Below are 46,874 nucleotides of genomic sequence, written 5' to 3' on the forward strand. Positions count from 1 at the left end.
CGCCAGGCTCATGCCGGCGGTGGCGAAGACCAGGGGAAACAAGCCCCAGACCATGCCGTCGTTCAGATTGTTGACAAGCCCCGCTTGGCTGACACTGGACAGATTTCGATCGGTCAGCGAGGCACGGTGAAAAATTTCGCTTTGGCTTGGCAGTGCTAACCCGCCCCCAGCGTGGTGCGTTCGTACTTCGTGAGCCACAAAATGCCGAGTCTCGCGGACTACCAGCATCGAGAGCATCAAGCCGAGGATCACATAGATCACCCCGAGGTAGAAAGGCTGCGGCCGCAGTCCATAAAGAGACGCCAACCAGCCGGTGGCAAGCGCGCTCCCCGCCACCGCAAAGTAGCCTGCAAACTCGTTGAGTCCCATCGCAAGGCCACGCTGCTTTGGCCCAACCAGATCGATCTTCATGATGACGGTGGTAGACCAGGTAAGACCCTGACTCACGCCCAGCAATACATTGGCGGCGACGATCCAGTTCCAATCAGGTGCCCACATTAAGACAAAAGGAACCGGAATAGCAACCAGCCATCCGGCGACCAAGATGTGCTTGCGACCATGGCGGTCGGCAAGCCGTCCCGCGAAGTAATTGGTCAGCGCCTTGGTGACGCCGAAGACGACGATAAAGGAAAGAATAGCGGCCCGCGCCTTGATGTGGAACTCTTGCTCGGCAATGGCTGGTAGGATACTTCGCTCCAGACCCACCATTGCGCCGACGAAGGCATTGACCAAAACCAGCAGTGAGAACTGCCCCAAGTTTTCACGCAGCCCGAGACGGATGGCGGTCGTGTTCACAATTCGGCTCTCCATGTCGAGGTAAAATCACACCATGGCTTCCATCTCGGCTGGACATGCATAGTGGTCTAAAAAACGGGAAAGGCCCTATTCTAGCTACAAACGAATCGGACACCATGCATTCCACAACACCCAGCGCCTTCAACAGGGCGTTTCGCTTCTCGTTCCGCCGGGTACACAACATGGAGCGCAGCGCTGCGTGGCCATATAGTTTCGTGTTTGCTAATTGCTGGGAAGTGCTATGGGCGTCCAGGACTACGTAAATCATGTTGTGGTAAAACGCGCCACGGCCATACTCGCCAACTTCCTGAGGGTCCGCCGACGCTTGCAACTCGGCCAAGAGGTCGACCACTACCCGGACTTCCTTTTTCCTGAACGGGATGGCCGCGCTGAGCTTGGCAAGGAGCGCCGCTTTGACGCTGGCAATGACAGCATCCGTATCGTGACCGCAGATGGCGAACTGTGGATTTTCCCCGATGGCTACCGACTTCTGCTACCACGCCCGCAAAAATAAATCACGACCGATACAATGCAGGCGGACGCCATCGCGGCGTTGGAAGTACTAACTGGGCGAGACATAACCAGCGTGACCACGGCCAGCACCGCCCTGCCCGCGACAGGTAACATCGGCCCGTTGGGCTTGCCGATCGGCTGGTGGTAGTTCTTCACCAGCTCGTCAAAGAAGTCCCGGCCCAGCGCCTGCACGACGACGGCAGGGACGCGGAACTCGCCATTGCTGACGGCGACCGGCTGGCCGTTGGCCATGGCGGCCACGGAATCGCTGGTGCCGCTGCCCGGCCCCTGGATCATGCCGCCGTTGGCGAGACAATTATCGTCCGCGATCAATCAGCCAGTGCGAATCAGGTTTTCAGCAGTCACCACCTGTATAACAAAGGCCGCCTCGGCGACGGTGCGCTGATACGCAATGAGGGCATGTTGCCTATAGTGCTGGCGAAAGCGGCAGCCGCGCCGGTCTGTAATGTCGAAGGCGCCGGAAATTCCATCGCCAGCACTCACCCAGCCACAGCGAACGAAAATGCGTTGCGGCCACCACGCTTCGCCCTGTACATTGCCTCATCAGCAGCTTTGAGTAGGGAAGCAGCGCCATCGCCGTCCGTCGGATAGATGGCGACGCCGATGCTGGCGGAAATGACCAGTTCGTGCAGCCCAATCACAAACGGACGACAAATCTCATCCAGCATCTTTTGCGCCACTCGCGCTGCATCCTCCTTCCCGTTGATGTCATTGAGGATTGCGGTAAACTCATCGCCACCTAAACGTGCGACGGTATCCGATTCCCTGGCGCTCGCTGCGAGCCTCGTGGCTGCCATCTTGAGCAGGTCGTCGCCAACATCGTGACCGAATTTGTCGTTTATTTCCTTGAAATGGTCGAGGTCGATGAAGAGCAGGGCCATCGCCAGCTTGTTGCGGCGGGCGCGGATAATCTCTTGATGCAGGCGATCCATAAACAGCGAGCGGTTCGGCAAGTCGGTGATTGGGTCGTGATAGGCTTTGTGATGGATGAACTCCGCAGCCTGCTTGGCCTCGGTAATATCGTTGATAACTCCAACGTAGTGTTCAATACGGCCATTGCCATCGCGTATCGTTGTGATCGTCTCGCTCACCAGGAACAGGCTGCCGTCTTTGCGACGGTTCCAAATTTCACCATTCCAACAACTGTGTTTGTTGATAGTTTCCCAGATACCGCGATAAAAGTCGGCATTGTGCAAGTTTGACTTGATGATGCGCGGATTAGCCCCTATTAACTCTTCAGCGGAGTACCCAGTGATGGCGCAATAGGCTGGATTCACCGAGACGATGGCGCCATCGGGATTGGTGGCTACTACACCTTCGCTGATGTTGGAATATACGTTGGCAGCCAAAGTGTGCAGCGTCAGCAGATTAAATGCATTTTTGATGGCAGACCCAACATCCGACACTTCCCGAACTCGGATGTGTGGGACGGTGACTGACGCCCCCGATCCCAGAGCCATAGCCGGCGCAATCAATGCTCGTATGGAACGGGCAAGGTGGCTTGCAAGAATTGACGCCAGGACGACACTGACCGTTATGAGAATAACTATCGTGACCAGCAACAGCAGGAATCGCTGCCGCAATTGCGCCGTGAATTGTTGGGTTGGGATACCGATGGCAACGGTCCATTTCGTCCTGGGTGAGCGACTGAAGACAGCGCTGACAGGAATGCCTTCTAGGGTGTTGGTTTCGACCATGCCTTCCGCCGCCACCTCCATGCGCTGCAACAGCAACGGAACCACTTTTTTGCCGACGAATCTATCTGTTGCGTGAGTACGCGAGGCAATAACGCCCTGGGTATCAAGAATCGATACTATCCAGTCTGGAGGTAGGTGCTGAGCAAGCGGTATTTGCCCCAGTCGCTCCGGGAAAATCCCGATGCTGAGGTCATAAATGGCCTTGCCATTCTTAAACACCGGAACATCAATGCTCACAACCGGCCGGTGTAGCGCGCCGCCAACGTAAACGTCCGATATGACCGGCTTCATCGTCTTGAAGACTTGTTGCAATTGCTTTGGATTGCCGTGGCGCGGTAATGGGCCGGGAAACGGACGTATGGTGTTGACTAACTGCTGCCCCATCTCGTCGCTGAGAACAAAGTTGTTGCCGATTTCGGTTTGTTGCAGCAGGTCCGTTGCATGTTCATAGAACGTAGCAAAGTCTCCTGAGAACAAATACCCAGAAGTAGCCATCGCCTGTGCGGCAGCTTGGGCCTTCAGAAGTTCGGCGTCCACCGCCTGCGCCATGGCACGCGCCGTCTGGATAGTATCGACCTCTAACTGGACACGTTCTCTCTGGTAGGAGATGTAGAGAATGGCCGACGCCCCGAACACACCAGGTAGGAGACAAGCCAGAACAAGCGAAATTAGGATAGTACGAACCGAAACAGACCAGCGTATGGCAGCAGGACTTGGATTTCTCGATTCTTCTGGCACACCCTACCTCGCCGAATATATTTACCAACAGTGTAAGCGAAGAGGTCTATTTCTTAGTGGAATTTTTTTGGAACGGCATCATGTCGATGGTTTACCGTGGCTCTGTTGCACGCATTCAGTCGGGGGCCACCCGGTTTCAATACGCGCAACGCCTTAGCCCACACACCCACTCGATGGGTGATGTCGCCACCGCTCAACTGCATGCCTATGAAGCCCATGGTGATGCGCGACCAGCCACCAAGTGCGCTCAGGTTAACCGAAGCTGGTCCGCTGCCGCCCTTTTTGCCCGCCGTCAGGTGGTACGGCGGGTCGGTCACGATGGCCTCCATGCTTTCGGCCGGCATGTTGCGCGTGCATGCGCAGCAACAGCGTCTGCTGGTCCAGGGCGATGTAGGCCGCCATGGCGTTGAAGGCGGCGATGTACGCTTCCTTGAAGGCCATCGCCGCCTCGCCAGTAAAGCCCATGACCAGCATCACGAAGCCGTCCTTGGTCATCTTGACCATGCGCTGAATGTTGCCACGCCCATCAACATATTCATGCGGCTGAAAATTCAGCCGCATGAAATCATGAGAACAGTTCAGCATATCGTAGGCGCGCAGCACGTTCTTGTGTCGCTTGCCGAAGCTCTTGACGACCGTCAGCGAGTCCGTAGGCTGTGGCTATAATGAGCCACATGTGCCCACCAAGACTCACCCTGGTACCACCGCCACCCAGCTTGAAGCTGGACACTCCGCTGTCGTTGACTTGGCGCGACGGGTCCGCGCTGCATGTAACGGAAAGGGGAATATTGCTGTTGGACGCTACGGCACCGTACTTGGTCAATCCCGGCCCGCCAACTTCGTCGCCGATGAGCCTAATCCACTCGTCGGACAAGTAGCAGTCCCCGACACGGTACGATCCCGTCGTTGCGGACGTCAGTCCTCGTGCTGTAGCATGAGGGCTGCCTCCCACCACCAGCACCCGCCATGAAGCGTTCTCGCTATGCCGATCAACCAAGAGCCTACGCCATGCATCGCATGACAGTAGCGATTGATCGCATGATCGCCGCCACCACCCCGGAGGGTAAGCGCCGTGCTGCCCAGTGGGCTGCGGCATGGGGCGTAGCGTCTGGCAGCCCTGTTCCACACACCATTAAGCTTCGTCCCAGACCGCAGCATAGGCATGCCACATCCTCAGTCGGACTGGCCGCACCGAAGTAGCTGGACGGCACCACAGCAGCCCCTATCGATATCTAAAATCTTGCGCAGGGCAGGCTTTTTCTTCAACGACAGATACCCGCAAAGTACCGAGTGTTCACCCTGTGTTCGCGCCGTTCAAACTGCTATGCTGTATTCATGCAGGTGGCGCGTAAGTGGATCAGTTGACTGATCGCGGCTGCACGCCGCAACTGAGGGAGTTAATCATGACACATACTCTGGCAGCCGTATTTGATAATCGTGCTGATGCAAACGGCGCCCGCGAAGCACTGATAGATGCCGGCTTTGATGTTGCATCCATTCAACTGAGCGATTCTGCTACTGTCGCCGGCGCTGGACAGCAATTCGATGCTATCGTTAGCTCGAACGAAGCTGGCGATGCCATCGCCGACAAGATTAAACACTTCTTCAGTAGGTGCTTTGACACCGACTACCGCGAACACCGCATTTATTCCGAGGCTATAGAGCGGGGGTGTGTAGTCTTGACCATCCAGGCAGTTAGCCGTGAACAAGCCAGGAACGCGGCGGTCATTGTCGATACCTTCGGACCGTTGGATATCAACCAGCAACAAGCCCGATGGGGTGCTGGCGAATGGGCTGGCATCAAGATGGAGCAAGGCAGCGTACCCAATCCTCAGCCAGATGTCGGCTTACAACAACGTTCACAGCAACAACGCGACATGTTGCAAACAGCGCAAAGGGGGGCGCAGGAAATGGTGCAGTCGACGCAGTCCGAGTCATCTGCCTCTCGGCAGGGAATGCAGGAGGCGGGGGCGATGCAACGTGCTGTGTCCGAAGCGGAGTTACCGCACGACGCGGCCTCCCGGCTCGACAACAGCAGACGCCTGCCGCCCACGCCCAATCAGGGCAGCTTGAACATACAGCGTGGCGACAGCCTAGGCATCAGCGAGGACACGTACTTCCGCGCTCACTGGCTGGACACTTTTTCCTACATGGGTGGCACTTATCAAGAGTACGACCCCGCGTATCGATACGGTGCATCGATGGCGAACCGCGCAACCTATCAAGGTAGCGCCTGGGAGGATGCCGAACCAGAATTGCGAGAATCCTGGGAGCGCGACTATCCGGCATCACGCTGGGACAAGGTAAAAGAGGCGGTACGTGCAGGATGGGTGCGCATGACGAAATAGTTTTTTGGTTTAAACACCATGGCCAGCATCTCGAGGCCACGCGCCGTGCAGGAAACGCTGACGCTGGGCGCTCCGTTCAGCGTGACCCCGACCAGCACCGCAGCAGCACCCTAGCGGCAGTGGTCAGTATCGGCCCGTTGGACTTGCCCGTGGGCGTGAGGTAGTTCCGTACCAATTCATCGAAGAAGTCCCGTCCTAGCGCCTATACGACAGCCGCGGGGGCACCGAACACATCGTTGTTGATGGCGACCGACTGATCATTGGCAATGGCGCCAGGGAGTCGCTGGTGCCGATTCGCGCCCCCTGGATCGCGCCGCCGTTGGCGAGGCGGCTTTTTTGTTGAAGGCCGATACGCCCAGCAGACTATTCAACGTGCAGCCCTGCATCAGGTCGTGTACCGGGCTGCTTGTTCATCGCGGTTGGGGCCAAGCCCATGCCGGTCAGGTTGTAGCCGTTCAGGTTGTCGGGCTGATTGGCCACGTTCGTGAAGCGGCCTCCCTGGCGCAGGATGACGCGAGCGTCACCTGCGTGGCTGGCCGGGATGGTCGGGTAGCGCTGCTTCGGTGGCTGACCTGGCCGGATGGGATAGCCGCAGTCGGCGTGGCGAATAGGAGCGATCAGGTCGAGGTCAGCGTAGGCCGCCGCCTGGATGCTGTTCGGGCGAGCCGTCTCAATGCTATGGTGCCGGACGTGGCGGGCATGGGCGGCATGGGCCGCTACATGGTGCTGGGCGGTTGCAAACCTGATGTTTGCCCCCCCCCAGCTGTCCTATCAGGGCAAGGCGAGAGGCCGAAGGCTTCTCTTATTCCGCCCCAACTAGAAGGTCGTCGTTAGGACAGGTCAGAACTCACATTTCTCAAAGTTCTAATAAGCTCCTCTGCGGCACTTCTTGGCCAACCTCGAAACTCAATATCCGCTTCCCGAGCAATCCGTCTAGTCAATTGGAACGCAGGATGCCCGTCCGGGTCGCGCTTGATTGGGGCGACTCCTTCAGTCGGTGCAGGCGACGCCAACGGGGCAGAATTCAATGTGGACATGATGAGCCTTCAGTTCTTGCCACGTTTGTAGTACGCCTGTTGAGTTTAAAGCCACTTCGTACTTAGTCAAGGCAATGGCGATGGCGATGGCGGCCATCAATTCTGGGATGGACAGGACGCCAATCCTTCCGGGGCCGGATGTCGCCGGCATCATAGACATCCCGGCATCCAGTTACCCTGCACGGCTCCGTCGTTTTAGTCAGCATGGCTGATGTCGCGCTGAGCCGCCAGCATGCCGGCCGAGGAGACTACAGTATCCGACATGATGTAAGCAATGGCGACAACGTCCTCCACCGTGACAGCAAGCGTGCCGCCCCCCGGCCATGAGGACAGTGCGAAAGAATATTGAACCGTCGGGTTCCGTCCTGCCATCGCTGCGGTCAACGCAACTAGCGCGGTCTTCAACGGCACACCAAAATCAGCCAACAACGCCGCAGAAAAAAAAACTCCATGCGACGCCGCCAACTCTTTCGCAGTCAACACAAGCAGTTCATCCCGAATTTGCCTCGTTTCCATGTCTGGCCTCCTTCCCAGACTCTGGCACGTCGCCAAGGGAGTATATTGAGGTCGATCAACCCCTGCGCATGTAGTCTTGGGGGCCGCGTCCGTATGCCACCACCTTTGAGAATGCCCATGCCAAATCGCCTGGTCAGCGCGGTACCACCCTCGGCGGCACCCCGCAAGCGCGCCGCAGCGTATATGCGAATGTCGACGGAGCGGCAGAACTATTCAATTCAACACCAAAGCTGCGCAATTAACGACTATGCCTTGTGCCACGGCATCGAGGTCATCAAGACCTACGTGGACAGCGGCAAGAGCGGCTTGCGCATAAACGGTCGAACTGGACTCAAGAACCTGATCGATGATGTTTTGTCTGGTTCGGCCGATTTTGAAATTATCCTGGTCTACGACGTGAGCCGCTGGGGACGATTCCAGGATGCGGACGAGAGCGCCTACTACGAGTTCATCTGCCGCCGCGCTGGCATTGGTGTCGTCTACTGCGCGGAGCTTTTTGCCGACGACGACTCCCCCATGGGGGCAGTGCTAAAAAGTTTGAAGCGCCTGATGGCCAGCGAATACAGCCGAGAGCTGTCCGCCAAAGTGTTTGCGGCGCAGTCCAATTTCACCCTCATGGGATTCAAACAAGGTGGCCACGCGGGCTATGGCTTAAGACGCCTTGCAGTCGATCAGGCCAGGAACAAAAAAACCATCCTGCGCCAAGGAGAGAGGAAGCCCGCGCAAACCGACCGCATAGTTCTAGTCCCCGGTCCTAGTGACGAGGCCGAGGTGGTTCATTCCATCTACGACTGGTATACCCGATACAAATTGGGCGACTCGCGCATCGCATTGATGCTCAACGTAGCCGGCATACCAAGCGAATCGGGAAAGCCTTGGACGAAGAAAATAGTCCGTAGCGTGCTGACCAACGAAAAATACATCGGAAACGCAGTTTACAACCGGACGTCCTACAAGCTGAAAAAACATCCTGTCAAAAATCCTCGCCACATGTGGATCAGGAAAGATGCCGCCTTTCCTGCACTCGTGCCCGCCCCCGTATTCGACATGGCCCAAGCGGAGCGCCAGCAAAGGCATCGATGCTACACGGACACCGAACTGCTGGACATGTTGCGGGAGGTCCACGCCAAACATGGAAAGGTCACGGCCCTGCTGATTTCGGCAAGGGGCGCCGCTCCAACGCCACAAACCTTCAAATACCATTTCGGCACCTTGGCGAACGCCTACTCTCTCGCGGGGGTGGCCTGCGAAGAGAACTTCTCGTATGTTGAATCGCGTCGTGCGCTCCGAGCAGTCCGCTCGAATCTGGTAACCAGGGCGCTGGAACTCATCGCCTTGGCCGGTGGCAGCGCCACGCCCACTGATGACCAAGACACGCTGAGGGTCAATGGGGCGCTTACGCTCAAAATCATGGCCATCCGATGTCAACACGAGGGCAAAGGGCTTCTCCGGTGGAGGATTAAGCTAGGCAAAACGGCCAACGCGGATTTTGTTATTGCGGCGCAAATGGACGAAACGAACCGACAGGTACATTGCTTCTACCTGCTGCCCATGGCGAACTTCGATGGAAAATGGCTTCCGCTACCCACTCGATTCGGTGCACCGAGTGGTTTGACCCAATATCGATATGCAACGCTGGAAGCCATATTCGGAATTCATGTGTGACGCCCCCCCCCTTTTGCAGACGCTAAGACGTGAGCTGAACGTGAAGCGGCGCGGTGGGCAGGAAATTCTGCCGGATTCCGGTCCCTATCCCGCGAGAACGCGGAAGAGCTGCACAATATCCTGCCGGACGACAGCAGGCCGATCACGATCTGGTTGAACCCGCCGTTCTCGGCCAGCGCCGACCGCATAGAAGGCGCCCGTGACACGCAGATCGGCGCCCAGCACATCGAGCAGGCATTGAAGCGCATGTTGCCAGTAGGCCGTCTGGTAGCCATCCAGGGCCAGGGCATGGCAAACGGCAAGTCGGCTTTCTGAACTTGGTGGTGTATTTTCAAACAGGAATATACTGGTCCAACGAACATCGGCGCGGACGGGGCGAACTACGCCAAGTACGGCACCACGGTTGATAATCAGCTGCTGGTCATCGACAAGACCGGCAAGACCACCGAGCCGGTGCTGACCGGCACCGTCAAGGGCGTGGATGCCTTGCCGGCTATGTTGGAGGGGATTCGCAATGATCGACAACAACCACATGAACCGGGTGCAATTGGTGAACCAGTTGCCGCTGAACCGTATCGCCATGAAGTGGCTGGACGAGATTTACCCGGAAGCGCCGGACCAATCGGAACTGGCCGTGCTGACGCTGATGCGCTGGGGGCTGGACAACCACCTGCAATTCCAACCGAAGGCACCGCACCACCCCGACTGGGAACAGCTGATGTATCAGATCAATCTGATGTCAGAGTGGGAACCTCGCAACGCGATGGCGTTCCTGACCAACCCGGAAGACCACGAGGGCGCGACAGTGCTGTATCCGAGCCAGCTGGCAGCCGAGCCGACAGCGGAGGACGCGGCCCAACTGCTGCTGGAAAACCTGTACGATGCGATGGTGGCGACAATGCCGTAAAAGCGGACAGCAAGAGCGACATACGCATCGAGGTGCAGGACGCCCAGCGCAACAAGGACGAACTAACCGACGCCCCATTTGAAAACTACACGCGCCTGCGCTTGAAAATTCCCAACGTCAAGGCCGGCCATGTAGTCGCGCAGGTCGCCCCCGTTCTGCCGGGCCACCTTCACCATGCATCCCAAACCAATCGGCGCCTTCAACAGGGCGCTTTGCTTCTCGTTTCACCAGGCACCCACAGGGGAGCGTGATTCGTGGCCGTATAATTTCATGGTTGCCAATTGCTGGGTGGTGCTATGGGCGTTCTGAACCAAATAAATCGAGTTGTTACAAAACGCGCTACGGCCCTAATCGCCCACGTCCTAGCAGCCCGCCGAGGCTTGAAGCACGGCCATGAGGTCGGTCATTACCCGGACTTTCTCTATCCTGAACGGGATGGCCGCGCCCTGCTTGGCAAGGAGCGCCGCTTTTACGCCAGCAATGACGGCACCCGCATCACGACTGCTGATGGTGAAGTATGGATTTTCCAATGTGGCCACCGACTCCTGCTACCGCGCATGCACAAATAGGCCTTCGTCATTGAAGCCAGCTCGGATGCGCGACAGAATAACCTTGTCCCACTTCCTCGCAAGCCCCTTGTAAAACGTCGACGGAGCGGCGGGACATTGGCGGGACACTCCAGCAAGTTCAACAAGTACAATCCAGCATCAACACCAGCAAAAGAATCAACATAAGCCATTGATTCTACTGTGCTAATTTGCCTTACTTTGTTCTCATTTATCCGCCGAGCAAGATTTGTAATCATCAGGTGATCCGTTCGATTCGGATAGTCGGCACCATATAAAACAAGGGCTTACAGCAATGTAAGCCCTTTGTTTTTTGGTGGGTGTCAACCAACTGTCAACCGCGTCAACGGGTTCAGCAGTTTGGCTTCCTGTAGGTGGTCAGGACTGAGGTGCGCGTAGATCATGGTCGTCTGAAGGCTAGAGTGGCCCAGCACTTTTTGTAGCGCCAGGATGTTCCCGCCATTCATCATGAAGTGGCTGGCGAAGGTATGGCGCAGAACGTGCGTGAGCTGGCCGGGCAGCAGTTCGATACCAGATTCCTTCACCGCCATTCGGAATGCTCCAACTGAGCTCTTAAAGATGCGGCCGGTCGCATCTCGATTATTCGCCTTGTGGAACTCCCGCAGCCACTTCTCCGCCGCGTCGTGATTAATGACTGCGGCTCGTCGCTTTACTTCAAACCGTGATCCAGCATCGATTGCGCCGAATCGCTTGAACTGGTCCATGCAGGGATAAGCACCCAAGAAGAACTCGCTTGGGTTTAGGAGCACATCCGGACTGATCACCGTATTAGCGTTCTTAAACTCGATTTCGCAGCGGCACCAGCCGCTCTCCTTGTCGCCCTCTTTCCGCCCCTTTTCGTAGAAGCGAACAAATTTGGAGGAGCTTCGAACTCCAACGGTCAAAGTACGGCCCTTGCCATTTGGCTTCTTCCAGTTGCCCAGGTTCTGCACTTCCGGTGGACGGCCACCTTTTGCGAAAGTGAACCCGCCAGACTCCCATTGCGTCTCGGCCCAGTCCACGGACAAGTAGGACCCATCGAAGTCGTCATGAGCGAGGTCAATGCGCGATATCGACGGACGAATACTTCTTTCCCAAAGCGTACAGCGCGATCACGAATCCCAAGTCATCAAGAGACGTTAAGCCTACATCGGCCGAAGTGCGGCAATCGGCCATTGTTCCCACCGCTCCGCCAGCGTTTCAACTGGTCGGCTACTACCGTAAGGGACAACAGTGCTTCGGCATTCGCCGTAACGGTGAAATAGTGCAGGAACCAGATCAATGCAGGGAGAAGCTGAATTGAGTAAATCGTATAAATCATTTTTTATCGCTGCCATATTGGCGTCGTCATTTGCTCGTGCAGAGGAAGTTGCGCTCAACTTCGCGGCGGTTCCGCTAGTGCAGTTTGCGCAGTCCACCTACAGGGCCATGCTTAAGCGCGATTTTGTCATCGCGCCCGAACTGCTCGCCACTGAAAAGCCGATTTCTGTCTCGGTGCGAAGCATTAAATCTGAGGATTTGCCTCGGTTCGTTGAAAGTGTCTTGTCTGCTCAAGGAGTGAAGAGTGAACTACGTGATGGAGTGTACTTTCTTAGTCTTGCTGGCTGCGACGGCGGCGCTTGTTCCTCTGGCGGCGGCAGGTCGCCTATTCCATTGTCTGGCGCAGTTCCGCCACCACACGGCGGAGGCGGTGTGGTGGATGGTCTTTCTGTCACAGGTACGGGATGTATTTGATCTGAGGCGTTCGGTTGTGGTGTTTGCGCAGCGACGGTCAGATGCGCTGCAACTTGAGCGCGCAGCATTGAAGCTTCATGCTCGATGGCGAGTGGATGCGCCGAGTGGCGCGGTTGTCTATTCTGACGGTGTGCCAACCTGCATTGCTCCCATTCGATGGTCTGCTGGAGGGCGCAATGAATGGTTGAACTCGGCCGCGTATTCTGAAGTTTTGAACTATCTGTTATTCGCTGGTCGCAGTGTACCTCGACCTTCGATTTCGATAGCTGAGTGGGCTTGGGGACAAGGCAAGTCTCTGCAATGATTTGGTTTGGTTTGGTTTGGCCGATCTTGGCTCGCGCCCCAACAAAGTCACGGTTTTGCGAAAAAACTTCGCCATTAGCGAAAAAAAATGCTTGCGCCGAGGGGTGTTATTCGCTAAAGTGTTCCTGTGATTTGGTAAACAGAGATACCTCGAAGGCAGTTTGGAGCGTTTGCTCGTGGCATGCTGTTGATGCCGAAACCATGCTTCGGTCTCCCCGTCGCGTCGATCTACGACTGACGATGACTGTGCATACCTGGTTGCGCCGAGGGTGGCGCAACCAGTCACTAATGGAAGAAGGGGTAGTTCGGTCGTTTTCTCTGTCCTTTTGAAGAACGAGGGGGGCTTTGCCCACATTAGGCAATCGTGTCTAGTGTCTTCAAAAAGGAAACAAAATGAGTAGTAAGAAACAAATCACGAAACGATCGACGCAAGATGTAGAAAAAACTACTGAAGCACCAAAAACTAGGGATGTCCTCGTAAAGTTTGCGAAAGCGGCATTGCGAAAAATTCTGTTGCGCCCGGCAACGTGGCGTTTTCTGGTAGTACACCTGCCGGAAGTGGGAGCTAAGGTAGAAGAGTGGCTGAAGGATGTTATTGCATTCTTTAGCGACTTGTTCTAAATCGAGCGCCCCTTCCATTTTTGAGGTCTTTTATGATTAATAACGCATTGAAGTTGATACGGCAGTATCACAATATTAAGCAATCGCAGTTGGCTGACAGATTGGCGATATCATCGTCTTATTTATCGGAATTAGAGTCAGGTAAGAAAGAGCCAACTCTTGATATTTTGCACCGTTATTCTGAAGTTTTTGGTGTTCCATTGTCATCCCTTGTCGTATTTTCGGAAACTCTAGATGGAACGCAAAATATCAGTAAAGCTCGGTCATTCATCTCCAAAAAAATGCTAAAAATACTTGAGTGGATCGCCGAAAAAGATGACATCGAGCCTGCGAAAACCAAAGCAATATGAACTTGAGAAATCGCCATTCTTTCAGCTCAAAAGCAAGAAAAAACTGGCAGAGCTACTTAATGTCAGCTTACCCTCTCTAAGTCGTACTCAGATTGAAAAGTTAGCCTCGTGCTACCGAATATTTGTTGATCGTGAGTCACGCCGCTTTATTACTGAACCGGTAGGTGAGTTACAAGTTATTCACCAAAGACTGCTGCAGTACTTTTCGCGTATTGCGCCTCCGGACTATTTGCATTCAGCGCGAAAGAAACGCTCATATAAGTCAAATGCGGAACAGCACATTGGCAATACAAATGTGCTGAAGATCGATATAAAAAAATTCTTTCCATCGGTTCAGTTTTCATATATTCATGACTTCTTTTCCAATCAGCTCCAATGTGCCCCGGACATTGCTGCGATACTCGCCCGCCTGTGTACGGTAAAGACGAGTCGACACGGGGTTCACTTACCCACTGGTAGCTGCATCAGCCCAGTTCTTTCCTTCTTGGCGAACAAGCCAATGTTTGATCGAGTTGCAGCACTCTGCGCAAGTCAGCGCTGCACGTTTTCACTTTATGTGGATGACATTACCATCTCTGGCGCCGGCGCAACTCACGCCCTTCTTACTTCTATCGCTGTTGAGATAAATAACGCGGGATACGGGTTTCATAAGATTAAAAGCTACTTCTCTGAACCAGCAGTTGTAACCGGCTTGATTGTCACTCATGACAGGCTTTGCCTTCCGCATGAGCGCCAGAAGAAGATTCGCGAGGTAGCTGAGGCATTGCGCATCAGTATAGACACTGGCATACGCGAACGACTATTGGCCAGCCTGGTTGGTCGCCTGTCTGAAGCAGAGCAGATAGACACCAAATATGGTAACTATCGCAAAATCGTTTTAGCACGTTATTCCGCAGACTGGAAACGTGTTGTGGCTCATCGCCTTGCAAGGATGAAGAAAAGCGCAAAACGTCCTTAGGGCGCGCAATTCACCGTGTGATATCACTCACCATCGTCAACTAGGTCACGTAATGTCGATATTTTCATCAGAGAAAGAAATGCAGGAGTGGCTAAGTAGCCATTTGGAAAAGGAAGAAGGGCTAACTGATCTGGTAATTAATCGAGAGGAGATCGCCGAGCGGAAGCCACGGAACTATGCAGAAGCACGAGTTATCGATTCGATTAATAAGGTATTTTCTTCACTACATAGTACTGTAAAGATTTCAGAGGACGAGAATATTTCCTCTGTGACCGGTGAAATCTTACGCCCCGACTTTGTGCTGTATTCTCCAGATACGCAATCACTAATTATTGTTGAATTAAAGAATTTAGTGTCTCCATCTCGCCAAGCCGGGACCGAGCTTGCCGCGTATTCTGCCGGAATTAGAAAATTTACTCCACTCCTTGCCGAAGGCGATATGGCTCACGTTTTGATTTCTTCGGTTTGGCCAACTCTTCTTAAACACTATGCACGCGATCAAATTCTTTGGCAAGGTCGCAATTTATTGTGTTTAACACCGGTCCAACTTGATACTTCCGAAATAGCATTGGCGATCGTTGACCCTGGTGAGATTTCCGGAGTGGACCTTGAATATCGGTTGACTCCTGAGCAAGTCTGTGGCTATCAGATATGCCTATATAACTATCAAAATAAAGCCGATCTCACGCAACATGAAAATCAGTTGAAGGCAGCGCTACAGCTAATGGCGAACGAGGGCAATCGGCAGCGATCTCATGGGTTTGCTTATCTTTGGCGTGACCATGCAAGCTTCAGCTTGGCTCCATATTCGATTACTTGCATGGTAGTGGCTCCATTTGCTTTCCCTGATGAAATTTTGAAGGAAAAGCAAGTCGCTGATTCGTCATTCTTTGATAAATTCCAAGAAGTCATCCAAGATTTCTGTCCATCAGGTCATGGTGAAGCACTGAAAGAAATATCTAATATCGGAAGGGATTTCGTCGAAAATATATGCGACCCACGGTATGAGGGGTTTTATTCATGGGAGATGCATCGAATGGAAATGCAGCCTCGTGCTGAGAAGATTGCTTTTATTGGCTGGGGCGTCTTTGGCGAAGTATTTTTTTCTGAATTACAAAAAAAATATCAATCAGGAAGTGCCGTCATAGACCTTATGGACCCCGAGATCGGTGACTACGCTGTTGATGCTTTAGTTGAAACTAAAGCTGCAATTGTGTCAGCTTTCGATGAAGTAGCAAATCCGCAGAAGGGTCAAGAGCGCGACGGATACTATGCAGGGCCACCGGATAATTGCGACCTCTGCGGAAAGTCACTTGCCAGAGAGAAATATTTTATTGATGGTAAGCTTTCTGGCAGCCATATGTGGGCAAATATGTGTGGACACTGTTACAGGTTGCGTGGGGAAGACATACGCTGGGGGCGAGGACAGCTATTCAAGAATTGCGGTCCAGGTCGCTGGCTTATGGTTGGAGGATTTGAAGATGATGAATTTGTGCAATAATGCCATTGAGCAATACTAGCCTAGTGGAGAACTCATGATCAAAAGCCTTACTTTAAGCGCACTCCTGTTGCTGTCGATGTCCGTTGGCGCACAAACTGTACCTTTGAAAAGTCAGCCTTCAGCTGAAAAGCCAAAAAGAGAGTACGCGCCAACCTCGTATTGCATATACGACGACAAGAAGTATTCGGAGGGTGCTGTTAAGGCCGTCGATGGCCAGGTGCTGATTTGCATGGTCAGAGACGGGATTAGCGTTTCCTTTGAGGAAGGGGTTCAAGCACCACGCGACCTTGTATGGGAGCTTGGCAGCTCGTTCCGTGGCAAGTCACGACTGAAGGCGTCATCTGACGTTACAAAGTAATTTTGCTGTCAACCGAACGTCAACGCTACTGTTAGATCGCCAAGGCAGCACTGTTAGATCAGATAGTGTAAGTATCTGATTTCGCTACACAATGTTAGTTAGTGTTATCGCGGCTGAAGAATTTGTAATCATCAGGTGGCCAGTTCGAAACCGGCAGTCGCACCACAATTCAGCTTTCAATTCAACGCCTTACGTGTCCTGCACGTAAGGCGTTTGTGTTATTGGACCTGGCACGGAGACACGTCAGCGACTGGCCTGGGTCGCCGTTCCCGCCGCCAGCGAAGCGCGCTCGTCGATGGCCATGCCCCCGCCCCGCGCATCGCGCCGGTAAGCGCCGGGTCCCGTGCCAAAGTGGCGCTTGAAGACCCGGTTAAACGCGGCCTCCGATTGATAACCTACCTGCTCCGCGACATCCCCCATCGGCAATTGCGGATCGGCCAGCAGGGTGGCCGCCTTGGCCATGCGCATGCGCAACAGGAATTCCGCAGGGGTCGCGTTGGCCCGCTTTTGAAAAACGCGGGCAAACGTGGCGCGCGACATATGACATGCCGCCGCCAGTTCGGCCAATTGCCACGGACGTTCGGGCGCGGAGAAAATCGCCTTGAGCGCTGGCTGGAGGCGTCGCTCGGACAGCAAGGAAAACAGGCTGGGCCGGCACTCCGTCTGTCCGGCCTGCTCCACCCACGCGCGCATCAGCAGCGCGAACAACGCCGAAGCCAACTGTGAAATCACGGCCGAAGCGGCTGGGCGGGCGCCATCCGTTTCCAGTTTCAGCATGTCGATCAGAGTGCGCAGCATGAGCAAATCGCCGCGCTCGCGCGTACGAATGTGCACCACGTCAGGCAATTCCCCAAGCAGCGGGTTCGCGCCCCTACGCTGAAATTCAAATTGGCCGCACAAGATGCCCGTCTCCGGCGCGGTGCCGGCGTTATGCAGCAGCCGCAACGGACCATCGTTCTCCTCGATGGGCGGCGGTACCGGGGCACCGGAATGCGACACCGAATACAGGCGATGCGCCTGCCCGGAGGGGAACAGCACGATATCGCCGGGTTCCAGCGCGATCCTGCTGCGCTCACCGATGTCGAGATACGCGTGTCCGCGCATCATCAGGTGGTATGGAGCGATGCCAGCGGCGCTGACGGCATGCTCAATGGCCCAATCACTGCCGAATCGGCATTGCGTATCCAGTGCGCTGTGGACCGGATACAGCGCCAGTAAGTGGCTTAAATTATCCATGCAGATCCAATTGAGACGATTGAACAAATTATCGGCGGTTTCGAGCATTCAAGCTGATGGCCGGTCTCGCTAGACTGTTCTCCATGCCGCAACACCTGACAGCCGGCATACACAGTCTGACTAACCGAAAGGAATCATCATGACCCGTCTGCACACCGTACAACCCGAACAAGCCACTGGCCGTGCCGCTGAACTCTTTACCGCGATCAAAGGCGCCATCGGCATGGTGCCCAATGCGTATGCCACCATCGGCTCGAACAGCCCGAAGGCCCTGGAGGCGGCGCTCCAGCTTGACCAGACGCTGGGTAAAAGCTCGCTCTCGGCCAAACAGGTGGAGACCATCAAGCTGGCCGTCAGCGCCCATGCCGGCTGCGATTACTGCGTCGCCGCCCACACGCTGATGGGAAAACGTGCGGGTCTCGGCCCCCATGCCATGGCGGCCATTCGCGCCGGCGGCACCAGTGGCGATGGGGCGCTGGATGCGCTGGCACACTTCGCCCGCCATCTGGTGAGCAGCAGCGGAACCGTGGCCGCCAATCACATCGCGGCGATCAAGGCGGCCCACTACAGCGACACCCAGATCATCGACATCCTGCTCACCATCGCCACCATCACTTTCACCAATCTGGTGAACCGGGTCAATGATACGGTGATTGACTTCCCGGCCGCCGACTGACCGGGCGCGCTTGCGGGCAGGCCGATCCGCGCCGTCTGGTCGCGGAGGGCCTGTCGCCGGTGCCTGGGCGGGAGCCGGATGGCGGCGCGGTACGGAAGAAAAGGGGGGGGCTCAGAACTTGCTCGACAAGCTCATCCCGATGCTGCGCGGATTGACGCGGTAGCCCTGCACGATGGACGCCACCTGCGGATGCTGGATCAGCGTATCCTCTTCCAGCGCGTTCTTGACGAACACGGTCAGGCTGACCCGGTCAAAGCTCATGCCCGCGCTGAGATCCACCGTGTGATAGGCCGGCCGCAGGTAATCGGTCTGGTCAGGATTCAACGAGCCGTGGCTGGAACCCACCCACTGCACGCCCCCCATCACGAACGCGCCACGCTCGCCCACGGCGAAGTTGTACTGTGCATTAACGGCCGCGTTGTACTTCGGCACACCCTGGATAGGCGCGCCTTCGTGCGCGCCCACGATGCCCGACTGCAGTCCGATATCGTTCGACAGTTCCGCCTTCACATAGCCGCCGGACGCGCTCAAGGTCAGCCCCGACATCGGCTTGCCCTTGATCTCGAACTCGAAACCCTTGCTGGTGGCGTCGCCCGCGTTGGCGTTGTAGGTGTAGGCGCAGGTCGGCAGATACACGCCCTGCTGGATATTCTTCCACTTCACGTAGAACAGGTCGGCGTTGACAGTCAGCCGGCCGCCCATGAAACGCGACTTGTTGCCCACCTCGTAGCTCCACAGGCTGTCCGGCGCATAAGTGCCGGGTGCCGCCGTGATGCCGTTGGCCGCCAGGTCCTGGCCGCACGTGGTGGGTGGCACGTAGACGTTCGAGCCGCCCAGGCGGAAGCCCTTGGCCACGCTGGTGTAGACGGTGTTGGCGGGATCGATCTCCCAGGTCAGCGCATATTTCGGCGTGAACGCCTTGGACGATTGCTCGCCGCCGCCGTTGCTGCCCGCGCCGGCCAGGTAGTTGCCATTGAGCTGGGACAGCGTTGAAGTCGCCTTCAGGTAGCGCGCCCCCACCGTCGCGTGCACCGTGGGTGTGAAGTAGTAATTGGCTTCGCCAAACACGGAGCCCTGGCGTTCGCGGTAGTGGAAGTTACCGGAGAACGAGTTATCGTTCGGGAAGTCGTTCGGGTACGCGCCCGGCAGAATATCGGGGTCCGAGGTGCTCAGGCCAAATTGCTGGAACAGCGCGTTGACGCCGAAGATGGGGTCGTTCTCCGTCACGTTGGTGTGCTGGTTGGCGTAATACGCGCCGGCCAGCCAGGTCCACGGCGACACGGCCGCGTCATATGGCTTGGAGGCGAGCCGCACTTCCTGCGCGATCTGGCGCACCTGGTTGTTCAGGTAGACGGCCGACGGCAGTGCCGCCACGCCATCGATCAATTCCTGCGGCGCCGTGCCGCCATCGGCCACCGACGTCAGGAAGGTCGACAGCGAATAACTGTTGTAGGCCGAGCCGTTCTGGGTGCGGTCGAACTTGCGCTGGAAATAGCTGGTGCTGGCCGTGAGGTCGGCCGCGCCCATGTCCCAGTTGATGGTCACGCTGGGCGCGAACAGCACGTCGTTGGATGGCTCGCGCACCTGCTTTTGCGACTGGTAGCGCGGCAGTTCCAGGTTGAACGCGGCGATATCCTTGGCGTTGACCCGCTGGTAGTAGACCGACGGCGACACCGTCAGCGTGCGGGTCGGCAGCCACTTGAGCGCCACGCGCAGTTCCTGGTCGTCGATCTTGTTGATGTTGTTGGCCAGCGTATTGCCGGCACCGTCCACCTGGTTGATGAAGCCGCCCGTGTGCTGCACCTGCGCGCCAATGCGCAGCGCCAGTTCATCCTTGGCCAGCGGGAAGTTGCCAACGATGTTGGCGGCGTAATTCATGCTGCCGCCCTTGGTGCTGGACGCTTCCGTGTAGGTGGTGAATTCACGGTCCTTCAGGTCCGGCTCGTTGGGCACGAACTTGATGGTGCCGCCCATGGAACCGGCGCCGTACAGCGTGGCCTGCGGTCCGCGCAGCACTTCCACCCGGTCCAGGTCGAAGAACTTGGGTTCGATGTTACCCATCGTATAGACGTTGCCCACCGTGACCGGCACTTCACCCAGGTAGATGCCCACCGTGGCCGCGCCGGCGGCCGAACTGATGCCGCGGATCTCGATGTTCGACGTGCCCGGCCCGGCCCCGCCATTACCGGTGGCGGCCGTGAAGGAGACGCTGGGCACCACGCGCGTGAGGTCGGTGATGTCGTTGACGTGTTCGTTCTGCAGTTGGGCGCCGGTGACGGCGCTGATGCTCATCGCCACCTTGCTGGGGTCTTCCTTGCGCTTTTGCGCGGTGACCTTGACCACTTCGATCTGGTCGGACTGCACCACTTGCGACCATGCCGGCGCGCCCAGGGTGGCGGCCACGGCGACGACGAGAACTTTTCTGCGTATTTTCATGCGTATCTTTCCAAGAGTGGCGAGCTGGCTCCATGTAACGACATCCGCGCTCTCGCATGGTGCACGAATCAGTGCAAGAATGGTAAAAAATGCCAGCAAGTGTGGCGTTTTTTCATCTTTTCCAACGAGATCATCCTGCTTGCATTATAAGCAAGAAGCCGGCCACGGCGTTCGCCGTTTCTATTTGAGGACACTCAGGATGCTGCTGTAGTCGTCCGTCCATGGCCGAACCGCAGTGCGGCGCGGCGCCTGGGTGGCGACATGCCGTATCCGCTCCGGGTGGGCCATGCTGGCCGGCCGCCCCACCAGCACCCATTGCGCACGGCTGACGCCCGCTTGGGGATCCGAATAGGAATCGACCAGGAAGCTGTCACGTTGATAGTAGGCGGCCGCGCTTTGCACCACGGGCACCAGGTCCAGGTGCAGGTTTGACACGTGCACCGCCAGCACGCCGCCGCCATTGAGATGGCGGAAGTACGCGCCGAACGCTTCACGCGTGAGCAAATGGACGGGGATGGCGTCGCCGGAAAAGGCGTCCAGCACGAGCAGGTCGAAGTGCTGGGGCGGCTCGGCCTCCAGCGACAGGCGCGCGTCGCCGTGGGCGATCTCCACCCTGGCCTTGCAGTCGGACAGGAAGCTGAATTCCGACGCGGCCAGCTGGCTGACCAGCGGATTGATTTCATAAAAGCGGTAGTAGTCGCCGGGCCTGCAGTAGGCGGCCATGGTGCCCGCCCCCAGGCCGACTACGCCCACCCGCTGCGCCGCCTCCGTGCGGCTGGCGGCCAAGCCCACCCCGGCGCCGCTCGCCGGCCCGTAATACGATGTCGGCCAGCGCCGGCGGTCCAGCCGCAGGTACTGGAAACCATGCAGGATAGTCCCATGCGACAGTTGGCGCGCCGCAGCGCTGCCCTGGCCCACGTCGCGCACCCGCACGATGCCGTAGAAATTCCTGGCCTTGATGGCCCCCCGGTCAATCAGCAATTCCTTGCCCACGTAAAGGCAGGTGCTGAGCGTGGCCGTGAAGACGATCGCTTTGCGCCACGATTCGCCGGAGCCCATGAGCGGCATGACCACGTCCGGCTCGCGGCACACGGTGAGGAACACCAGCAGCAGTGCGCCGATGGCGGCCATAGGCAGTTCATAATTGTCGTTGAACAGCCGGGGCGCCAGCAGCGCCACGAACACGCCGCCGATGGCGCCCCCGGCGGCGATCATCAGGTAATAGGACGTCAGCCGGGCCGGCGCGGGTTTGAGCCGGGCCAGCTCGCCGTGGCACACCATGCAGCAAACGAACAAGCTTGCGCTGAACAGCGCGATCTGCCCGGCCGCGCTCTCGCTAAGCAGCAGGGGGAACATGCTCAGCACGATCATCAGCGGCACAATGGCGACGAACAGGGGCAGATACCAGCCACGCCGGTACCAACCCCCACCCTCGAAGCACAGGATAAAACTGAGCAGGTACAGCACCAGCGGCAGCACCCACAACAGCGGGATGGGCGCGATATTCTCCGTCAGGTGGCTGGTGATGGCCATCAGCAGCACCGTCGGCAGCGCCGCCAGCGCCGCCCACCGCGCATGCGCAGACCGTTCCGGCGCCGCGGGCGCGGCGTCCGCCGTAGACACCGGCGCGTTGCCCGCCATCCAGGCGCCGCGCAAGGACAACGCGCTGCAGCACAGCACGAACACGCCATAGCCGGCCGACCATCCCAACGACATGGCGCCCGCGGCCAGTCGGGGCTCGAACCACAAGGGATAGCTGAGCAAGCCAAGCAGGGAGCCACAATTGGACAACGCGAACAGGCGGTAAGGAATGCGTCCCGCCTCCTCACGGGCATACCAGGCCTGGATCAGCGGCCCGGTGGAAGAGAGCAGGAAATACGGTAGCCCGATCATGGCCGCCATCAATCCCAGGATGCGCCACGACGGGTCGGCGTCGCCGCCCGGTTTCCAGCTGGCGTCGGGCATGATGGGCAGCAGCGCCACGCTGGCCGCCAGCAGCACGCTATGCAGCACGGCCTGGCGGCGCGGGCGCAAGTGGCGCATCGTCAGGTGCGCGTACAGGTAGCCGAGCAACAGCAGCAGCTGGAAGAACAGCATGCAGGTGCTCCACACGGCTGCCGAGCCGCCGAACCACGGCAGGACCATCTTGCCGACGATGGGCTGGATCTGGAACAGCAGGAAGGCGCTCAGGAAGATCGTGCTGGCATAGAGTAGCGTCATCGTTACGGTCCGTTCCCAAGACTATCGATACGCCAGCTTAGAGTGGCGCCCGTTGGGGCGCAATAGCTGATTTGTCCTGCTTCCACGCCCCCTGCACCGCCGCGCGGCGCCGCGCTTCCCGCCCGCTATCCGCATTCTGGCCCGTCAAAAATGCAGTTCGTCGCATGTCAATGGTGACGGGAACGCGCCCTGTCTATAGTTCACTCATCGCAGCACACATTCGAACGCAGCACCAACGACAAGGAGCATCATCATGAACATCGCCAAAAACATGGAAGCCATCTTCATCATCGCCACCGTGCTGATCGCCGGCACCAGCCTGGCCACTGCCGCCGTTCCCGCGCACCACGCCGCATCGCACGCCGTGGCCAAGGTCGACAACGCGCCCATGCAAGTGGTGACCATCAGCGCCAAGCGGCTGACGGCGGAACAAAAAGCGGCGCTGGGCAACTGAGCGAACGCCTGCACACATCACCACCTTACGACGACGGGAGCATCAACATGAAGCGAACCATACGTGCGGCATTGCTGGCCTCGGCACTGTGCAGCGGAGCACACACCGCGCTGGCCGATGAAGCGGTCAGCGAACCGCGCGCCGTCGATGCGCGTACCGTCAACATCAACCTCGATGGCGTGATCAGCCTGAACGTGAAACAGGGCCCGGCCGCGCTCACCATCTACGGCGACCCGCGCTACCTGCCCAAGGTGGTGGTGGAACAGCATGGCGACAGCCTGCACATTGGCACCGCGCTGCACGGCTTTCAGGTCGGGAAGACGGACCTGCGCGCGGAACTGACCTTGCCCAACCTGCACGAACTGGTGTCGGGCGGCGTGGGCTCCACCGAGATCAACGGCTTTAGCGGCGACACCCTGCGCCTGGTGCTCGATGGCGCCGGCGCCATCACGGCCAAGTCGCAATACCGGAACGTGAACGTGAAGCTGGCCGGCGTGGGCAGCATCAACCTCGATGCGGGCAGCAGCGACAACATGGACCTGAACCTGCGCGGCGCCGGCAGCATGCATGTCCACGGCCAGGCCAGAAAGCTGCACGCCAGCCTGAGCGGCGTGGGCAGCCTCGATGCGCGCCAGCTGCAGGCCGACAGCATCGACGTGAGCCTGACAGGCCTGGGCAGCGCGCGCCTGTTCGCGAAGGACAGCGCCACCATGAACCTGACCGGGCTCGGTTCAGCCACCGTCTACGGCAATCCGGCCAACCGCCAGGCCAACGCGCGCGGCATGGGCAGCTTGCATTGGGAATAAGGCTGCGCGCAGGCGTCGCACAGATTTTCGGGTGTGTTCTTCCTCAGTCCGGGCCCCTCCCCCGGACTTTTTTTCGTCCCCCGCTTTGCACGCTACTTCAAGTAGCGCTGCCGCAGCACGGCGGGGCTGAGCAGGTCGCGTCCCAGTACGATGCGCACTTGCGCGCGCTGCTGACCCTCGCGCGGCGCCGTCACCGCCATCCCCAGCCTGCTGGCCAGCGCCTGGGCCGCAGCCCGCTGGTCGGACTGGTATTCGACCCGGCTCACGAGAACCGCGAACGGCCGCACATTGGTCAGCCGCACCACCCGCACGCCATCACCGCGCATGGTGCGCGCCAGCGCCGCCGCCATGCCGGTCACGCCGTTACCATTGCTGATCTCCAGCCGGACCGGCGGCTCGCCGGCCGCCAGCGAGGCCGGCGCGGGCGACGGTGAGGGCGGCAGTGATGGTGGCGATGGCGGCGCGGCTTGCGCCGGCACGCGCCGCAATTGCACCATCGCGCCGCCGACAGCGACCACCTCGATGCGCGCCAGCGCCTGCGGCCGCGGTGCCGTCTGCGCCCATCCATCCGGCGCGCCCCGTTCCAGCTCACGCCGGCGGGCGGCCAGCAGCGCATAGTCGCTCCCCAGGTCGTGTGTCCGCAGTGATTGCGCCTGCTTGCGCATCAGCGCCGCCCGCGCACCCTGTCCTTGCCGCTCCAGCGCCAGCGCCAGTTGTTCCCAGTGGCCGGGATCGAGGGGATCGAGCACGCAGGCTTTCTCCAGCGCCGTGATGGCCTGCTCGCCTTCGTCCGCCTGCAGATAGGCAGCTGGCGGTGGCGGTGCCACCACGCCGGCGCTGCCGCACGCCAGCAGCGCCGTGCCGGCACAGGCTGCGCTCAAGAAATGGATCGCGGTGCGCATGCTTCACTCCCTCGGCTAATTGGTGTTGGCCAAGGTCGGCAGCAGGACGCGCCCGATCTGCATGGCGGCGGGCCCCAGCAATACCAGCATCAGCGTGGGGAAGATGCAGAAGATCAGGGGGAACAGCAGCTTCAGTGCGATCTTGGCGGCCGACTCCTCGGCCGCCAGGCTGCGCTTGTGACGCAGGTTATCCGAATGCACCCGCAGCGAATCGCCCATGCTGGTGCCGAAACGTTCGGACTGGATCAACATGGCCACCAGCGTGTCCACATCCTCCACCCCGCTGCGCAAGGCCAGGTTGCGCAGCGCCTTTTCCTTGCTGAAGCCGGCCCGCATCTCCATCAGCACCAGTTGCAGCTCCTGGGCCAGCGCCACGCTCTTGATATGGATCTCGCCGGCCACCTTGGCCAGCGCCCGCTCCAGGCTCAGGCCCGCTTCCACGCACACGGTGAGCAGGTCCAGGCCATCGGGGAAGTTCTCGAAGATGTCGCGCTGGCGGCGCGCGGCGGCCCGCGCCAGCACCACGTTCGGGCTGTAATAGCCCAGGCTCGCGCCCAGCAGCAGCAACAGCAGGAAGCCATCGTGCAGGACGGTATCGAGCGCGGCCGCGCCCAGCACGGTCATCAGGGCCGGCACCCCCAGCGCCAGCACCGTCTTGGCGCCGAAATACAGGGTGGGCGCATTGGCGTTGCGCCAGCCCGCGTTCATGAAGCGGGTGCGCAGCGGATGCTTTTCCCAGCCTTCCTCGGGCAGCGACAGCTTCATGAACGGCTGCGCCACCTTGGCCGCCCGTTCGATCCAGCCGCCATCGTCGCTGTTGTCCTGCGCCTCGGGCACCGGCGGCGCGATGAAGCTGCCCAGCCGCTGGCGCAACGGCACGGCCGAGAACATCAACATGGCCAGCAGCACCAGCGCCACCACCACCGCGAATACGATCACCAGAAACAGGATCTGCCGCCCGTCCATGCCAGCCTCCCGCTCACACGCGGATGCGGATCAGGCTGCGCATCCAGCACACGCCCAGCGCGCTGATGCCTGCCGCGTACCACATCAGCCGCACGCCCGTCGGATCGTGCCACAACGGCCGCACGTACTCCGGGTTCACCACCGTCATCACCAGCAACACGCCGATCGGCAACAGGCCCAGTATCCAGGCCGACATCCGGCCCTCGGCCGACATCACGCGCACCTGGCCCAGCAGCTTGAGCCGGGCCCGTATCAGGCGGCTGATGCTGCCCAGGATCTCGGCCAGGTTGCCGCCCGATTCGCGCTGGATCAGCACCGCGATCACCAGGTAGCGCAAGTCCGTCAGCGGCACGCGCGTGGCCAGGTTGTGCAGCGCTTCGTTCATCGGCACGCCGTAGTTGATCTCCCGGTGGGCGAAGCGGAATTCGGCCGCGATCGGGTCGGGCATCTCCTCGCCCGCCATTTGCAGCACGTTGGCGAACGAGTGGCCGGCGCGCAGCGCGCGGCCCAGGAAGTCGGCCGCCTCCGGCAACTGCTGCTCGATTTTTTTCAGCCGCGCCGCGCGCGCGCGCAGCAGCAGGCCGCCCGGCAGCAGCCCGCCCGCCGCCAGGGCCGCCAACGCGGCCGGCGTCGGCAAGTCCCACAGTTGCGGCAGCAGCAGCCCGGCCAGCAAGGCCGATGCGGACACGCCCAGGAACTGCGCCACCGTCCACGCCAGGCCCGCCTGCAACAGCAGCCGGTCCAGCGCCGCCAGTTGCGGTATGCGGCGCAACACCCGCTCCAGCGCTGGCGCGCTGGCGTAGCGGCGCTGCTTGAGGATGCTGAGCTGTTCCGTGCCGCCGGTCGCCCCCCCCCATCAGCCGCAGCCGCCTGGCGATGCGGCGCGCGCCACCGCCATGGCTGCCGGACCACCACAGCCAACTGCCTTCGATCGCCAGGATCACGGCGGCGAACAGCAGCACCGCGAAGCCGGTCATGAACATGTCCATCGCCGCCTCCTACTCAAACACCCGGTCCGGATCGAACACGGAATCAGGCACGGGCACGCCAAACATGCGCAGCCGGTCCGCGAAGCGCGGCCGCACGCCCGTCGCATAGAACTGCCCCAGCACCTTGCCCGCCGCGTCGACCCCGGTCTGCTCGAAGCGGAAGATCTCGTGCATGGCCACCACCTCGCCCTCCATGCCCGTGATCTCCTGCAGGCTGACCAGCTTGCGCGTACCGTCCGTCAGGCGCGACACCTGCATCACCACCGTCACGGCCGAACAGATCTGCTGGCGCATGGCGCGCGGCGTCAGGTGCACGCCGGCCATGCCCACCATGTTCTCCAGCCGCGACAGGGCGTCGCGCGGGGTGTTGGAGTGGATCGTGGCCAGCGAGCCTTCATGGCCCGTGTTCATCGCTTGCAGCATGTCGAGCGCCTCGGCGCCGCGCACCTCGCCCAGGATGATGCGGTCGGGCCGCATGCGCAGCGCGTTGCGCACCAGCGAACGCTGGTTGACCTCGCCCTTGCCTTCGATATTCGGTGGCCGGGTCTCCAGCCGCACCACGTGGGCCTGGCGCAGTTGCAGCTCGGCCGCGTCCTCGATGGTGACGACGCGCTCGCTGGCAGGAATGAACCCGGACAGCACGTTGAGCAAGGTGGTCTTGCCGCTGCCCGTGCCGCCCGAGATCAGGATGTTGACCTTGGCCTGGCCCAGCGCCTGCAGCACCTGCACCATGGGCGGCGTCAGGCTCTTGTACTCGAGCAGGCGCTGCACGGTGAGCGGGTTGGCGGCGAAGCGGCGGATCGACAGGATGGGGCCATCGACGGCCAGCGGCGGAATGATGGCGTTCACGCGCGAGCCATCCGGCAGCCGCGCGTCCACCATGGGGCTCGATTCGTCCACCCGCCGCCCCACGCGCGAGACGATCTTCTCGATGATCTTCATCAGGTGCGTGTTGTCGTGGAAGCTCACGTCCGTCAGCTCCAGCCGGCCGGCCCGCTCCACGTACACCTTGTCGCAGGTGTTGACGAGGATGTCGGACACGCCGGGGTCGGCCAGCAGCGGCTCCAGCGGGCCAAAGCCCAGCATCTCGTGCTGGATGTCGAGCACCAGGCTGTGGCGCTCGTTCTGGTTAAGCGCGATCCGTTCATCCTCGATGATGCGCTGGACTAGCAGCGCCAGCTCGTGCTTGAACTGCTCCGGCGTGAGCCGCTTGAGGCGCTCCAGGTCGATGCGGTCCAGGATGGTCTGGTGCATGCGCTTCTTCAGCTCCAGGTAGGCCGATGCGGCCAGCGCCGGCGGCCCGCCGTGGTTGATCCTGGGCTCGTCGGCCACGGCCAGGCGTTCGCGTAGACTCATGTCGCTCTCCTTGCGGTGATATGCGGTGCGATGCGCTACTCCGCCTCGCTGCGCCCGAACAGGCGGTCGAACAAGCCCTTGCTCTCGGAAACGCGCCGCGCCGTGACCAGTTCCACCAGGTCAGCCAGGCTGCGCGCCACGGCGCTGCTGCGCGAGAGCTGCAGCACGGGAATGCCCTGGTTGACGGAATCGGTGGCCGAGATGTAATCGTTGGGCACCGTGTGCACCACCTCCGCGCCCAGCGCGTGTTCCAGGTCGGCCAGCCGCAGCTTGCCGCCCTTCTCGTAGCGGTTGACGATCAGGCGCGTGCGGTCGGTGGGATAGCCGAGCGAGCGGAAAATGTCGAGCAGGCGCCGGCCGTCGCGGATGTCGGGCAGCGCCAGCTGCAGCACGGGGTAGATGGCGTCGGCCTGGTCCAGCGCGCGCAGCGAGATGGCGTCGATCTGGCGCCCCACGTCCAGCACGATGTAGTCGTAGTGCTGGCGCGCCACGCGCAGGATGGTGTCCATGTGCTCGGGCTTCATGTCGACCGCGTGGTTGGGATCATCGGCCGCCGCCAGCACGCCGAAGTTGGAGGCCACGTGCACCAGGCAGGAATCGAGGAAGGCGCCATCCATGCGCGCGATCTGGGCGCAGATGTCCGACAGCGTCATGGCCGGCTTCTGGTCCGACACGTACAGGGTGGCGTCGCCGAACTGGCCGTGCAGGTCGATCAGCAGCACCTTGCGTTCGGCCAGCGCGGCCAGCGCGTAGCCGAAATTGGTGGACAGGAAGGTGGCGCCGCTGCCGCCCTTGCACGAGATGAAGGCCAGCACCTTGCCGTCGCGCATATGGCTGACGCCGGCCGCCACCTCGATCCGGTCCATCGCCTCGTGGAACGCCCGGTGCACCAGGGGCAGCTGCAGCACTTCGCGCATGCCGGCCCGCATGGCGCGGATCAGCAGATCCTGCTGGGCCTCGCGGGTGAGCAGGATGAAGGAGGCCGACGGATAGTGCTTGCTCAGGCGCTCGACCAGCTCCGCCTCGCCGGCCGCCACTTCGCTGGCGTCGAAGATCACCAGCGCGGGCGGTTCCGGCATCAGTCGTTCCACCGCGTCGCGCAAGCCATTGCGCGACGCCACCAGCTGCACGGGCGGCATGCGGGCCGACCCCTGGGCGGCGATCTCCGCATGCAGCAGGCTGTCGCGGCTAATCATCAACGCTTTCATTCCGGTTCCTTCAAGTCGTCGTTGGCATGGCCGCCCGTGGCCGGGCGGGCCGGTACGTCATCGGGCGCCGCTCACGCCGATGGTGAAACTGGCCGGTTGCGGCTTGGGTTCGGCGAACGATTTCTGGTAGCGGGCCTGGGCGGCGCTGGCCGCCCGCCCATCCATGCCAGCCACCGGATCGGCGTTGCCCGCCGCCCCAGGGTGCAGCACCTGCTGCGCCAGCGTGGCGCGCGCCGCCTGGCCAAAGTGGCGGTCCCAGTCGGGCGTGGTGGCGGCGCAGGCCGACAGCAGCATGGCCAGGCCCGGGATCAGGCGGGCGCGGGCCCGCGATGAGACAATCAATAGCATGGCCAGCCCTCCCCTCATTTGCGTTCGGATCCGCGCGCGCCACCGTTGCCGGCGGCGGCCGGCGGCTTGCCTTCCATGCGGCCGCCGAGGAACAGTTCGGCCCGGCCAGGCGTGGTGATGCCATCGGTCGGCAGCGCGTAATCGGGCGGCAGCGGCTTGACCAGGCGGGCCGTGACGACGAACAGCAGTTCCGTGCGGTCGTGCTGGAAGTCCGTGCTGCGGAACAGCGCGCCCAGCACCGGCAGTTCGCCCAGCACCGGCAGGCCGCGGATGTTGCTGACCTGGTTGTTCTTGATCAGGCCACCGATGGCGAAGCTCTGGCCATCCATCAGCTCCACCGTGGTGGCCGCGCGCCGCGTCGTGATCAGCGGCAGGATGGCGCCCCCGGAGAGGCCGGCGGCCGAGATGCCCACGCCTTCGCGCGACAGCTCGGACACTTCCGGCGCCACCCGCAGGTTGATGCGGCCACCGGCCAGCACGGTGGGCGTGAAACGCAGGCCGACGCCGAACTCCTTCTCCTCCAGCGTGACCTTGTTGTTGTCCTGCGCCACCGGGATGAAGATCTTGCCGCCGGCCAGGAAGCTGCCCTCCTGGCCACTGATGGCCATCACCGTCGGCTCGGCCAGGATGCGCACCAGGCCATCCTGCTTTTCCGCCTCCACGGTGAACTGGCTGCCGCTCGACTTGCTCGCGTCGACCATGCCCCTGAGGGTGCCGCTCAGGAAGTTCGACAGCAGCTTGGCGCTCCAGCTGCCGGAGGCGAAGCGCAAGGTGCTGCCCGCCTCGAGTTTGTCGAGCAAGGTCTTGGACACTTCCGCGATCTTCACTTCCAACATCACCTGCTGGGGCGCGCGCACCCCCAACAGGTTGACGATGCGGGGGGCGCCGCTGGCGGCACCGGGCGAGGCGGCCGGCGCCGTGGCCGAGGCGCCGGCCGGCTCCTCGCTCTTGCGGCTGGACAGCGCCTGCGCCGGCCGGCGCACATAGGCCGCCGCCAGGTCCAGCACGTGGGCCAGGGTGGCGCCATCGTCCACCGTCCCGCTCAGCACCAGCGCGTCGGCCGCCGCGCTGACGCGGATGTCGCGCTCCTGCGGCAACAGCGCGGCCAGCGTCGCCTGCAGCGCGCCCGGATCGATCGCCACCGTCACGTCGACCACGCTGCAGCTGCCGCTGCGGCCCTGCACGATCAGGTTGGTGCTGCCCACGTCCACGCCAGCCACGTACAGCGTGTCCGGCGACACCAGCATGGCTTGCACCACGGACGGATTGCCGACGGCGCGCGCGGCCACGGCCTCGGGCAGGCGCATCAGGGTGGACTTGCCCAGCTGCAGCGTGAGCTGGCCCGGCGTGGCCGCCTCGCCCGTGCAGCGCAGCTGCCCATCCTGGCGCGCGGCCGGCGCGGCCGCCGCGGGCACGCCACCGGCACGGGCCGACGCCAGCGCGGCGATGGCCGGGCCCAGGTCGGCCCGCGGCAAGCCCGCCAGCGGCGCGGCGGCGGCGGCGCCGGCCAGCAGCAACGCACCTGCCAGCGCGCCAGCGGCCCGCGCCACTGTCATGCCGGGCGCGCTCACAGGCACTCCTGCGTGCTGCGCAAGCCGTCGATGGCGGCGATGCAGTGGCGTTGCGCCTGGCGCGGCGCGGGCGCCAGCGCCGCGCGCATGGCGGGCAAGGCGGGCGGCGTGGCGGCCGCCACCTCGGGCGCCAGCGGCGCCGGCTGCGCGCGCTGGCCCAGCAGGGAAGCCTTGGTGGCGCCGTCCGTCACGCCCGGCCGCGGGTCCACCTGGTTGCGCAAGGCCAGCGACAACGTGCCCACGCTGCGCGCCAGGTCCAGCTTCTCGGCCTGCTCCGGCGTCACCTCCAGCGTGACGGCGTTGACCACGCGCGGCTTGGTCTCGTCGCGCCCCACTTCCTGCGCCACGGCCAGCACCAGGATCCGTTCCAGCACGATCTTGGAAATGCCCTGCTCGCGCCCGGACCCGCCTTCGCTCTGGGTATAGACGATGATGTCGACGAAATTGCCCGGCAGCGCGAAGCCGGCCACCCCCACCACGTCGTTGACGCGCACGGTGATGGCGCGCTTGCCCTCCGTGATCAGGGCCGACAGCCCGCCCAGGGTGCCGGCCGGGGCCAGCTTGGCTTCCGTCAGCGGCTCGCCGCGCAGCACGCTGCTCTTGAGCACCCGGCCGCTGAGCTTGGCCGGGTCGCGCAGGGCGCCGCGCGGCAGGCTGTCGGCCGGCCAGTCCACCAGCTTGAGCAACTCCGGCGCCAGGCGCTGGCCCAGGTTGACGTCGGCGGCGGCCACCACGATCTTGTTGCCGCCCCCGGCGGCCTGGTGCAGCAGCCAGCGCGACGCCATCAGCACGGCCCCCAGGCCCAGCAGCACGGCCAGCCCCAGCATCACGATGGCGCGCCGGTGCTTCATGCTATTTTCTCGCACAGGATGGTGTTTTCACCGTCGGCCGCGCCGCCGCAGGCGGCGAACATGCTGATCCAGGCCTGGTCCAGCGCGGCCACGGTCAGCCGCGGCGGCTCGCCGGCGAAGCCGGCGAAATCGGCGATGCGGGCCAGGATGTCACGCGGATAGCTGGCCAGCAGCGGCTCGCCGCTGCCCGCGTGCAGCTGCTCGATCAGGTAATCAAGGGCCGCCTCGTCGCGCGCCACGGCCGCGCTGTCGCACAACTCGCGGAACAGGCAGCGGTAGCGCGCCTCGCTCAAGGCCCCCACCTCGATCTTGTAGGCCAGGCGGCGCAAGGCGGCCGGGTCCAGCAGATGCTCGGGCGCGCGGTTGGTGGCGAACATCAACAGCAGCCGGAATGGCGCGGCGAACTTGTGGCCGCCCTGCAGCGTGACCTGGTCGCAGCCGGCGTCGAGCGGGCCCAGGTAGCGGTTGAGCACATCGGCGGCCGGCATGCGCTGGCGCCCCAGGTCGTCCACCACCAGCAAGCCATTGTTGGCCTTGAAATGGGGCGGCGCCCGGTAGCTGCCGCTGCTGGCGTCCCACTGTGGCTCGAGCATCTCGGCGTTCAGTTCCGCCCCCAGCGACACCAGCGGCCGCTGGCACAGCATCCAGCGCGCGTCGCAACTGCGCCGCTCCAGCGCCTGGCGCACTTGCGCGGCCAGCCGCGGCGGCGGCGCCTGGTGCACGGCCGCGTCATACAGCTGGATGATGTCCTGGCCCACGGCCACCGCGTGCGGTACGGCCACCACGCCTTGCAGCAAGCGTCCCAGCTTGCGCGCCAGCCAGCTCTTGCCGCTGCCGGGCAGTCCGTACAGCAGGATGGAGCGGCCCGAATACATGGCTGCCCCCAGCAGGCCATGCATGGCCGGGGCCAGGTGGTCATCCGCCACTTCCACGGCCAGGTCGTCGGCCGTGACGGGCGGCAGCAGGGCGGCCTGCCGCTCGACCATGGCGCGGTAGGCGTCCAGCGTGACGGGCGCCGGGCCCGCGTAAGGGCAGCGCTCGAGCCAGGCCCCGGCGCGCTGCTTGCCCACCGTGGTCAGCTGGTATTGCACGTCGATGTCCGATTCGCCGCGCCACGCCACTTCGGCCAGTTGCTCGGCCAGCATGAAGTCCAGCGTCTCGCGCAGCACGTTGATGGACAGGCGCAGCTTGCCCGTCAGGATGGGCAGATGGGTGCGGCCGCCGATGTACAGGCACTTGGCGATCAGTTCCACCAGCAACGGCAGCTCCAGCCCCGTCTCCCGCACCGATTTGGGCTGGGGCGGCAGCGGCGGCAAGCCGTCGGCGGCGGTCACCTGCAGTTCAAGCTCGGACATGATGGTGCTCCTCAATCTGTCTGGCTCGCAAGATTGTTCCCACGAGCAATCGATTCTAACGATGGGGGCGGGCTGGACTTTGATCCGCAGCAAGGCGCTGGCGGTAGCCGCCGGCCTTGGTGCTCATTGCCCCCACAGCACATAGCCCATGGTGCCCAGCGCGACGGCCAGGCCGTAGGGTATGCCGCCCACGCTGGCGCCGGGCGGCAGCGGCACGGGCTGCAGCGGCACCCCCAGCAGGCGTAGCAACAACGGTTTGCCCAGCGCCGCCAGGTTGCGCCACACGGCGCGCCAGCGGCCGTTGTACAGCAGCATGGCCAGCGCCATCAGGCCGCCGATCAGGCAGGACAACAGTCCGATATGCAATGCCCCGCGCGGTCCCGCGAAAGCACCCACCATGGCCAGCAACTTGACGTCGCCAGCCGCCATGCCGCGCGCCAGGTACAGCGGCAGGAAGAGAAAGAAGCCGGCCAGCGCGCCGGCCAGCCAGTCGGTCACGGGGGCCCAGTGGGCGCCGTCCAGCAAGTGCAGCAGCAGCGCCAGCAGCAGGCCGCTGAGCACCAGCACGTTGGGGATGCGGCGCACCGACAGGTCCGTGTAGGCCGCCTGCGCGACCATGCAGATGAGGATCAGTTCGATGGCGTGATTCATGGGGTCGCCTCTGCGCGTAAGTCCTCCCGGCTGGCCCAGCCCGGGAGGACGAGCCGGTTCAAGGCGCGGTCAGCTTGTTGCCGATACCGGTGAAGGTATCGATCAATGGCTGTTTCAGCAGCGCCACCGAGGCCAGCACGGCCGCCGCCATCACCGCCGCGATCAAGCCGTATTCAATGGCCGTGATCCCCCCGTCATCCCTGGCGAATTGCTTCGCCGCCGCTATCAATGCATGCATGGCAGACTCCCAAAAGTGATTGAAATACCCTACCCCTGACGCAAGCGGAAGATGCCCAAAAGAAACCATCATTTCCCGCTATCATTACCGCGCCATTGGGTTCACTATAGGGTCTGTAGCACATTGGGAGTTGACTTGGCGCAAGCTTTCCATGTGGAACTATTTGCATGATGTGCGGAAAATTTCAGCACCATGCACACGGGGAAGCTGGCTTATGTCAAACTGCTCGGGTTTTCCCGCGAGTACGCTGGCACAGGCGACGGCCGGCCGCGTTGTCGGGAAAAAGATGCATGGAATCGTGAGGAATGTTTTTTTTCGCACACATGAATTGCCTAGAATGCAAAAAGCTATTATCCTGCTTAGCTGTTCTTTGGAAAGGCCCCGTGCAATCGTTTCACAGTGCGCCTTACTATCAAAAAAACACTGCGCTGATGCTTGATAGACGTGAACGAAATGTGGCTAGACACAATGGTTGTGTGACAATTTTCCAGAGACGCGAATGGATTCCCTACTGAAACACATGGTGGACATGACCGGCCACCGCGATCACACGATGCTCGACATCTCCGTGATCTCGGCGGTTCAGGAGCTCGCCCATGCCACTCAGACCCGGGTCTTGTCACTGGCGCAAGTGCGCGGCCAGTTGTTCGTGCGCCCGCGCGCCATCATCACCGATGGCTTGCCCGCCAAGATGGTGGACAACCCCGACCCCAGCAGCCCCGGCGAACCGATCAGCAATTTCCCTGCACTGGCGGCCTGCATCGCGCGCCATGAGGCCAGTGCCGACGTGGCCAACGCGCAAGGCGAACACACCCTGTGGCTGCCCATCTGGCTGGGTGACAAGGCCGACACCTGCCTGGAAATCGTCAACCCCACGCCCTACACGAGCGACACCATCCACGTCATCGGCGGCATCGTCAGCGTGTACCGCAATTTCCAGAACCTGCTCGACTACAGCGAGCGCGATTCACTGACGGGCTTGCTCAACCGCAAGACTTTCGACGACCAGCTCAGCAAGATGCTGGCCGCCAGCCCGGAACCGGACGCGCTGACCCTGCCCGGCGAACCCGAACGGCGCCACCACCAGGACCAGGAGAAGCAGTGGCTGGCCGTGGTGGACGTGGACCATTTCAAGCACGTCAACGACCGCTTCGGCCACCTGTACGGCGACGAAGTGCTGATCCTGATCGCCAACCTGATGACGTCCTCGTTCCGGGCCCAGGACCGGGTGTTCCGCTTCGGCGGCGAGGAATTCGTCGTGCTGCTGCGTTCGACCACGCTCGACAATGTCAAAAAGATCATTGACCGCTTCCGCGTCAACGTGGAGTCGCATGAATTCCCGCAGGTGGGCCGGGTCACCGTCAGCGTCGGCTTCGTCAGCATCAGCGCCGTGGAAGCGCCCGTGATCATCCTGGGCAAGGCCGACCAGGCGTTGTACTACGCCAAGAGCCACGGCCGCAACCTGGCCTGCCACTACGACGAACTGGTCGAAGGCGGCTTGCTGCAAACCATAGAATCGAACGATACGGCCGAATTCTTCTGACGCTGGCGCGCCCCGGCCTCAGGCCAGCGTGAGGAAGCGCATGGGGTCGACCTTCCACTTGGACGGCGACTCGTGGCCGACGATCTTGTCGCCGCCGCCAAAGCCCAGTCCGCGCGACAAGTCGATGGTTTCCGGCTTGATGTAGAGATTTTGCTTGGTATTGAAGAACACGTTGACCTTGGGTGCCAGCAGATTGGTCTCGTGCGGCTCGATCACCACCCCCAGCCGCCCCGATTCCAGCAGCACCATGGTGCCCACCGGATAGATGCCCACGCAACGCATGAATTCCTGCGCATAGGTGGGGTTGAAATGGAACTTGCTCCACTCGTAGATCTTGCGCAGGGCGGCGGCGGCCGACATGCCCTTGTGATAGCAGCGATCAGCCGTGATCGCATCATACACGTCGACAATGGCCGCCATCTGCGCCAGTTCACTGATACCGTCGCCGCCCTGCTTGTCCGGGTAACCACTGCCGTCGCGCCGCTCGTGGTGGTGCAACGTGATGTCGAGCGGAATCGGCCCCACCTCGGGCGACTGCAGCAGGATGTCGTAGCCATCCTTGGGATGGCGCTTGATGATGGCGAATTCCTCGTCCGTCAGCGGGCCCGGCTTGTTCAGGATGGCGTCCGGCACCAGCGCCTTGCCCGTGTCGTGCAGCAAGCCGCCAAGGCCGGCCTGGTGGGTCAGCTCGGGGTCCATCCCGCGCGAACGGCAGAACGCCACCAGCAGCGCGCACACGCTGACGGAATGAAGGAAGGTGTAATCATCCTTGGTCTTGATGCGCAGCAAGCCGACCAATGCGCCCGGATTGCGCAGGATCGATTCCGTGATGTTCTGCACCACCGGCTGCACCTGGTCCAGTTCGATCGCCTTGCCCAGCCGGGCGTCGCGCATGACGGTGCGCACCAGGTTCGAGGCCTGGTGCCGGATCTGGTGCGCGCGCGCCATTTCCTCGCCCAGCGACACGCGCGTCACCACCACCGGCTTGGCCGCCAGCTCCACCAGCTCACGTTCCGTCTCCGCCTGCGCCTCGGCCAGGGTGGGTGCGTTCTCCACGTCCAGGCCCTTGGCGCTGTCGATGACGACGTCATGGATACCGGACTCGATGATCTTGCGGATCTCGTCTTCGCTGCTGATGAGGAAACGGTTGCGGATAAACGGATGGGTCATCCAGTCACAACTGAGATCATGGATGTACATGCCCACTTTCAGCTGTGAGGAATCGACTTTCTTAAACATACAGGACACTCACGAAGGAAGCTGGGAGGGCAGGAAGCGTTAGAATGAGTATAACAAATAGTTTCTGTCCAGGACTATGTTTTGCCATTCCGGCAGCATTTGTATCCGGTTTTTTACACAGCGCGCAACACAAATTCCATGGAATTACGCCAACTTCGCTATTTTGTCGCCATCGTCGACCATGGTTCGCTATCGCGCGCCGCACTGGTGCTGCACGTGGCCCAGCCCGCCCTGACCCAGCAACTGCGCCAGCTGGAACAGGAACTGGAGGCGCAACTGCTGCACCGCACGGCCCAGGGCGTGCTCAGCACGGACGCCGGCAAGGTGTTCTACCAGCATGCGCAAGCGATCCTCAAGCAGGTGGCCGACGCCAAATCGGCCGTGACGCAATCCGCCACGCGTCCGTCGGGCAGCGTCACGCTGGGACTGCCGCACAGCATATCGGGCGCGCTGGCGCTGCCGCTGCTGATGGCCGCCCGTCAGCATTATCCCGAGATCACGCTGCAACTGACGGAGGAATTGACGGGCAACTTGAGCGAACAGCTTAAATCGGGCCGGGTCAACCTGGCCGTGCTGTTTGACGATGGCCAGCTGACCCCGTTCGCCTGCACCGCGCTGGCGGAGGAGGAATTGCGCTTCATTTGCCGCGCCGACGCCGCTTGCGCACCGGATGGCGCGACCATCACGCTGGCACAGGCGCTAGCCGCACCACTGATCTTACCGGGCTTGCAACATGGGGTGCGGCCGCGCATCGAAAGCGTGGCGCGCACGGCGGGCCTGACGTGCGGCGACGTCATCGAGATCAACTCGATCGCCATATTGAAATCCGCCATCCTGGCTGGCATGGGCGCCACCATCCTGCCCGTGGCGCCGCTGCTGGACGAAGTGGAACGGGGCACCATGCGCAGCTACCGCATCCACGACCCCGCCATCTCGCGCACGGTGGTGTTGTGCGCGTCGAAAAACATCCCGCTCACCAACGCGGCGGCCGCCGTCAGCCGGCTGGCGGTGCAGGTGGCGGCCGAGCTGTGCGCCAGCGGCACCTGGCTGGGCGCCCGCCCGCTGCCGCAATAAGCATCCGTTCCCCGGCAGTCAGACCAGCAGCGCCTGCAATTGGCGCTGCATGGCCGGCGCCAGCGCGGGCGCGGCCTTGGCCAGGTTGACCTGCTTGGCCGTCTCGGCCACCTCGGCCACGCCGGCGGCGACCGGATAGGTGCCCCTGGCCAGCAGCCACTTGAGCACATCGACCAGGTGCCACACGGCGATGCTGCCGTCATGCACGGGCGGCGGGAAACTGGTGGCATGGTTGACCATGAGCTTGCGCATATTCTGGCGCGTGGTGCCGACCAGCTTGGCCACATCAGTCAGACCCACGAAGTCGGGACCGGCCTCGATCAGGCGGGCGCTGGGCACCACCCGCTTGACGTCGGCCAGCGCGCTCAGCAGCGCCGCCTGCGCGCTGTCGGCCTCGCGCGTGAATTCCAGTGCGATGCGGCCCGGTTGGCCGATACCAATCAGGGCATCGTCGCAGCCGGCGGCGCCCAACCGTTCCACGATGTCTTCCTGCTTGCAATCTTGGGCGGACAGTTGGTACTTGAGGATGAACAGATATCCCATGGTGTCACTCCGGCTTTTTTGCCGCGACGACGGTCTTATGTTCAGTGCAATGATCGACCACGCGCCGTATGGCCTTGGCCAGCGCAGCAGTGCGGCCGACCGCCTTGCGCCCCATCATTTTTTCTTATACCCCCATCCAGAAACGCTATTTCCGTTAACGTCAACTAGTCTCTACACTGGCCGCACTGCGGATGGTTGAGCCCCAGCTTTCCGCATCGCTGCCATAACAGGCGGCCAATGGCCCGACCCTGGTGCGCCTACCCGGCGCTTCCACAGACCGGGCGCGATCTGATACCACGGAGACAACCCATGCCTGATACCACGGCCACCGGCCCTGCCACGTCCACCGGCGTCGCAGCGACCGCCACCGACCGCCTCACCAGCGTCACCCTCGACGACAAATACACCGCCACCGACGGCGCCATCTTCCTGTCCGGCATCCAGGCCCTGGTGCGCCTGCCCATGCTGCAGCGCCAGCGCGACCTGGCCGCCGGCCTGAACACGGCCGGCTTCATTTCCGGCTACCGCGGCTCGCCGCTGGGCGGCCTCGATGAAAACCTGTGGAAGGCGCAAAAACACCTGGCCGATCATCACGTCCAGTTCGTCCCCGGCGTCAACGAGGACCTGGCCGCCACGGCCGTGTGGGGCTCGCAGCAGGTGGACCTGATCGGCGAGGCCAGGTACGACGGCGTGTTCGCCATGTGGTACGGCAAGGGTCCCGGCGTGGACCGCTGCGGCGACGTCTTCAAGCACATGAACCACGCCGGCACCGCCAAACACGGCGGCGTGCTGCTGGTGGCCGGCGACGACCACGGCGCCTACTCGTCCACCCTGCCGCACCAGTCCGACCACCTGTTCTCGGCCTCCATGATCCCCGTGCTGTACCCCTGCAACGTGCAGGAATACCTGGACCTGGGCTTGCACGGCTGGGCCATGTCGCGCTTCTCGGGCTGCACGGTGGCCTTCAAGGCGCTGGCCGACACGGTCGAATCGTCGGCCTCGGTGGACGCCAACCCGTTCCGCGTCGAATGCAAGATCCCGCAGGACTTCCAGATGCCCGAAGGCGGCCTGAACGCGCGCCTGTCCAGCATCCCGCTGGGCCAGCAGGCGCGCAACCAGGAAGCGCTGATGCAGGACTACAAGATCTATGCGGCGCTGGCCTACGCCCGCGAGAACAAACTCAACCACACCACCATCACCAGCCCCGACGCCAAGCTCGGCATCATCGCCTCGGGCAAGTCCTACCTGGACGTGCTGGAAGCGCTGCAAGACCTGGGCATCGACGAAGCCATGGCCGCCAGGGTCGGCCTGCGCCTGTTCAAGGTCGCCATGCCATGGCCGCTGGAGCCGGACAGCGTGCGCGAATTCGCCCAAGGCCTCGACGAGATCCTGGTGGTGGAGGAAAAGCGCCAGATCGTCGAATACCAGCTCAAGGAACAGCTGTACAACTGGCGCGACGACGTGCGCCCGCGCGTGATCGGCAAGTTCGATGAAAAAGGCGAATGGGTGGCCCCGCGCGGCGAATGGCTGCTCACCTCCAAGGCCGACTTCTCCGTGTCGCAAGTGGCGCGCGTGATCGCCAGCCGCGTGTCGCGCCTGATCTCGGACCCCGTCACGTGCGACCACATCAAGGCCCGCCTGGCCTTCCTGGACGCCAAGGACGCCGTGCTCAAGAAAGCCATCAACACCCCGTTCCGTCCCGCCTTCTACTGCTCCGGCTGCCCGCACAACACCTCGACCAAGGTGCCCGACGGCAGTCTGGCGCTGGCCGGCATCGGCTGCCACGTGATGGCCACCTCGATCTACCCCGAGCACAACAAGCTGACCACCCACATGGGCGGCGAAGGCGCGCCGTGGATCGGTCAGGCCGCATTCTCCAAGCTGCCGCACGTATTCCAGAACCTGGGCGACGGCACCTACTTCCACTCCGGCTACCTGGCCATCCGCGCGGCCGTGGCGGCCAAGGTCAACATGACCTACAAGATCCTGTACAACGACGCCGTCGCCATGACGGGCGGCCAGCCGGTGGACGGCACCACCTCCGTGCCCATGATCGCCCAGCAGATGGCGGCCGAAGGCGTGAAGCGCATCGCGCTGGTGACGGAAGACCTGGGCCGCTACACGGACCGCTCGGCCCTGCCCACCATCGTCAGCCTGCACGACCGCAAGGAGATGGACGCCGTGCAGCGCGAACTGCGCGAACTGCAAGGCGTGTCGGTGCTGATCTACGACCAGACCTGCGCGGCCGAGAAGCGCCGCCGCCGCAAGAAGGGCGAGTTCCCCGATCCGGCCAAGCGCATGGTGATCAACGAAGCCGTGTGCGAAGGCTGCGGCGACTGCGGCATCCAGTCCAACTGCACCTCCATCCTGCCCAAGGAGACGGAGTTCGGCCGCAAGCGCACCATCGACCAGTCGTCGTGCAACAAGGACTATTCGTGCGTGAAAGGCTTCTGCCCCAGCTTCGTGACGGTGGAAGGCGGCACGCTGAAAAAGACCAAGACCGGCGTCAGCAAGGAGGACGCGGACGACGGCTTCGGCCCGCTGCCCGTGCCCGCCCTGCCCGACTGCGAGCAACCGTACAACATCCTCATCAACGGTATCGGCGGCACCGGCGTGATCACGGTGGGCGCGCTGATGGGCATGGCCGCCCACCTGGAAGGCAAGGGCGCGTCGGTGCTGGACATGACGGGCATGTCGCAGAAAAACGGCTCCGTCACCTCGCACGTGAAGATCGCCCGCACCCCGGCCCACCTGCGCGCGCAGCGCATCGCCACCGGCGAGGCCGACCTGGTGCTCGGCTGCGACATGCTGACGGCCGGCGCCGCCGACGCCGTCGCCAAGATGCGGCCGGGCCGCACCATGGCCGTGGTCAACCTGCACGAGCAGCCGCCCGGCACCTTCGCCCAGCACGCCGACTGGCAGTATCCGGTGGATGAAGTGCGCGCCCTGATCAGCGAATCCGTGGGCGCCGAGCAGTACCACAGCGCCGACTTCATCAACGCCACCAAACTGGCCACGGCGCTGATGGGCGACTCGATCGCCGCCAACCTGTTCATGCTCGGCTACGCGTGGCAGAAAGGCCGCATCCCGCTCACCGAAGCATCGCTGCTGCGCGCCATCGAATTGAACGGCGTGGGCATCGCCGCCAACCAGCGCAGCTTCCTGTGGGGCCGCCGCGCCGCCGTCGACTTCAAGCGCGTGGAGAAGATCGCCACGCCGACCCAGGCCGTGGTGGTGCAGATGCCGCAAAGCCTGGAGACCATCATCAAGCGCCGCGTGCAATTCCTCACCGACTACCAGGACGCGGCCTACGCGGCCCGCTACGAGGAACTGGTGGCGCAGGTGCGCGCGAAGGAAACGGCGCTCGGCCTGGGCAACAAGCTGGCCACGGCCGTGGCCAAGTCCTGCTTCAAGCTGATGTCGTACAAGGATGAATACGAGGTGGCGCGCCTGTACACGGATGGCCGTTTCGTCGAACAGCTCCAGCAGCAGTTCGAAGGCAACTTCACGCTCAAGTTCAACCTGGCGCCGCCGCTGCTGGCGAAGAAGGATGCCAAGGGCCACCTGGTGAAGGCGGAATTCGGCTCGTGGATGTGGCGTGCGTTCCAGCTGCTGGCCAAGGCCAAGGGCCTGCGCGGCGGCATGTTCGATATCTTCGGCTACACGGAAGAGCGTAAGATGGAGCGTGCCCTGATCGCCGAATACCGCGAGATGACGGCCGCCATCCTCAGCAAGCTGACGGCCGAGAACTACGAGACGGCCGTGGCGCTGGCCGCGCTGCCCGAGAAAGTGCGCGGCTTCGGCCACGTGAAGGAAAAAGCCGTGGCCCTGTTCCACGCCGAGAAGGCGCGCCTGATGGGCGTGCTCGACGGCGGCCACCAGCACGCGGCCTGATCCCGCCGGCGTGGCCGGCCCGCATCCCCAGGCGCTTGCCCGGGGATTAAGGCCGGCCCGCCGCCACCAGACACCCCCCCGCCCGGGGCGTGGCTGGCGTCATACAAGCCAACGTCGAGCCAGCGATTTCGCTTGACTTGACGTTAACGTAAACGTCATATAATTTGAGATCAGCCCGACCACGCCTCGCGCCCAGAACTACAAGGACACCCATGAACGACCTCTCCGCTCCGAAAATCGCCGCCGTGCCGGAACAGCCCAAGCTGGCCAACAAGGTACGCTTCGTCACCGCCGCCTCGCTGTTCGACGGCCACGACGCCTCGATCAACATCATGCGCCGCATCCTGCAGGCCAACGGCGTGGAAGTGGTCCACCTGGGCCACAACCGCTCGGTTGACGAAGTGGTGACGGCGGCCCTGGCCGAAGACGTGCAAGGCATCGCCATCTCCAGCTACCAGGGTGGCCACGTCGAATACTTCAAGTACATGATCGACCTGCTGCGCCAGCGCGGCGGCGCCCACATCAAGGTGTTCGGCGGCGGCGGCGGCGTGATCGTGCCCGACGAGATCGCGGACCTGCATGCCTATGGCGTGACCCGCATCTTCAGCCCCGAGGACGGCCAGCGCATGGGCCTGGTGGGCATGATCCAGTGGATGGTGCAGCAGTGCGATATCGACCTGTCGCAATACGCGCCCACTTCGCTGGCCCCGCTCAAGCAAGGCGACATCGCCAAGCGCCACCGCCCGCTGGCCCAGCTGATCACGGCGCTGGAAAACGAAAAAGTGTCGCCCGCACTGCGCGCCGAACTGCTGGACGCGGCCGTGGGCCTCGGTGTGCCCACGCTGGGCATCACGGGCACGGGCGGCGCCGGCAAGTCGTCGCTGACCGATGAACTGATCCGCCGCATCCGCCTCGACCAGGGCGATGCGCTCAACATCGCCGTGATCTCGATCGACCCGTCGCGCCGCAAATCGGGCGGCGCGCTGCTGGGCGACCGCATCCGCATGAACGCCATCAACCCGTGGGCCGGCCAATCGCGCGTGTTCATGCGCTCGCTGGCCACGCGCGAAGCAGGCTCCGAGATTTCGCAGGCGCTACCGGACGTGATCGCCGCCTGCAAGGTGGCCGGCTTCGACCTGGTGATCGTGGAAACCTCGGGTATCGGCCAGGGCGACGCGGCCATCGTGCCGCACGTGGACGTGTCCATGTACGTGATGACGCCCGAATTCGGCGCCGCCTCGCAGCTGGAAAAAATCGACATGCTCGATTTCGCCGACGTCATCGCCATCAACAAGTTCGACCGCAAGGGCGCCCAGGACGCGCTGCGCGACGTGGCCAAGCAATACCAGCGCAACCGCGAACTGTGGTCCAAGCGCCCGGACGAGATGCCCGTGTATGGCACCCAGGCGTCGCGCTTCAACGACGACGGTGTCACGGCGCTGTACCAGGGCTTGCTGCCCAAGCTGGCCCAGTTCGGCCTGCAGGCCAAGCCGGGCAAGCTGGCTGCCGTCGATGTCAAATACTCGAGCGGCAAGCACGTGATCGTGCCGCCGGCCCGCGCCCGCTACCTGGCTGAAATCGCCGACACCGTGCGCGGCTACCACAAGTTCACCGGCAAGCAGGTCACGCTGGCGCGCGAGCGCCAGCAACTGACGGAATCGAAACGCATGCTGGCCGCCGCTGGCAAGGGAGCCGATTTCGACGACCTGATTTCCGAGCGCGACAGCGCCATGGACGCCGGCGCCAAGAAGCTGCTGGCCCAGTGGCCCGACCTGCAAGCTGCGTATGCGGGCGACGACTACGTGGTCAAGATCCGCGACAAGGAAATCCGCACCCGCCTGGTCCAGCACACGCTGTCGGGCACCAAGATCCGCAAGGTGGCCCTGCCCCGCTATGAAGACCACGGCGAAGTGCTGCGCTTCCTGATGCTGGAAAACGTGCCCGGCTCGTTCCCGTTCACGGCCGGCGTGTTCGCCTTCAAGCGCGAAGGCGAAGACCCGACCCGCATGTTCGCCGGCGAAGGCGACGCCTTCCGCACCAACCGCCGCTTCAAGCTGGTCTCGACCGGCATGGACGCCAAGCGCCTGTCCACCGCGTTCGACTCCGTCACCCTGTACGGCGCCGACCCGGCCGTGCGCCCCGACATCTACGGCAAGGTGGGCAACTCGGGGGTGTCGATCGCCACGCTGGACGACATGAAGGTGCTGTACGACGGCTTCAACCTGTGCAGCCCCAGCACCTCCGTGTCGATGACCATCAACGGCCCGGCCCCCACCATCCTGGCCATGTTCATGAACACGGCCATCGACCAGCAGATCGACAAGTTCAAGGCCGAGAACCAGCGCGACCCGAGCGCCGACGAAGCGGCCAAGATCCGCGCCTGGGTGCTGCAGAACGTGCGCGGCACGGTGCAGGCCGACATCCTCAAGGAAGACCAGGGCCAGAACACCTGCATCTTCTCGACCGAGTTCTCGCTCAAGGTGATGGGCGACATCCAGGAATACTTCGTGCACCACCAGGTGCGCAATTTCTACTCGGTGTCGATCTCCGGCTACCACATCGCCGAAGCGGGCGCCAACCCGATCTCGCAGCTGGCGTTCACGCTGTCGAACGGCTTCACCTTCGTGGAAGCCTACCTGGCGCGCGGCATGCACATCGACGATTTCGCGCCCAACCTGTCGTTCTTCTTCTCCAACGGCATGGACCCGGAATACACGGTGCTGGGCCGGGTGGCGCGCCGCATCTGGGCCGTGGCCATGCGCGACAAGTACGGCGCCAACGACCGCAGCCAGAAGCTCAAGTACCACGTGCAAACGTCGGGCCGTTCGCTGCACGCGCAGGAGATCGACTTCAACGACATCCGCACCACGCTGCAGGCGCTGATCGCCATCTACGACAACTGCAACTCGCTGCACACCAACGCCTACGACGAAGCCATCACGACGCCGACCGACGAATCCGTGCGCAGGGCATTGGCAATTCAATTGATCATCAACCGCGAATGGGGCCTGGCCAAGAACGAGAACCCGAACCAGGGCGCGTTCATCATCGACGAGCTGACGGATCTGGTGGAGGAAGCCGTGCTGCAGGAATTCGAGCGCATCGCCGAACGTGGCGGCGTGCTCGGTGCGATGGAGACCGGCTACCAGCGCGGCAAGATCCAGGAAGAGTCGCTGCTGTACGAGCACCAGAAGCACGACGGCACGCTGCCCATCATCGGCGTCAACACCTTCCGCAATCCGAAGGCCAACGACGCACCGCAGAAGATCGAACTGGCCCGTTCCACGGACGATGAAAAGCAGTCGCAGCTCACGCGCCTGGCGGACTTCCATGCCCGTAACGCCGCCGCCGCACCGGCCGCGCTGGCCGCGCTGCAGCAAGCGGCCATCGACAACGCCAACGTGTTCGACAAGCTGATGGACGCCGTGCGCGTGTGCTCGCTGGGCCAGATCACGACGGCGCTGTTCGAGGTGGGCGGCCAGTACCGCCGCAACATGTAAGTACGCCGGGTCACGCCCGCCGCAAGAAGAAACGGGAGGCCCAGGCCTCCCGTTTTTCTTACAAAAGCGGGGTCACCCATTAGCCAACCAGCGTCAAGTCGATAATACTGTCCCGGCGCCTCGATTTTATCGAGGCGCAATTTCTTGCCTGCCTTAGCCGCAAACGCTTGTCGCGCCCGTTTTCTCAGTA

The 46,874-nt window shown here is 62.0% G+C and carries 41 protein-coding genes and 1 pseudogene; 17 read left to right on the forward strand and 25 right to left on the reverse strand.

What is annotated here, in order from left to right:
• A partial coding sequence (locus H3H36_RS24400) for an MFS transporter (RefSeq protein WP_182220658.1) occupies nt 1-810 on the reverse strand: 810 nt, incomplete at its 3' end.
• Between the two features lie 226 nt (nt 811-1,036).
• Between H3H36_RS24400 and H3H36_RS24405 the strand changes: the two genes are divergently transcribed.
• The gene (locus H3H36_RS24405; RefSeq protein WP_182220659.1) at nt 1,037-1,309 is read left to right on the forward strand and encodes a hypothetical protein; all 273 of its coding nucleotides are present in this window, start codon (nt 1,037-1,039) and stop codon (nt 1,307-1,309) included.
• On the opposite strand, the gene H3H36_RS24410 is transcribed toward H3H36_RS24405, so the two are convergent.
• From H3H36_RS24410 to H3H36_RS24420, 3 genes are all read right to left on the reverse strand, one after another.
• Nucleotides 1,276-1,641: a hypothetical protein gene (locus tag H3H36_RS24410; RefSeq protein ID WP_182220660.1), complete on the reverse strand. Its 366-nt coding sequence runs from the start codon at nt 1,639-1,641 to the stop codon at nt 1,276-1,278. The genes H3H36_RS24405 and H3H36_RS24410 overlap by 34 nt on opposite strands.
• A gap of 167 nt (nt 1,642-1,808) precedes the next feature.
• A complete protein-coding gene (locus H3H36_RS24415) occupies nt 1,809-3,575 on the reverse strand; it encodes a diguanylate cyclase domain-containing protein (RefSeq protein WP_182220661.1) in 1,767 nt (588 codons plus the stop codon).
• Nucleotides 3,576-4,016: 441 nt separating this feature from the next.
• The gene (locus tag H3H36_RS24420; RefSeq protein ID WP_182220695.1) at nt 4,017-4,406 is read right to left on the reverse strand and encodes a Rha family transcriptional regulator; all 390 of its coding nucleotides are present in this window, start codon (nt 4,404-4,406) and stop codon (nt 4,017-4,019) included.
• A gap of 761 nt (nt 4,407-5,167) precedes the next feature.
• Here H3H36_RS24420 and H3H36_RS24425 point away from each other — a divergent pair.
• Nucleotides 5,168-6,112: a hypothetical protein gene (locus tag H3H36_RS24425; protein WP_182220662.1), complete on the forward strand. Its 945-nt coding sequence runs from the start codon at nt 5,168-5,170 to the stop codon at nt 6,110-6,112.
• Nucleotides 6,113-7,102: 990 nt separating this feature from the next.
• Here the strand turns inward: H3H36_RS24425 and H3H36_RS24430 are convergent.
• Nucleotides 7,103-7,309, reverse strand: a complete 207-nt coding sequence (locus tag H3H36_RS24430; RefSeq protein ID WP_182220663.1) for a hypothetical protein — start codon at nt 7,307-7,309, stop codon at nt 7,103-7,105.
• Between the two features lie 35 nt (nt 7,310-7,344).
• On the reverse strand, nt 7,345-7,665 hold the full coding sequence (locus H3H36_RS24435) for a hypothetical protein (RefSeq protein ID WP_182220664.1): 321 nt from the start codon (nt 7,663-7,665) through the stop codon (nt 7,345-7,347).
• 117 nt (nt 7,666-7,782) lie between these two features.
• Here H3H36_RS24435 and H3H36_RS24440 point away from each other — a divergent pair, with 117 nt between their 5' ends.
• On the forward strand, nt 7,783-9,330 hold the full coding sequence (locus H3H36_RS24440) for a recombinase family protein (protein ID WP_182220665.1): 1,548 nt from the start codon (nt 7,783-7,785) through the stop codon (nt 9,328-9,330).
• Nucleotides 9,331-9,414: 84 nt separating this feature from the next.
• Here H3H36_RS24440 and H3H36_RS24445 read toward each other — a convergent pair whose 3' ends face one another.
• Complete coding sequence (locus H3H36_RS24445) at nt 9,415-9,864, reverse strand: hypothetical protein (protein ID WP_182220666.1); 450 nt, start codon at nt 9,862-9,864, stop codon at nt 9,415-9,417.
• Here H3H36_RS24445 and H3H36_RS24450 point away from each other — a divergent pair.
• Nucleotides 9,845-10,237: a hypothetical protein gene (locus H3H36_RS24450; RefSeq protein WP_182220667.1), complete on the forward strand. Its 393-nt coding sequence runs from the start codon at nt 9,845-9,847 to the stop codon at nt 10,235-10,237. The two genes, H3H36_RS24445 and H3H36_RS24450, sit on opposite strands and share 20 nt — an antisense overlap.
• Before the next feature lie 362 nt (nt 10,238-10,599).
• Here the strand turns inward: H3H36_RS24450 and H3H36_RS24455 are convergent, their stop codons facing one another.
• Both H3H36_RS24455 and H3H36_RS27765 read right to left on the reverse strand, forming a co-directional pair.
• A complete protein-coding gene (locus H3H36_RS24455) occupies nt 10,600-10,776 on the reverse strand; it encodes a hypothetical protein (protein WP_182220668.1) in 177 nt (58 codons plus the stop codon).
• A gap of 350 nt (nt 10,777-11,126) precedes the next feature.
• A complete protein-coding gene (locus tag H3H36_RS27765) occupies nt 11,127-11,888 on the reverse strand; it encodes a replication initiation factor domain-containing protein (RefSeq protein ID WP_375539619.1) in 762 nt (253 codons plus the stop codon).
• Nucleotides 11,889-12,084: 196 nt separating this feature from the next.
• On the opposite strand from H3H36_RS27765, the gene H3H36_RS24470 reads away from it, so the two are divergent.
• From H3H36_RS24470 to H3H36_RS24495, 6 genes are all read left to right on the forward strand, one after another.
• On the forward strand, nt 12,085-12,537 hold the full coding sequence (locus H3H36_RS24470; protein WP_182220669.1) for a hypothetical protein: 453 nt from the start codon (nt 12,085-12,087) through the stop codon (nt 12,535-12,537).
• 696 nt (nt 12,538-13,233) lie between these two features.
• Nucleotides 13,234-13,461, forward strand: coding sequence for a hypothetical protein (locus H3H36_RS24475; protein WP_182220670.1), 228 nt, complete (start codon nt 13,234-13,236; stop codon nt 13,459-13,461).
• 32 nt (nt 13,462-13,493) lie between these two features.
• Nucleotides 13,494-13,811, forward strand: a complete 318-nt coding sequence (locus tag H3H36_RS24480) for a helix-turn-helix transcriptional regulator (protein ID WP_182220671.1) — start codon at nt 13,494-13,496, stop codon at nt 13,809-13,811.
• Entirely contained in the window at nt 13,777-14,769 is a 993-nt protein-coding gene (locus H3H36_RS24485; protein ID WP_182220672.1) for a reverse transcriptase family protein, read from the forward strand. The genes H3H36_RS24480 and H3H36_RS24485 overlap by 35 nt, the downstream gene beginning before the upstream one ends.
• Before the next feature lie 52 nt (nt 14,770-14,821).
• Nucleotides 14,822-16,270 carry a hypothetical protein gene (locus H3H36_RS24490; RefSeq protein WP_182220673.1) on the forward strand — a complete coding sequence of 483 codons (1,449 nt, stop codon included), beginning with the start codon at nt 14,822-14,824 and terminating at the stop codon, nt 16,268-16,270.
• Between the two features lie 34 nt (nt 16,271-16,304).
• Nucleotides 16,305-16,628, forward strand: a complete 324-nt coding sequence (locus H3H36_RS24495; RefSeq protein ID WP_182220674.1) for a DUF1496 domain-containing protein — start codon at nt 16,305-16,307, stop codon at nt 16,626-16,628.
• Between the two features lie 243 nt (nt 16,629-16,871).
• Here H3H36_RS24495 and H3H36_RS24500 read toward each other — a convergent pair whose 3' ends face one another.
• A complete protein-coding gene (locus tag H3H36_RS24500; RefSeq protein WP_229220087.1) occupies nt 16,872-17,912 on the reverse strand; it encodes an AraC family transcriptional regulator in 1,041 nt (346 codons plus the stop codon).
• A 91-nt stretch (nt 17,913-18,003) separates the two neighbouring features.
• Here H3H36_RS24500 and H3H36_RS24505 point away from each other — a divergent pair, with 91 nt between their 5' ends.
• Complete coding sequence (locus H3H36_RS24505; RefSeq protein ID WP_182220675.1) at nt 18,004-18,540, forward strand: carboxymuconolactone decarboxylase family protein; 537 nt, start codon at nt 18,004-18,006, stop codon at nt 18,538-18,540.
• Nucleotides 18,541-18,651: 111 nt separating this feature from the next.
• Here the strand turns inward: H3H36_RS24505 and H3H36_RS24510 are convergent, their stop codons facing one another.
• Nucleotides 18,652-20,976 carry a TonB-dependent receptor gene (locus H3H36_RS24510; RefSeq protein WP_182220676.1) on the reverse strand — a complete coding sequence of 775 codons (2,325 nt, stop codon included), beginning with the start codon at nt 20,974-20,976 and terminating at the stop codon, nt 18,652-18,654.
• A gap of 180 nt (nt 20,977-21,156) precedes the next feature.
• Nucleotides 21,157-23,196, reverse strand: coding sequence for a spermidine synthase (locus H3H36_RS24515; protein ID WP_182220677.1), 2,040 nt, complete (start codon nt 23,194-23,196; stop codon nt 21,157-21,159).
• Between the two features lie 253 nt (nt 23,197-23,449).
• Here H3H36_RS24515 and H3H36_RS24520 point away from each other — a divergent pair, with 253 nt between their 5' ends.
• Both H3H36_RS24520 and H3H36_RS24525 read left to right on the forward strand, forming a co-directional pair.
• A complete protein-coding gene (locus H3H36_RS24520) occupies nt 23,450-23,650 on the forward strand; it encodes a hypothetical protein (RefSeq protein WP_182220678.1) in 201 nt (66 codons plus the stop codon).
• Nucleotides 23,651-23,697: 47 nt separating this feature from the next.
• Nucleotides 23,698-24,456 carry a GIN domain-containing protein gene (locus H3H36_RS24525; RefSeq protein ID WP_182220679.1) on the forward strand — a complete coding sequence of 253 codons (759 nt, stop codon included), beginning with the start codon at nt 23,698-23,700 and terminating at the stop codon, nt 24,454-24,456.
• 92 nt (nt 24,457-24,548) lie between these two features.
• Here the strand turns inward: H3H36_RS24525 and H3H36_RS24530 are convergent, their stop codons facing one another.
• The 11 genes and pseudogenes from H3H36_RS24530 to H3H36_RS24580 form a co-directional block, all read right to left on the reverse strand.
• Nucleotides 24,549-25,358, reverse strand: coding sequence for a LytR C-terminal domain-containing protein (locus tag H3H36_RS24530; protein ID WP_182220680.1), 810 nt, complete (start codon nt 25,356-25,358; stop codon nt 24,549-24,551).
• Between the two features lie 15 nt (nt 25,359-25,373).
• Nucleotides 25,374-26,324, reverse strand: a complete 951-nt coding sequence (locus H3H36_RS24535; protein WP_182220681.1) for a type II secretion system F family protein — start codon at nt 26,322-26,324, stop codon at nt 25,374-25,376.
• A 13-nt stretch (nt 26,325-26,337) separates the two neighbouring features.
• Nucleotides 26,338-27,313: pseudogene (locus H3H36_RS24540) on the reverse strand (type II secretion system F family protein).
• Nucleotides 27,314-27,322: 9 nt separating this feature from the next.
• A complete protein-coding gene (locus tag H3H36_RS24545; protein ID WP_182220682.1) occupies nt 27,323-28,669 on the reverse strand; it encodes a TadA family conjugal transfer-associated ATPase in 1,347 nt (448 codons plus the stop codon).
• Between the two features lie 35 nt (nt 28,670-28,704).
• Nucleotides 28,705-29,877 (reverse strand): CpaE/TadZ family protein, encoded by a 1,173-nt coding sequence (locus H3H36_RS24550; RefSeq protein WP_182220683.1) that lies wholly within the window; start codon nt 29,875-29,877, stop codon nt 28,705-28,707.
• Nucleotides 29,878-29,934: 57 nt separating this feature from the next.
• A complete protein-coding gene (locus H3H36_RS24555) occupies nt 29,935-30,225 on the reverse strand; it encodes a hypothetical protein (protein WP_182220684.1) in 291 nt (96 codons plus the stop codon).
• A gap of 14 nt (nt 30,226-30,239) precedes the next feature.
• On the reverse strand, nt 30,240-31,781 hold the full coding sequence (locus tag H3H36_RS24560) for a type II and III secretion system protein family protein (RefSeq protein ID WP_182220697.1): 1,542 nt from the start codon (nt 31,779-31,781) through the stop codon (nt 30,240-30,242).
• Nucleotides 31,782-31,792: 11 nt separating this feature from the next.
• Complete coding sequence (gene cpaB, locus H3H36_RS24565) at nt 31,793-32,647, reverse strand: Flp pilus assembly protein CpaB (RefSeq protein WP_182220685.1); 855 nt, start codon at nt 32,645-32,647, stop codon at nt 31,793-31,795.
• Nucleotides 32,644-34,002, reverse strand: coding sequence for a DUF8689 domain-containing protein (locus tag H3H36_RS24570; RefSeq protein WP_182220686.1), 1,359 nt, complete (start codon nt 34,000-34,002; stop codon nt 32,644-32,646). Before H3H36_RS24570 ends, cpaB begins: the two co-directional genes overlap by 4 nt.
• 123 nt (nt 34,003-34,125) lie before the next feature.
• Nucleotides 34,126-34,653 carry an A24 family peptidase gene (locus H3H36_RS24575; RefSeq protein WP_182220687.1) on the reverse strand — a complete coding sequence of 176 codons (528 nt, stop codon included), beginning with the start codon at nt 34,651-34,653 and terminating at the stop codon, nt 34,126-34,128.
• Between the two features lie 58 nt (nt 34,654-34,711).
• On the reverse strand, nt 34,712-34,891 hold the full coding sequence (locus tag H3H36_RS24580; RefSeq protein WP_182220688.1) for a Flp family type IVb pilin: 180 nt from the start codon (nt 34,889-34,891) through the stop codon (nt 34,712-34,714).
• Between the two features lie 499 nt (nt 34,892-35,390).
• Between H3H36_RS24580 and H3H36_RS24585 the strand changes: the two genes are divergently transcribed.
• The gene (locus tag H3H36_RS24585; protein ID WP_182220689.1) at nt 35,391-36,434 is read left to right on the forward strand and encodes a GGDEF domain-containing protein; all 1,044 of its coding nucleotides are present in this window, start codon (nt 35,391-35,393) and stop codon (nt 36,432-36,434) included.
• Between the two features lie 18 nt (nt 36,435-36,452).
• Here H3H36_RS24585 and H3H36_RS24590 read toward each other — a convergent pair whose 3' ends face one another.
• The gene (locus H3H36_RS24590) at nt 36,453-37,673 is read right to left on the reverse strand and encodes an HD-GYP domain-containing protein (RefSeq protein WP_182220690.1); all 1,221 of its coding nucleotides are present in this window, start codon (nt 37,671-37,673) and stop codon (nt 36,453-36,455) included.
• Between the two features lie 138 nt (nt 37,674-37,811).
• Between H3H36_RS24590 and H3H36_RS24595 the strand changes: the two genes are divergently transcribed.
• A complete protein-coding gene (locus H3H36_RS24595; RefSeq protein ID WP_182220691.1) occupies nt 37,812-38,747 on the forward strand; it encodes a LysR substrate-binding domain-containing protein in 936 nt (311 codons plus the stop codon).
• Between the two features lie 18 nt (nt 38,748-38,765).
• Here H3H36_RS24595 and H3H36_RS24600 read toward each other — a convergent pair whose 3' ends face one another.
• The gene (locus tag H3H36_RS24600; protein ID WP_182220692.1) at nt 38,766-39,290 is read right to left on the reverse strand and encodes a helix-turn-helix transcriptional regulator; all 525 of its coding nucleotides are present in this window, start codon (nt 39,288-39,290) and stop codon (nt 38,766-38,768) included.
• 309 nt (nt 39,291-39,599) lie between these two features.
• Here H3H36_RS24600 and H3H36_RS24605 point away from each other — a divergent pair, with 309 nt between their 5' ends.
• Entirely contained in the window at nt 39,600-43,184 is a 3,585-nt protein-coding gene (locus H3H36_RS24605; RefSeq protein WP_182220693.1) for an indolepyruvate ferredoxin oxidoreductase family protein, read from the forward strand.
• 212 nt (nt 43,185-43,396) lie between these two features.
• On the forward strand, nt 43,397-46,684 hold the full coding sequence (icmF, locus tag H3H36_RS24610) for a fused isobutyryl-CoA mutase/GTPase IcmF (RefSeq protein ID WP_182220694.1): 3,288 nt from the start codon (nt 43,397-43,399) through the stop codon (nt 46,682-46,684).
• The last annotated feature ends 190 nt before the right edge of the window (nt 46,685-46,874 follow it).

The sequence above is a fragment of the Rugamonas fusca genome, from assembly GCF_014042365.1.
Classification (GTDB): Bacteria; Pseudomonadota; Gammaproteobacteria; order Burkholderiales; family Burkholderiaceae_D; genus Rugamonas; species Rugamonas fusca.

Bases quoted from the DNA above. Each gene is read 5' to 3' on its own strand.
- H3H36_RS24405 (WP_182220659.1), top strand. From the start codon at position 1,037: ATGGGCGTCCAGGACTACGTAAATCATGTTGTGGTAAAACGCGCCACG.
- H3H36_RS24415 (WP_182220661.1), bottom strand. From the start codon at position 3,575: ATGGCGCAGGCGGTGGACGCCGAACTTCTGAAGGCCCAAGCTGCCGCA.
- H3H36_RS24425 (WP_182220662.1), top strand. From the start codon at position 5,168: ATGACACATACTCTGGCAGCCGTATTTGATAATCGTGCTGATGCAAAC.
- H3H36_RS24430 (WP_182220663.1), bottom strand. From the start codon at position 7,309: ATGTCTATGATGCCGGCGACATCCGGCCCCGGAAGGATTGGCGTCCTG.
- H3H36_RS24435 (WP_182220664.1), bottom strand. From the start codon at position 7,665: ATGGAAACGAGGCAAATTCGGGATGAACTGCTTGTGTTGACTGCGAAA.
- H3H36_RS24440 (WP_182220665.1), top strand. From the start codon at position 7,783: ATGCCAAATCGCCTGGTCAGCGCGGTACCACCCTCGGCGGCACCCCGC.
- H3H36_RS24450 (WP_182220667.1), top strand. From the start codon at position 9,845: ATGATCGACAACAACCACATGAACCGGGTGCAATTGGTGAACCAGTTG.
- H3H36_RS24445 (WP_182220666.1), bottom strand. From the start codon at position 9,864: ATGTGGTTGTTGTCGATCATTGCGAATCCCCTCCAACATAGCCGGCAA.
- H3H36_RS24470 (WP_182220669.1), top strand. From the start codon at position 12,085: ATGCAGGGAGAAGCTGAATTGAGTAAATCGTATAAATCATTTTTTATC.
- H3H36_RS24475 (WP_182220670.1), top strand. From the start codon at position 13,234: ATGAGTAGTAAGAAACAAATCACGAAACGATCGACGCAAGATGTAGAA.
- H3H36_RS24480 (WP_182220671.1), top strand. From the start codon at position 13,494: ATGATTAATAACGCATTGAAGTTGATACGGCAGTATCACAATATTAAG.
- H3H36_RS24485 (WP_182220672.1), top strand. From the start codon at position 13,777: ATGACATCGAGCCTGCGAAAACCAAAGCAATATGAACTTGAGAAATCG.
- H3H36_RS24490 (WP_182220673.1), top strand. From the start codon at position 14,822: ATGTCGATATTTTCATCAGAGAAAGAAATGCAGGAGTGGCTAAGTAGC.
- H3H36_RS24495 (WP_182220674.1), top strand. From the start codon at position 16,305: ATGATCAAAAGCCTTACTTTAAGCGCACTCCTGTTGCTGTCGATGTCC.
- H3H36_RS24500 (WP_229220087.1), bottom strand. From the start codon at position 17,912: ATGCTCGAAACCGCCGATAATTTGTTCAATCGTCTCAATTGGATCTGC.
- H3H36_RS24505 (WP_182220675.1), top strand. From the start codon at position 18,004: ATGACCCGTCTGCACACCGTACAACCCGAACAAGCCACTGGCCGTGCC.
- H3H36_RS24510 (WP_182220676.1), bottom strand. From the start codon at position 20,976: ATGAAAATACGCAGAAAAGTTCTCGTCGTCGCCGTGGCCGCCACCCTG.
- H3H36_RS24515 (WP_182220677.1), bottom strand. From the start codon at position 23,196: ATGACGCTACTCTATGCCAGCACGATCTTCCTGAGCGCCTTCCTGCTG.
- H3H36_RS24520 (WP_182220678.1), top strand. From the start codon at position 23,450: ATGAACATCGCCAAAAACATGGAAGCCATCTTCATCATCGCCACCGTG.
- H3H36_RS24525 (WP_182220679.1), top strand. From the start codon at position 23,698: ATGAAGCGAACCATACGTGCGGCATTGCTGGCCTCGGCACTGTGCAGC.
- H3H36_RS24530 (WP_182220680.1), bottom strand. From the start codon at position 25,358: ATGCGCACCGCGATCCATTTCTTGAGCGCAGCCTGTGCCGGCACGGCG.
- H3H36_RS24535 (WP_182220681.1), bottom strand. From the start codon at position 26,324: ATGGACGGGCGGCAGATCCTGTTTCTGGTGATCGTATTCGCGGTGGTG.
- H3H36_RS24545 (WP_182220682.1), bottom strand. From the start codon at position 28,669: ATGAGTCTACGCGAACGCCTGGCCGTGGCCGACGAGCCCAGGATCAAC.
- H3H36_RS24550 (WP_182220683.1), bottom strand. From the start codon at position 29,877: ATGAAAGCGTTGATGATTAGCCGCGACAGCCTGCTGCATGCGGAGATC.
- H3H36_RS24555 (WP_182220684.1), bottom strand. From the start codon at position 30,225: ATGCTATTGATTGTCTCATCGCGGGCCCGCGCCCGCCTGATCCCGGGC.
- H3H36_RS24560 (WP_182220697.1), bottom strand. From the start codon at position 31,781: ATGACAGTGGCGCGGGCCGCTGGCGCGCTGGCAGGTGCGTTGCTGCTG.
- cpaB (WP_182220685.1), bottom strand. From the start codon at position 32,647: ATGAAGCACCGGCGCGCCATCGTGATGCTGGGGCTGGCCGTGCTGCTG.
- H3H36_RS24570 (WP_182220686.1), bottom strand. From the start codon at position 34,002: ATGTCCGAGCTTGAACTGCAGGTGACCGCCGCCGACGGCTTGCCGCCG.
- H3H36_RS24575 (WP_182220687.1), bottom strand. From the start codon at position 34,653: ATGAATCACGCCATCGAACTGATCCTCATCTGCATGGTCGCGCAGGCG.
- H3H36_RS24580 (WP_182220688.1), bottom strand. From the start codon at position 34,891: ATGCATGCATTGATAGCGGCGGCGAAGCAATTCGCCAGGGATGACGGG.
- H3H36_RS24585 (WP_182220689.1), top strand. From the start codon at position 35,391: ATGGATTCCCTACTGAAACACATGGTGGACATGACCGGCCACCGCGAT.
- H3H36_RS24590 (WP_182220690.1), bottom strand. From the start codon at position 37,673: ATGTTTAAGAAAGTCGATTCCTCACAGCTGAAAGTGGGCATGTACATC.
- H3H36_RS24595 (WP_182220691.1), top strand. From the start codon at position 37,812: ATGGAATTACGCCAACTTCGCTATTTTGTCGCCATCGTCGACCATGGT.
- H3H36_RS24600 (WP_182220692.1), bottom strand. From the start codon at position 39,290: ATGGGATATCTGTTCATCCTCAAGTACCAACTGTCCGCCCAAGATTGC.
- H3H36_RS24605 (WP_182220693.1), top strand. From the start codon at position 39,600: ATGCCTGATACCACGGCCACCGGCCCTGCCACGTCCACCGGCGTCGCA.
- icmF (WP_182220694.1), top strand. From the start codon at position 43,397: ATGAACGACCTCTCCGCTCCGAAAATCGCCGCCGTGCCGGAACAGCCC.